At 46.1% G+C, this 57,671-nt stretch carries 51 protein-coding genes and 2 pseudogenes (2 of these 53 running past the window's edge); 36 read left to right on the forward strand and 17 right to left on the reverse strand.

The features are described 5' to 3' along the window. From arsC to AC58QO_RS22345, 3 genes and pseudogenes are all read right to left on the reverse strand, one after another. Nucleotides 1-184: pseudogene (gene arsC / locus AC58QO_RS22335) on the reverse strand (arsenate reductase (thioredoxin)) (its annotated part extends 230 nt beyond the left edge of the window); the annotation flags it as partial. A gap of 24 nt (nucleotides 185-208) precedes the next feature. After that, on the reverse strand, nucleotides 209-1,501 hold the full coding sequence (locus AC58QO_RS22340; protein WP_497269362.1) for an arsenic transporter: 1,293 nt from the start codon (nucleotides 1,499-1,501) through the stop codon (nucleotides 209-211). Nucleotides 1,502-1,551: 50 nt separating this feature from the next. Continuing rightward, nucleotides 1,552-1,872, reverse strand: a complete 321-nt coding sequence (locus AC58QO_RS22345; RefSeq protein ID WP_497269364.1) for an ArsR/SmtB family transcription factor — start codon at nucleotides 1,870-1,872, stop codon at nucleotides 1,552-1,554. A 164-nt stretch (nucleotides 1,873-2,036) separates the two neighbouring features. Between AC58QO_RS22345 and AC58QO_RS22350 the strand changes: the two genes are divergently transcribed. Next, the gene (locus AC58QO_RS22350; RefSeq protein WP_497269366.1) at nucleotides 2,037-2,846 is read left to right on the forward strand and encodes a transporter substrate-binding domain-containing protein; all 810 of its coding nucleotides are present in this window, start codon (nucleotides 2,037-2,039) and stop codon (nucleotides 2,844-2,846) included. 138 nt (nucleotides 2,847-2,984) lie between these two features. Here the strand turns inward: AC58QO_RS22350 and AC58QO_RS22355 are convergent, their stop codons facing one another. Further along, nucleotides 2,985-3,107, reverse strand: coding sequence for a hypothetical protein (locus tag AC58QO_RS22355; protein ID WP_497269368.1), 123 nt, complete (start codon nucleotides 3,105-3,107; stop codon nucleotides 2,985-2,987). A gap of 118 nt (nucleotides 3,108-3,225) precedes the next feature. On the opposite strand from AC58QO_RS22355, the gene AC58QO_RS22360 reads away from it, so the two are divergent. Next, a complete protein-coding gene (locus tag AC58QO_RS22360; RefSeq protein WP_497269369.1) occupies nucleotides 3,226-5,505 on the forward strand; it encodes a beta-glucosidase in 2,280 nt (759 codons plus the stop codon). Between the two features lie 173 nt (nucleotides 5,506-5,678). On the opposite strand, the gene AC58QO_RS22365 is transcribed toward AC58QO_RS22360, so the two are convergent. After that, a complete protein-coding gene (locus AC58QO_RS22365) occupies nucleotides 5,679-6,173 on the reverse strand; it encodes a LysM peptidoglycan-binding domain-containing protein (RefSeq protein ID WP_497269371.1) in 495 nt (164 codons plus the stop codon). 202 nt (nucleotides 6,174-6,375) lie between these two features. Here AC58QO_RS22365 and AC58QO_RS22370 point away from each other — a divergent pair, with 202 nt between their 5' ends. Beyond that, entirely contained in the window at nucleotides 6,376-7,647 is a 1,272-nt protein-coding gene (locus AC58QO_RS22370; RefSeq protein WP_497269372.1) for an FAD-binding protein, read from the forward strand. Nucleotides 7,648-7,649: 2 nt separating this feature from the next. Next, on the forward strand, nucleotides 7,650-8,306 hold the full coding sequence (locus tag AC58QO_RS22375; RefSeq protein ID WP_497269373.1) for a hypothetical protein: 657 nt from the start codon (nucleotides 7,650-7,652) through the stop codon (nucleotides 8,304-8,306). A 551-nt stretch (nucleotides 8,307-8,857) separates the two neighbouring features. Here AC58QO_RS22375 and AC58QO_RS22380 read toward each other — a convergent pair. Next, entirely contained in the window at nucleotides 8,858-11,257 is a 2,400-nt protein-coding gene (locus tag AC58QO_RS22380; RefSeq protein WP_497269375.1) for a beta-propeller domain-containing protein, read from the reverse strand. Nucleotides 11,258-11,419: 162 nt separating this feature from the next. Between AC58QO_RS22380 and AC58QO_RS22385 the strand changes: the two genes are divergently transcribed. From AC58QO_RS22385 to pyrE, 8 genes are all read left to right on the forward strand, one after another. Next, nucleotides 11,420-12,271, forward strand: coding sequence for a metallophosphoesterase (locus AC58QO_RS22385; RefSeq protein WP_497269377.1), 852 nt, complete (start codon nucleotides 11,420-11,422; stop codon nucleotides 12,269-12,271). Between the two features lie 670 nt (nucleotides 12,272-12,941). After that, a complete protein-coding gene (locus AC58QO_RS22390) occupies nucleotides 12,942-13,802 on the forward strand; it encodes an SDR family NAD(P)-dependent oxidoreductase (protein ID WP_497269379.1) in 861 nt (286 codons plus the stop codon). Further along, nucleotides 13,789-15,330 (forward strand): AMP-binding protein, encoded by a 1,542-nt coding sequence (locus AC58QO_RS22395; RefSeq protein WP_497269380.1) that lies wholly within the window; start codon nucleotides 13,789-13,791, stop codon nucleotides 15,328-15,330. The genes AC58QO_RS22390 and AC58QO_RS22395 overlap by 14 nt, the downstream gene beginning before the upstream one ends. A 35-nt stretch (nucleotides 15,331-15,365) precedes the next feature. After that, nucleotides 15,366-16,115 (forward strand): class I SAM-dependent methyltransferase, encoded by a 750-nt coding sequence (locus AC58QO_RS22400; RefSeq protein ID WP_497269382.1) that lies wholly within the window; start codon nucleotides 15,366-15,368, stop codon nucleotides 16,113-16,115. A 28-nt stretch (nucleotides 16,116-16,143) separates the two neighbouring features. Further along, nucleotides 16,144-16,446, forward strand: a complete 303-nt coding sequence (locus AC58QO_RS22405; protein ID WP_497269384.1) for a Dabb family protein — start codon at nucleotides 16,144-16,146, stop codon at nucleotides 16,444-16,446. 149 nt (nucleotides 16,447-16,595) lie between these two features. Beyond that, nucleotides 16,596-17,642, forward strand: a complete 1,047-nt coding sequence (locus AC58QO_RS22410; protein ID WP_497269386.1) for a YkvI family membrane protein — start codon at nucleotides 16,596-16,598, stop codon at nucleotides 17,640-17,642. A 31-nt stretch (nucleotides 17,643-17,673) separates the two neighbouring features. After that, the gene (locus AC58QO_RS22415; protein ID WP_497269388.1) at nucleotides 17,674-18,198 is read left to right on the forward strand and encodes a GNAT family N-acetyltransferase; all 525 of its coding nucleotides are present in this window, start codon (nucleotides 17,674-17,676) and stop codon (nucleotides 18,196-18,198) included. A 100-nt stretch (nucleotides 18,199-18,298) separates the two neighbouring features. Then, entirely contained in the window at nucleotides 18,299-18,835 is a 537-nt protein-coding gene (pyrE, locus tag AC58QO_RS22420; protein ID WP_497269390.1) for an orotate phosphoribosyltransferase, read from the forward strand. A 53-nt stretch (nucleotides 18,836-18,888) separates the two neighbouring features. Here pyrE and spoVB read toward each other — a convergent pair whose 3' ends face one another. Beyond that, complete coding sequence (gene spoVB / locus AC58QO_RS22425; protein ID WP_497269392.1) at nucleotides 18,889-20,439, reverse strand: stage V sporulation protein B; 1,551 nt, start codon at nucleotides 20,437-20,439, stop codon at nucleotides 18,889-18,891. A gap of 199 nt (nucleotides 20,440-20,638) precedes the next feature. On the opposite strand from spoVB, the gene AC58QO_RS22430 reads away from it, so the two are divergent. The 7 genes from AC58QO_RS22430 to AC58QO_RS22460 all read left to right on the forward strand — a co-directional run bounded on the left by AC58QO_RS22430 (nucleotide 20,639) and on the right by AC58QO_RS22460 (nucleotide 24,958). Further along, nucleotides 20,639-21,016 carry a VOC family protein gene (locus AC58QO_RS22430; protein WP_497269394.1) on the forward strand — a complete coding sequence of 126 codons (378 nt, stop codon included), beginning with the start codon at nucleotides 20,639-20,641 and terminating at the stop codon, nucleotides 21,014-21,016. Nucleotides 21,017-21,094: 78 nt separating this feature from the next. After that, nucleotides 21,095-22,102, forward strand: a complete 1,008-nt coding sequence (locus AC58QO_RS22435) for a phosphotransferase enzyme family protein (RefSeq protein ID WP_497269396.1) — start codon at nucleotides 21,095-21,097, stop codon at nucleotides 22,100-22,102. Then, entirely contained in the window at nucleotides 22,099-22,674 is a 576-nt protein-coding gene (locus AC58QO_RS22440) for an NUDIX hydrolase (protein WP_497269398.1), read from the forward strand. The genes AC58QO_RS22435 and AC58QO_RS22440 overlap by 4 nt, the downstream gene beginning before the upstream one ends. A gap of 8 nt (nucleotides 22,675-22,682) precedes the next feature. Beyond that, nucleotides 22,683-23,084, forward strand: coding sequence for a VOC family protein (locus tag AC58QO_RS22445; protein ID WP_497269400.1), 402 nt, complete (start codon nucleotides 22,683-22,685; stop codon nucleotides 23,082-23,084). A 205-nt stretch (nucleotides 23,085-23,289) separates the two neighbouring features. Next, nucleotides 23,290-23,898, forward strand: coding sequence for a class I SAM-dependent methyltransferase (locus tag AC58QO_RS22450; RefSeq protein WP_497269402.1), 609 nt, complete (start codon nucleotides 23,290-23,292; stop codon nucleotides 23,896-23,898). Nucleotides 23,899-23,922: 24 nt separating this feature from the next. Next, nucleotides 23,923-24,345 carry a VOC family protein gene (locus AC58QO_RS22455; RefSeq protein ID WP_497269404.1) on the forward strand — a complete coding sequence of 141 codons (423 nt, stop codon included), beginning with the start codon at nucleotides 23,923-23,925 and terminating at the stop codon, nucleotides 24,343-24,345. A 61-nt stretch (nucleotides 24,346-24,406) separates the two neighbouring features. Then, nucleotides 24,407-24,958, forward strand: a complete 552-nt coding sequence (locus AC58QO_RS22460) for a Rieske 2Fe-2S domain-containing protein (protein ID WP_497269406.1) — start codon at nucleotides 24,407-24,409, stop codon at nucleotides 24,956-24,958. 399 nt (nucleotides 24,959-25,357) lie between these two features. Here the strand turns inward: AC58QO_RS22460 and AC58QO_RS22465 are convergent, their stop codons facing one another. Both AC58QO_RS22465 and AC58QO_RS22470 read right to left on the reverse strand, forming a co-directional pair. Then, entirely contained in the window at nucleotides 25,358-25,801 is a 444-nt protein-coding gene (locus tag AC58QO_RS22465; RefSeq protein ID WP_497269408.1) for a DUF4395 domain-containing protein, read from the reverse strand. An 83-nt stretch (nucleotides 25,802-25,884) separates the two neighbouring features. Next, entirely contained in the window at nucleotides 25,885-26,658 is a 774-nt protein-coding gene (locus AC58QO_RS22470; protein ID WP_497269410.1) for a helix-turn-helix domain-containing protein, read from the reverse strand. A 154-nt stretch (nucleotides 26,659-26,812) separates the two neighbouring features. Between AC58QO_RS22470 and AC58QO_RS22475 the strand changes: the two genes are divergently transcribed. The 5 genes from AC58QO_RS22475 (at nucleotide 26,813) to AC58QO_RS22495 (ending at nucleotide 35,814) form a co-directional block, all read left to right on the forward strand. After that, complete coding sequence (locus AC58QO_RS22475) at nucleotides 26,813-27,622, forward strand: phytanoyl-CoA dioxygenase family protein (protein WP_497269411.1); 810 nt, start codon at nucleotides 26,813-26,815, stop codon at nucleotides 27,620-27,622. Nucleotides 27,623-27,791: 169 nt separating this feature from the next. Beyond that, the gene (locus tag AC58QO_RS22480) at nucleotides 27,792-28,814 is read left to right on the forward strand and encodes a LacI family DNA-binding transcriptional regulator (protein ID WP_497269413.1); all 1,023 of its coding nucleotides are present in this window, start codon (nucleotides 27,792-27,794) and stop codon (nucleotides 28,812-28,814) included. Nucleotides 28,815-28,991: 177 nt separating this feature from the next. Then, nucleotides 28,992-30,098: a GntR family transcriptional regulator gene (locus AC58QO_RS22485; protein ID WP_497269415.1), complete on the forward strand. Its 1,107-nt coding sequence runs from the start codon at nucleotides 28,992-28,994 to the stop codon at nucleotides 30,096-30,098. A 203-nt stretch (nucleotides 30,099-30,301) separates the two neighbouring features. After that, on the forward strand, nucleotides 30,302-33,328 hold the full coding sequence (locus tag AC58QO_RS22490) for an alpha-mannosidase (RefSeq protein WP_497269417.1): 3,027 nt from the start codon (nucleotides 30,302-30,304) through the stop codon (nucleotides 33,326-33,328). A 122-nt stretch (nucleotides 33,329-33,450) separates the two neighbouring features. Then, nucleotides 33,451-35,814 carry a helix-turn-helix domain-containing protein gene (locus tag AC58QO_RS22495; protein ID WP_497269419.1) on the forward strand — a complete coding sequence of 788 codons (2,364 nt, stop codon included), beginning with the start codon at nucleotides 33,451-33,453 and terminating at the stop codon, nucleotides 35,812-35,814. An 85-nt stretch (nucleotides 35,815-35,899) separates the two neighbouring features. Here AC58QO_RS22495 and AC58QO_RS22500 read toward each other — a convergent pair whose 3' ends face one another. Next, nucleotides 35,900-37,357, reverse strand: coding sequence for an esterase-like activity of phytase family protein (locus tag AC58QO_RS22500; RefSeq protein WP_497269421.1), 1,458 nt, complete (start codon nucleotides 37,355-37,357; stop codon nucleotides 35,900-35,902). Nucleotides 37,358-37,569: 212 nt separating this feature from the next. Between AC58QO_RS22500 and AC58QO_RS22505 the strand changes: the two genes are divergently transcribed. The 4 genes from AC58QO_RS22505 to AC58QO_RS22520 all read left to right on the forward strand — a co-directional run bounded on the left by AC58QO_RS22505 (nucleotide 37,570) and on the right by AC58QO_RS22520 (nucleotide 40,671). Beyond that, nucleotides 37,570-38,343, forward strand: coding sequence for a TetR/AcrR family transcriptional regulator (locus AC58QO_RS22505; RefSeq protein WP_497269423.1), 774 nt, complete (start codon nucleotides 37,570-37,572; stop codon nucleotides 38,341-38,343). Between the two features lie 168 nt (nucleotides 38,344-38,511). Next, on the forward strand, nucleotides 38,512-39,474 hold the full coding sequence (locus tag AC58QO_RS22510; protein ID WP_497269425.1) for an N-acetylneuraminate lyase: 963 nt from the start codon (nucleotides 38,512-38,514) through the stop codon (nucleotides 39,472-39,474). Further along, nucleotides 39,471-40,487: a sialidase family protein gene (locus tag AC58QO_RS22515; RefSeq protein ID WP_497269427.1), complete on the forward strand. Its 1,017-nt coding sequence runs from the start codon at nucleotides 39,471-39,473 to the stop codon at nucleotides 40,485-40,487. Before AC58QO_RS22510 ends, AC58QO_RS22515 begins: the two co-directional genes overlap by 4 nt. After that, nucleotides 40,453-40,671: a hypothetical protein gene (locus AC58QO_RS22520; protein ID WP_497269429.1), complete on the forward strand. Its 219-nt coding sequence runs from the start codon at nucleotides 40,453-40,455 to the stop codon at nucleotides 40,669-40,671. The genes AC58QO_RS22515 and AC58QO_RS22520 overlap by 35 nt, the downstream gene beginning before the upstream one ends. Before the next feature lie 108 nt (nucleotides 40,672-40,779). Here AC58QO_RS22520 and AC58QO_RS22525 read toward each other — a convergent pair whose 3' ends face one another. Further along, nucleotides 40,780-41,595 carry an ABC transporter permease gene (locus AC58QO_RS22525; RefSeq protein ID WP_497269431.1) on the reverse strand — a complete coding sequence of 272 codons (816 nt, stop codon included), beginning with the start codon at nucleotides 41,593-41,595 and terminating at the stop codon, nucleotides 40,780-40,782. Next, complete coding sequence (locus AC58QO_RS22530; protein WP_497269433.1) at nucleotides 41,592-42,482, reverse strand: ATP-binding cassette domain-containing protein; 891 nt, start codon at nucleotides 42,480-42,482, stop codon at nucleotides 41,592-41,594. Before AC58QO_RS22530 ends, AC58QO_RS22525 begins: the two co-directional genes overlap by 4 nt. A gap of 333 nt (nucleotides 42,483-42,815) precedes the next feature. On the opposite strand from AC58QO_RS22530, the gene AC58QO_RS22535 reads away from it, so the two are divergent. The 4 genes from AC58QO_RS22535 (at nucleotide 42,816) to AC58QO_RS22550 (ending at nucleotide 49,538) form a co-directional block, all read left to right on the forward strand. After that, nucleotides 42,816-43,745, forward strand: coding sequence for an ABC transporter permease (locus AC58QO_RS22535; RefSeq protein ID WP_497269435.1), 930 nt, complete (start codon nucleotides 42,816-42,818; stop codon nucleotides 43,743-43,745). 14 nt (nucleotides 43,746-43,759) lie between these two features. Further along, entirely contained in the window at nucleotides 43,760-44,647 is an 888-nt protein-coding gene (locus AC58QO_RS22540) for a carbohydrate ABC transporter permease (RefSeq protein ID WP_497269437.1), read from the forward strand. 116 nt (nucleotides 44,648-44,763) lie between these two features. Beyond that, the gene (locus AC58QO_RS22545; protein ID WP_497269439.1) at nucleotides 44,764-46,326 is read left to right on the forward strand and encodes a DUF3502 domain-containing protein; all 1,563 of its coding nucleotides are present in this window, start codon (nucleotides 44,764-44,766) and stop codon (nucleotides 46,324-46,326) included. A gap of 98 nt (nucleotides 46,327-46,424) precedes the next feature. Then, nucleotides 46,425-49,538 (forward strand): discoidin domain-containing protein, encoded by a 3,114-nt coding sequence (locus AC58QO_RS22550; RefSeq protein ID WP_497269440.1) that lies wholly within the window; start codon nucleotides 46,425-46,427, stop codon nucleotides 49,536-49,538. Nucleotides 49,539-49,634: 96 nt separating this feature from the next. Here AC58QO_RS22550 and AC58QO_RS22555 read toward each other — a convergent pair whose 3' ends face one another. Further along, entirely contained in the window at nucleotides 49,635-50,576 is a 942-nt protein-coding gene (locus AC58QO_RS22555) for a hypothetical protein (RefSeq protein ID WP_497269442.1), read from the reverse strand. A gap of 85 nt (nucleotides 50,577-50,661) precedes the next feature. Next, on the reverse strand, nucleotides 50,662-51,456 hold the full coding sequence (locus tag AC58QO_RS22560; RefSeq protein WP_497269444.1) for a hypothetical protein: 795 nt from the start codon (nucleotides 51,454-51,456) through the stop codon (nucleotides 50,662-50,664). 222 nt (nucleotides 51,457-51,678) lie between these two features. On the opposite strand from AC58QO_RS22560, the gene AC58QO_RS22565 reads away from it, so the two are divergent. Beyond that, on the forward strand, nucleotides 51,679-52,425 hold the full coding sequence (locus tag AC58QO_RS22565) for a cytochrome c oxidase assembly factor Coa1 family protein (protein WP_497269445.1): 747 nt from the start codon (nucleotides 51,679-51,681) through the stop codon (nucleotides 52,423-52,425). 47 nt (nucleotides 52,426-52,472) lie between these two features. Next, nucleotides 52,473-52,619, forward strand: a pseudogene (locus AC58QO_RS22570) (IS3 family transposase); the annotation flags it as partial. Nucleotides 52,620-52,764: 145 nt separating this feature from the next. Here AC58QO_RS22570 and AC58QO_RS22575 read toward each other — a convergent pair. Beyond that, nucleotides 52,765-53,208 (reverse strand): DUF488 domain-containing protein, encoded by a 444-nt coding sequence (locus AC58QO_RS22575; RefSeq protein ID WP_497269447.1) that lies wholly within the window; start codon nucleotides 53,206-53,208, stop codon nucleotides 52,765-52,767. 175 nt (nucleotides 53,209-53,383) lie between these two features. Between AC58QO_RS22575 and AC58QO_RS22580 the strand changes: the two genes are divergently transcribed. Then, nucleotides 53,384-54,031 carry a hypothetical protein gene (locus AC58QO_RS22580; protein ID WP_497269449.1) on the forward strand — a complete coding sequence of 216 codons (648 nt, stop codon included), beginning with the start codon at nucleotides 53,384-53,386 and terminating at the stop codon, nucleotides 54,029-54,031. Between the two features lie 762 nt (nucleotides 54,032-54,793). Here the strand turns inward: AC58QO_RS22580 and AC58QO_RS22585 are convergent. Both AC58QO_RS22585 and AC58QO_RS22590 read right to left on the reverse strand, forming a co-directional pair. Beyond that, nucleotides 54,794-56,629, reverse strand: a complete 1,836-nt coding sequence (locus tag AC58QO_RS22585; RefSeq protein ID WP_497269451.1) for a hypothetical protein — start codon at nucleotides 56,627-56,629, stop codon at nucleotides 54,794-54,796. Beyond that, nucleotides 56,613-57,353 (reverse strand): formylglycine-generating enzyme family protein, encoded by a 741-nt coding sequence (locus AC58QO_RS22590; protein ID WP_497269453.1) that lies wholly within the window; start codon nucleotides 57,351-57,353, stop codon nucleotides 56,613-56,615. Before AC58QO_RS22590 ends, AC58QO_RS22585 begins: the two co-directional genes overlap by 17 nt. Nucleotides 57,354-57,503: 150 nt before the next feature. Here AC58QO_RS22590 and AC58QO_RS22595 point away from each other — a divergent pair, with 150 nt between their 5' ends. After that, nucleotides 57,504-57,671: the 5' portion of a dienelactone hydrolase family protein gene (locus AC58QO_RS22595; RefSeq protein ID WP_497269455.1), read on the forward strand. It continues 1,524 nt past the right edge of the window; 168 of the gene's 1,692 nt are visible here — the first part of the coding sequence; the start codon lies at nucleotides 57,504-57,506; its stop codon lies beyond the right edge, outside the window.

Here is a 57,671-nt window from a genome sequence, read left to right on the forward strand (position 1 = left end):
TGTGCGAGATATCGATACCAACTTCTTGCATCGTTGCAACAGCTCTTGGGTTTAATCCATGCGCTTCCAAACCTGCGCTTTTCACTTCAAATTTCTCGCTGCCTAAAGCGTTCAAAAATCCATCCGCAATCTGACTGCGGCAGGAATTACCTGTGCAAAGAAAATAAACTAATTTTTTGTTCATGTGGAACATCTCCTTAAGATTGATTTATGTGAGTATACGTAACCATAGGTACAAACCTATAAGTGTGAGGAGTAGTGTTGGGACGGTAAGGATGATACCAATTCTGAAATAATAACCCCAAGTTATTTTTACACCTTTGGTAGATAGAACATGCAGCCATAACAATGTGGCCAAAGAGCCAATTGGCGTGATTTTAGGACCTAAATCGGATCCTATTACATTGGCGTAAATCAACGCTTCACGGATAATTCCATCTGTCCCCGTTCCTTGGATTGCAAGCGCATTGATCATGACCGTCGGCATGTTATTCATGACCGAGGAGAGAATAGCGGCCAGAAAGCCCATTCCCACTGTGGCTACAAACAATCCGTGATCAGATAGTTGCTCGATCAAGCTTCCTAGAGCATCTGTCAGACCGACATTTTTCAAACCATAAACCACGACATACATACCGATTGAAAAAATCACAACAGCCCACGGCGCCTCTTTTATCACTCGTTTAGTTTCAATAACCTTGCTAGAGCGAGCAATAAGAATGAATACTAGCGCCGCGATACCGGCAATGATGGAAACAGGGATCTCAATAAAGCCACTAGTCAGGTAAGCGACTAAAAGAGCACCGAGTATCACCCAGGATAGTCGAAAAAGTTGGATATCCTTGATGGCTTCGGATGGACGCTTCAGCTGAGACATATCGTAGTTTCGCGGAATGTCTTTTCGGAAAAATAGGAAGAGAACAAGCAAGCTCGCTCCTAATGATACTAGACTCGTGACGAACATTCGGCTTGCATAGTTGACAAAATCAATACCAAAGAAATCAGCAGAGACGATGTTGACCAAATTACTGACGACCAGCGGAAGTGAGGTTGTATCTGCGATAAAACCACTTGCCATAATGAAGGGTAGAATCATTCGATCTGGGAACTTCAGAGCTCGAACCATCGCCAGAACAATGGGGGTTAGGATCAGAGCGGCTCCGTCATTCGCAAAAAAAGCTGCAACAGCTGCGCCTAGCAGGATGACATAAATAAATAGCGCTTTTCCGTTACCTTTGGCTATACGTGCCATATGCAGCGCGCACCATTCAAAGAAACCGATCCGATCAAGGATAAGGGAGATCAAAATGATGGCTACAAAAGCCAATGTCGCGTTCCATACGATGCCAGTTACTGTCACGACGTCGTGAAGAGAAACAACTTGGCAGATGAGTGCCAGCAAGGCACCGGCTGAAGCGGACCAACCAATATTTAACCTGTGGGGCTGCCAAATCACAAATGTGAGGGTAAGTAAGAAGATAGAGACTGCTAGAACTGCCATGATTCCTCCTATTGGTTGCTTGATAAATACCGACGTGCATCATAATCAAGCTAGTCACAGCAATGAAGCTGTTCACACGAAGTCGCGTCTACCTTTTCTTTTTGGGAAGGCAAGTGTTGAAATAGCTCTTGTAAGTAGGGTTTATCACTGATGTTTAATGAATAAAATACCCATTGTCCCTTTTTCGTTTCTTTTACTAAACCGCCGTCTTTGAGCTTGCGCATATGTTGGCTTACATTCGGTTGGCTCGTTTGCAAGATCTCAACAATTTCATACACACAAAGTTCTCGCTCTCTGAGAAGTGAAAGTATCGTGAGTCTCATTTTATCTCCCAACAGCTTGAACACATCGGATAACTGCCCGATTTCCACACCAACCACACTCCTTTATGCATTGTAGATCATTATATAATCATTCGCTTATATTTAAAAGTCAAGAAATTGTAAAGTTCATAAGCCTGTAGAAGAAATTGCATAACCCCCATTACATTGACAAATAATACCTATGTTTACCTAATGAGGAGGGTATTAATACAATGAATGATAGTGTTATATACAAACGAGGAGTCGTCCTGTTGATCACCCTGTTGGCAGCCCTGATTGCTTCAGGATGCACACAGAATAAAACGGTCAAAGTCGGTATTGAGCAAAACTTCCGCCCCTATACGTTTATTGAGGGGGGAGAAAAGAAGGGCTTTGAGGTGGATCTATGGCAAGCGATCGCCAAAAAATCCAAATATCAATATGAATTGGTTCCAATGGAAATGGGTGAGTTGAATAAAGGCTTGAAGTCTGGCGCTATCGATTTGGCCATTGCAGGGAAGACCATTTCGGATGCACGCAGTAATGATCTTGAATATTCCGATCCCTATTTTCAAACGAACTTGGTGATTCTTACTGCTTCAGAAAACTCGGCGATCAAAGGGAAAGAAGACTTGGCTCAAAAAGCGATAGCCACCGAAAATGGATCAGCGGGGTATTATTATGCAAGTGAAATTCCAGGGGTGAAAATCCGCAGCTATTCACAAATTACTGATGCCTACAGCGAGTTAAACAACCATACTGTGGATGCCCTTATCGTCGAGGAACGCAATGCACAGGATTTTATCAAAAACACAACGCAAGGAAAAGTAAAAATAGTAGGAGAGCCGTTCAAGAAAGATAGCCTTGCTATTCTGGCGAAAAAGAAAAACAAATACCTCGGTAGGATCAACGAATCGCTCCAATCCGTATCCAAGGACGGCACCTATGAAGATTTGTATGCCAAGTGGTTCGGTGGTAAACCCAAAATGATGCCAAATAAAATCAAAAAAGAATTGGAACATGACTTACTGCACCAGTCGTAAACATGTCATTAAAATAGAAGGGATGGCTTCTCCTGATAGAGAGAGACCATCCTTTCTTTCATTAAGTTGGTATGGAGCGATACTGCTTCGGCGTCATGCACGTGTGCTTCTTAAAAAACTGCATGAAATAGTTGGCATTCAGCCGGCCAGCTTCGCGAGCATATCCACTGTTTTTTCTTCATACAAATGGGTATAAATGTACTCCTGACAAGCTCGGATCGGCTTGGTCACACGGTCGTTAAGGCTCTGCGCGGTGACCATCATCGATACACCTCAGAATCCTACAATTTATCTATGTATTATACCATAAAAGAAAGCGCATCCATGAAATAATAGACGGTGTAGACTTAGACTTTACATCCACAAGGAGGATTCAACAATGAAACGGGATATTCAAGCTTTAATTGCTCAAATGACAGTGGAAGAAAAAGCCGGCATGTGCTCGGGGTTGGATTTTTGGCGTTTAAAAGGTGTGGAACGACTTGGGATTCCTTCCATCATGGTAACGGATGGCCCGCACGGGCTGCGCAAGCAGCAAGGCGGCAGCGACCATCTGGGCATATTCAACAGCGTGCCCGCGATCTGTTATCCTTCGGCGGCTGGTATGGCCAGCTCGTGGGATCGGGAGTTGATCGGCAAGGTAGGTGTCGCGCTCGGGGAAGAGTGCCAAGCGGAAGACGTTGCCGTCCTGCTGGGTCCGGGTGCCAACATCAAGCGTTCGCCGCTGTGTGGACGCAACTTCGAGTATTTCTCGGAAGATCCTTATCTATCCGCTGAAATTGCAACCAGCCATATTCAAGGTGTGCAAAGCCAAGGCGTCGGTACATCGCTCAAGCACTTCGCGGTCAACAATCAGGAACATCGGCGCATGGGAGTTGACGCCATAGTCGATGAGCGCACACTCCGGGAAATTTATTTGGCGAGCTTCGAGGGTGCGGTGAAGAATGGTCAGCCATGGACAGTTATGAGCGCATACAACAAAGTAAATGGAACATTCGCTTCCGAGAATTCCTATTTGCTTACCGATATTTTAAAAGAAGAATGGGGCCATGAAGGCTTTGTCGTCACCGATTGGGGCGCTAACAACAATCGAGTAGACGGTCTTGCAGCTGGACAAGAGCTGGAAATGCCTTCAAGCGGGGGGCTGGGAGATCGGAAAATCGTCGCGGCTGTCCAGGGCGGCGAATTGTCCGAAGAGGCGCTGGATCGAGCGGTTGAACGGATTCTGCGCATTATTTTCATGAGCGTAGATAACAAAAAGCCAAATGCTTCGTACGACCGCGAAGAGCATCATCAACTAGCTCGATCGGTTGCTGGCCAGACGATGGTGCTGCTGAAAAACGAAGACCAACTGCTCCCATTGGAGAAAGGGAAACGAGTGGCGGTCATTGGCGCATTCGCACAAAATCCAAGATATCAAGGCGGCGGAAGCTCCCATATCAAGCCGACGCAAATGGACGTTCCATTTGAAGAAATCAAGAAGCTGGCAGGAGATTCCGCATCGGTCGTGTACGCGCAAGGCTACCATGCAGATAAGGACGATCTTGACGCCGATCTGATCGGAGAGGCGATGAAGGCAGCAAGTAGGGCAGATGTGGTGATCGTTATCGCGGGACTTCCGGATCGATACGAGTCTGAGGGCTATGACCGCAAGCATTTGCAAATGCCAGCGAACCAGACCCAGCTGATCGAAACCATTACAGGCGTGTATAGCAATGTGGCCGTCGTCCTTTTGAATGGATCTCCGATTGAAATGCCTTGGATCGGTAAGGTGAAATCGGTTCTTGAAGCGTATCTTGGCGGTCAGGCGGTAGGCGGCGCAATTGCCGATGTCCTATTCGGCGAAGTGAATCCAAGCGGTAAGCTTGCTGAGACATTCCCAATGAAGCTGAGCGACAACCCGTCGTTCCTATTTTTCCCGGGTGAAGGCAATCGGGTGGAGTACCGCGAAGGTATTTTCGTCGGGTATCGCTACTATGATACGAAACAAGTGAAGCCGTTGTTCCCCTTCGGGCACGGGCTGAGCTATACGACGTTTGAATATGAGAATCTAGTCATCGATCGCTCCGAAATCAAGGATACCGAGTCGGTTCATGTACACGTTACGATTCAAAATACAGGAGCTCGCACGGGGAAAGAAATCGTCCAGCTGTATGTGCGCGACTTGGAAAGCACGGTCATTCGCCCAGCCAAAGAGTTGAAGGGTTTCGCCAAAATCGAGCTTCATCCAGGTGAGAAGCAGACCGTGTCCTTTACGCTGGATAAACGCTCCTTCGCCTATTACAATGTCCAGCTGAAAGATTGGCATGTTGAAACTGGAGATTTTGACATTATGATTGGACGTTCGTCTGAGGACATCGTTGTGAGCGACAGGGTTCATGTCGAATCGACCGTAACCGTGAAAATGATATGCGATAGAAATTCAATGCTTAGCGATCTGTTAAGCGATCCGCAGCGAGCGCCTATCGTGCAAGGTTTACTTCAGAAGTTTCAGGAGGGCATGGGCGTTTCGATGACGGAGCTCCAGTCCGAAGAAGGCATGGGCGAAATGTTTGCGGAAATGATGAAGTATATGCCGCTGCGCAATTTGGTTGCTTTCAGCCAAGGCGCCTTCACGGATGAGATGCTTGACGGACTTGTATATCAATTGAATCAATGATAAAAAGCATGGACACCGTTATAGATTCCTATAAGGGTGTTCATGCTTTTTGGCATGGAAATTATTTGCAATTTACTCGGTTGAGCTGCTCCCTATATTCAGAAGGGCTAAGGGGATGGGGAGGAGCGGGGGGAACAATGGAAACACGGACGAGCTGCGGCGCGCGTGTCCCCCTAGGGGGACATTTGTGTCCCTTGTTGCATGGTGGGAGGTGCTTGTGTATAAGGAGCTGCTTGATGTGCTGGATACATAGGTGCAGAAGTACCCATATCTGGTGTCTCATGTTCAAGATACATCTTGTGGCAATGCATTTTATACAAGCGTGGTATATAAGTAATGTTCCCTGGCATTAGGCTTTCAGGAGATTGAATGTGTGGGTTCATGGCTTCCAGAATCGGCTGGGGAACATTGTATTTCTGAGCCAATTTTCCAAACGTATCTCCTTCTATACATTGATGTTGTGCAAAATAGGTGCCATCCCGATCGTCTTCCCCACGAATGAAGAATGGAAACGCGAAAGGAGAAAGAAAGAAGTAAGGGATTAGTCGACGACGGGGGAAGTAAGGATTGAAGAAAGGACCTCCAAAGCCATAGTGCGGGTATCCAAATCCCCCAAATCCGGGTCCAAATCCGGGTCCAAATCCAGGTCCAAAGTGCCCAAAGCTCATCTGTGATGCCTCCGTTTATTAATGAAGTAGTCATTTGACTATGTATCTTATGGGCTGTTGTCTTAATCGGTTCATAAGGGAGAGTAAGATAGGCTTGTTCGAAGGGGCAACCATGACGGACTGAGGCTTTCGATAGTTGGATATGTTAAAATATTTCAATAGGCAGTTAGAGTCAAATAGATGCGAGGGGAGTGACATATCGATGAAGAATAATCGAAACTGGGCTGGCAATTATGCGTACAGCGCGTCGGAATTTCATGTACCTGTGAACGTGGAAGAAGTACAAGCTTTGGTAGCTCGCAGCAGCCAGATCAAAGTGCTTGGCACGCGACATTCGTTTAACGGCATCGCCGACTGTACGGAAAGCTTAATCTCGCTTCAGAATTTGAATCGCGTGATCTCGCTGGACAGAACGAATCATAAAGTCACCGTCGAAGCTGGCATTCGCTATGGCGAGCTGGGGCAATATCTTCACGCCAATGGGTATGCGCTGCACAATTTGGCTTCTTTGCCTCATATTACAGTGGTTGGTGCATGCGCAACGGCTACTCATGGTTCAGGGGATCGGAATGGCAATCTGGCGACAGCGGTTCATGCAATGGAAGTCATCAAAGCCGATGGGAGTGTGGCCTTGTTCTCTCGGGAGCATCCAGATGGGCTCATCGCGGGAGCAGCCGTTGGACTTGGCGGACTAGGGGTAGTTACGAAAATATCCTTGGATGTTGTCCCCTCCTTCCAGATGAATCAGGTTGTCTACGACAACTTGTCACTGGCGCAGCTTGAGGAGCACTTTGACGATATTTTCACGAGTGGCTATAGTGTTAGCCTGTTTACGAATTGGCAGCAATCGACGTTCAATCAAGTGTGGGTGAAGCAAAAAATAGCGGAACATACTTCCGCCGTCGAGCTGGTGGAACCAGAGTTCTTTGGAGCAACACTTGCTGATAGGCATCGTCATCCGGTGCCAGGTCACACATCCGAGAATTGCAGTGAACAGATGGGGATCCCGGGACCATGGCATGAACGGATGCCGCATTTTCGGATGGATTTCACCCCAAGTGCTGGGGAGGAATTGCAGAGCGAGTACTATGTGCCTCGTCACCATGCCTATGATGCCTTATGTGCGCTCGACAGCATCAAGGAGTTGATATCGCCACTGCTCTATGTTTCTGAGGTACGTACAATTGAAGAGGACGATTTGTGGATGAGTCCTTGTTATAAACAGAAGTCGGTTGCAATCCACTTTACGTGGAAACCGAATTGGGAGGCTGTTAGTCAGGTTCTGCCGATTATTGAGAAGCATCTGGAGCGCTTTCAAGCTCGACCGCATTGGGGCAAACTATTTACGATGCCGCCCGCTCGATTACAATTGCTTTATGAGAAGCTGCCCGACTTTCAGCAGTTGTTGCTCCAATGTGACCCGCACGGAAAGTTCCGCAATACCTTCTTGAAAACGTACATTATGGGGGACTAACGATGAAAAGAATCGGATGCTTCCATGCCCATTATTCCAATATCGAACACATTGAACATGCATTAGGCAGTTTGGATGTAGAACTCATCCATTTTGTCGATCCAGGTCTGGATCGTATCAAAAAGGATGCTGATTTCGGCGCAGAAACCGCTCAAAAGAAAGTGCTTGAAACACTGGATTGGATAGCTAATTGCCATGTAGACGCGATTTTAATAACATGTACTTTTTTTACAGCTATCTACGATGAAGAAGTTCATCGCTATCCCATTCCGATCATCAAAATTGATGATCCTCTGTTCGAGGATATCTGTCAGCTGAATCAGCCTGCGATGGTTGCTTTTACGAATCCGAACACCGTTCAAGGAACGATGAATCAATTAGCTGCCTTTGCGAAAAAGAAGGTCAAAACAATTGATGTGGAGCCTTTGCTAGTGGAGAATACGTTTGAACTCATCATGCAGGGTAAAAAAAGAGAGTACATTCAAGCTGTCTCCCAGGGTTTGATCCAATTTCTGGAGGAAAATCCAACGAAGCATGTGGTTGCTGCCCAGCTTTCGATGGTGCCTGCCGCGCAGGTTGCCGCGAAGCAAAGCAATAGACCCGTTGGGAACCAACTTGACTCGTTGGCGGCCTATTTAAAAACCGTTTTGGCCATATAAACAATGCAGCAAAAAGCCTCGATCCATAATGGATTCGAGGCTTTTAACGCTGTAACGATGAAAAACAACGTTACAGCAGTTGCCCCCGGCCTAATGCCGGTCATTCAGCCGCTGTAACGATGAAAAACAACGTTACAGCAGTTGCCCCCGGCCTAATGCCGGTCATTCAGCCGCTGTAACGATGAAAAACAACGTTACAGAGGTTGCCCCCGGCCTAATGCCGGTCTTTCAGCCGCTGTAACGATGAAAAACAACGTTACAGAGGTTGCCCCGGCCAAATGCCGGTCGTTCAGCCACTGTAACGATGAAAAACAACGTTACAGAGGTTGCCCCGGCCAAATGCCGGTCAATCAGCCGCTGTAACGATGAAAAACAACGTTACAGAGGTTGCCCCCGGCCTAATGCCGGTCATTCAGCCGCTGTAACGATGAAAAACAACGTTACAGAGGTTGCCCCGGCCTAATGCCGGTCGTTCAGCCGCTGTAACGATGAAAAACAACGTTACAGCAGTTGCCCCGGCCTAATGCCGGTCGTTCAGCCGCTGTTCGGTGTTAAGGAATGACCACCGCATTCTTTTCTTGAAGCGTGCTGAGGTCGTTCGCTTTAATTAATCCGTTCGAGACGGTATACAGCGTATCGCCGATATAGAGAACGCGCTGCACCTGTTTGTCACCGGCATAGAAGTATTGGCCGGCCTTTTGCTGCTCATCTTGCGTGAGATGTGTGATGCCTCCGCGGAACTGGAAGCCTTTTTCCAAATCAAGGTTGTAAACGTAGGCCCCCTGGAAAGCAAAGCTTCCGTAAGCGGCAGCCGAATTCTTCGGATTGCTGGCCGCCTGATTTGGATCGATTTTCATCACGTTAACGGGGAAGGAAAGCAGATTCTTCTCCTTGGAGAATAGCAACGCACGGTGATTATGCAGCAGCTCGGAATCGGTTCCACGATCCCCAATCAATTCCTTGAATTTCTCCTTCGGATTATTCACATCGGAAACATCGAACAGCGCCACCTTCATACCCTGGTAATACGCGATGGATTGTGATCCTTTGGTGTCGACCTCGACTGTATCCTTCCCGAACCCAATAATATGGTTTTCATCATACGGATGCAGATAATTGCTGTAGCCAGGAATCTTTAGAGCTCCTAATAATTTTGGCGCAGCAGGATCCTTTAAATCCATGACAAATAGCGGATCTGTGTTTTTGAAAGTAACCATATAAGCCCGGTCGCCCATGAAGCGTGTGGAGTAGATGCGCTCACCTGGTGCGATGTTCTCGATCTTGCCTACTTCCTTCAGGCTCGCGTCGAGAATGTAAACGTGGTTCTTCCACAACCCTATATCTGTTGTCGTAGCAAGACGAAGGTGACCATTATGCTCATCCATGGAGAATTGATTGAGCAGATGTCCAGGTACCTTCCCGGTATTCTTGTACACGGCTTTACCAGTGTTCAGTCCGAATTGATAAATGATCGTCTCCTGCTTTGGAGCTTCAATAGGTGGACTAGCAACATTGGGCCCACCGACTCGGATACCTTGCACAGAAGAGTCTATTGGCATCGGCATCGGTTGAAAGCGCATTTGTTCATAGCTTGTAGCCGCCACATATAAGTTTTCTTCAGAAGCGTACACGTTCTGTCCCGAGCCGAGGTACGACGTGACATCCATCGTCTGAGCCAAGTTATTCAGGTTAATGCCTCCGATGAGCACATAGTTAGGCTCTAAGGCTTTGGGCAAATAATAAATCCGATCCAACGGAATGGAAGTGAAGGAATCACCAGCTGAGGAATCCCGATAAGATGGGGCTAGTTCTTTTTGAGCTGCTGCTTGATCCGTCATCTCCCGGTATTGATAGTAATTGACATACTTATTAGCTATAAAATAGAGCGAAGATCCGATTTTGCGAGATGACACGTAATTTCCTTCAAGCTCAGCCTCTTTCACAAGCTTCAAGTTACTCCGGTCTGTGAGATCGTAAATCATGACTTTCGTTGTTGCCTGCGTTCTGATCGGAGATATCCTTCTCTTTTCTGTAATGCCGATGCTTGGGGACTCATTGTAAGGCACTGGTTTCAGATCCTGATAAGAATGACCCAGCACGATGAGATGGTTGTCGTCCACGTAGATTTCACTTGGTTGGAACTGCGTGACTTGCGTTTTAGGAAAATCAAGGATACTCAGCACTTTCATCTGCTCAGCCGGATAAGCTTGTGTGACTACGATGCGCTGCTTATTCACGGTATAGATGTATTGTCCATCTGACTTGACGACATCGGATTCATCCACGCCTTGGACTTGTACGTTCGTTCCAGAGTATTCGGGTGCAGCAGCCTTGCTAGCTGTATCTTGCATTGCGACACCAGCACTGCTGGCGGCAGCTGGCGCTGAGGAGGTACTCAGGGATTCTTTTTTGAATTCATTAACCATTTTGCCATCTGTAAACGAATAGTTAGGTTCATTCTGCGTCAACAAAGTGACCAAGTGGTCATAGGTTCCGACAACCGGCAAGCTGTCAGCCTGCTTCGTAATGTTCACAGAGCTGGTTGCAGAGTCCCACCGGACAACAAGATTGGCGCTTTCCATGAAGAAACGCAGCGGTACGTAAAGAGAGTCATCCACGATTCGCGTGATGCCTGACATGGTAGTTGCATTCCCGTTGACATACGCATAATCCGCATTCAATGGCAATTTGAGCTCGTACCCCTTGCCAGTAATCACCGCAGTACGTTCAGTTTCTTGCCACGTCACGTCCATGTCTAAAGCGTTTGCAAGATCCCGTACAGAAGCCATTAGAATTCCGTCCATCATGCGAGTTTGCTTCGAGAAAGCGATCGGCTGGTCCTCGAGCTTAATCACAGTTTCCTGACCAGCTTTCGAAGTCACAGGCGTAAAAGCGGATGTTAAGATTATCGCGGTAAGCAGGAGGCCGGCGGCCCAAACCTTTTTCTTCATCTATCTCATCCTTTGCTTAGTTAGTGTTCGTTACCATTATTTTTATCTGTACCCATTTAACGGATAGAAAGGTGAATTTGTTTCGCTTATTTTAAAATATTTTTACAACGTTGAAAATAGCGATAAGTACCCTTTTTGGTATAAAATAGGTATATGAAAAATATGGAGAAAATGAGTCGTCGTTCCTTTATAAAAAAGGGTCTGCTGCTTGGCGGTGGTTTACTGGCAGTCCCCCCAGTAAGTTATGGCTACGCGACGTGGCTGGAGCCCCGATGGTTGCAAGTCGAGCGCATTACGCTGTCGTTTCCTACACTGCCTGAGGCATTCAAGGGGTTGCGCGTGGTGCAATTCAGTGATCTGCATTTCGGCTTCCACCTGGATGTCAAACAATTAGCTAACGTCGCGCATGTCATTCAAGCGGAAAAACCGGATATCGTATGCTTTACTGGCGATCTCGTCGATTATGCGATTGGACCGTCTGGTCAGGCAATTCGAGAGGTATTGCGTACGATCACAGCGACTTACGGCTGCTATGCCGTACTCGGCAATCATGATTACTATGGAGATGTAGAAGAAGTAGCGGACGTTCTTGAAGGCGGTGGCTTCCACTGCCTGCGCAATAAGGGTATGCGGATACAGAAGGGCAATCAATCCATTTGGATCGCAGGCATCGAGGATATGTGGGAGGGTGTCCCTGATCTCAAAGCCGCTATGAAGTCGGTAAAAAAAGAAGAGTGGGTGCTCCTGTTATCCCATGCACCAGATTTCGCCGATGTTGCTGCTGTTGAACCTATTCAGTTGCAGCTCTCAGGACATTCCCACGGTGGTCAAGTGAGACTACCGATTATCGGACCGCTGGCATCTGTGCCTTATGGCGTCAAATACCCGGCTGGGCTGTATCATGTTGGGCTTAATAAGTCACTAGCCCTCTATACGAATCGAGGAATCGGTGTGTCGGTACAACCCATTCGGTTCATGTGCCGACCTGAAATAACGGTGTTTACGTTGGATTAAATGAATGGGCCGTCCCAAAAGGTTATTTTGACCTTAAGGGACGGCTTTTTGCTCATTACGAAAAAGAGATTAACCGATATCGGTCCCGCATATTTAATAAAGTAAAGCAGCAAGTTCTTCTGGCAAAAGTAACACAAAGTTAGGGAAGGTTGTGGTTCCATTGCCAAATTATCGAAATGAGCGAATCGTAAAATTTGTGGGGATTTTCTTAGGACTAATTATATTATCATTCATAGCTAGTCAATTCTTAAGTGGTTTGTTAGACCCTGTTGGTGATGAAGGTACAATAATCGTTCTCTGCATCGTAATTTCTATTCAATTGTCCTTGCTTACTGCTATTGTACTTACAAGACAAAAGAAATGAATGTGTCGAAACGGCTGTTCCTTTACTAAAAAAGGCAAGTAATCACATTTCGCGTGATTACTTGCCTTTCATATTTATATGGTTACTTGGTCCGGTCTTGATCGACGGGCTATAAGAAGCAGCAGTGATTTTGCTTCGTTCCCTACGAGAACTTAAATTTGCAGATTAATTTACCTAACAAGAAAGTCCCACCTCAGTTTGACAGAGGTGGGATTTTTTTTCTGGAAAATTGAAGTGGGTGTTCTTGATGACAAAGCGTATAATGAATTCGAAGCAACTGATCCTTCTGGCTAGAAAGGAGTCCTCATGCAAACGTATAGCCTGATCGAAAATCTTTTATTTCCTCCGATATCCTTGAACAGACAGAAGCTGGAGAAGCAGTTAGAAGGAAAGACGGTGCTCATAACTGGTGCCAGTTCCGGAATAGGCGAGCAGCTCGCTTATCTCCTCTCTGACATGCAAGTTCATCTGATCTTGGTGGCTAGACGCGAGGTCAAGCTCTTAGCTATGCAAAGTGAAATCGAAACGAAAGCAGCGCGAGTAAGTGTGTTCCCTGCGGATCTTCGAGATGAAAAGGACATGGAGGGGTTGCTGAGCTTTCTCCATCAGCTTCCAGATGGGTTGGATATCGTCGTTAGCAATGCGGGCCATTCGATCAAGCGTTCAATAAGGCAGTCATTGGACCGCTATCACGATTATACGCGGACCATGGCGATTAATTATTTTGCCCCAGTTCAACTGCTGTTGTCTACCGTACCACTTCTTGAGAAAAGCCAAGGGCACGTCATAAATATCTCGACGATCAATGCCATGCTGCTCCCTTTGCCGCATTGGGCGGCGTATCAGGCATCGAAGATCGCCTTCGACACCTGGTTTCGTTCGGCCGCTCCCGAGTTAAACAGGATGGGGATCGCCACGACCTCCATGTACCTTCCACTCGTTCGAACTCCCATGATGCTGCCAACCGCTGCGTATCGGAACATGCCTGCCATGACTCCACAGCATGTTGCCAAGATGATAGGTAAAGCGATCTATACGCGAAGGCATGTTTTCAAACCATGGTGGCTGATCTTCGGACAGCTAGCTTCCGTTCTGTTCAGAAGATATTGGGAAACTGCCATGCCAAGGATGCTTGGGAAAAAGGATAATAGCCATGAGAATGTTTAAACTGATTTATGTGTTATACACAATTAGACTGCTCTCACTGCTTGCGTTGTTTCGTTTAGCTTCTGCCATAACTACCTCAGGCATCAATCTGATGACTTTACTGCATTTTGCAGCTAGAAGTTACGGGGACAAAATCGCTTTAGTAGACGAGCAAGAAACCCTAACCTACAACCAATTGTTTGCACAATCCAATCAGTTAGCGACCGTATTGAGAATGAGGTATCAACTTGGGATCGGCAAGAAGGTGGGCTTTTTGTGCAAGAATCATGCTTCTTTGGTGAAGGCCATCTATGCGGTTTCTGTTACGGGGGCGGATAGTTATCTCCTAAATGCAGAAATGAGCAAGGGGCAATTGCAAGCGATTCTGGCGCGTAAAGAGTTGGACCTCTTGGTCTATGACGAGGAGGTAAGCTCCTTGCTTGAGCAAACTACGTACACGAATGCCAAATTGCCCAGTTATCATGATACCTTGCCAGCGATAAATAACATGCTTTTTGCAGCTTTCGACGAAAAACAAACACACAAACAACGACGAGCTTCCTCTGGGAAACTAGTTCTGCTGACAGGCGGAACCACAGGAAACGCCAAAGAAGCGGCACACAAACCTTCGCTATTCAATTATTTGGATCCTTTTACAGACTTCCTGAAGAGACTCCGAATTATGAAAAAAAATACTGCGTATATTGCGACACCCATTTATCATGGTTATGGCGTAGCGGTGTTGCTTTTATTCTGCGCTTTGGGCAAAAAAGTCGTGATTTATCGCGGTTTCGATGCAGAGAAAGCATGCCGATTGATTCGGAAGCATCAGGTTGATATCGTAACGGTTGTTCCCTTAATGTTACATAAAATGTTAAAAACGAATGTAAACGATATGAAATCACTCTCTTGCATTGCTTCAGGCGGTGCAGAGCTCAATCCCAAACTGGTTAAAGAGACGATGCGTCAACTAGGAGAAGTGTTGTACAATCTGTATGGTACTTCGGAAGCGGGCCTGAATATTATCGCTGTTCCACAGGATTTGACCTACTCCGCACATACGATCGGCAGGAAGATGAAGGGTGCCCAGTTCAAAATCATGAATGATCAGAAGGAAGAAGTTGAGGTCGGCAGCGTAGGTCAATTTTGTATAAAAAACAGTTGGTCTATGAGAAACAAGGCTGATGCCTGGATTGAAACCGGTGATTTGGGTTATCAAGATGAGCAGGGTTATTATTTTCTGTGTGGGAGAGCGGACAGTATGATTGTCTCAGCGGGGGAAAATGTCTATCCTTTGGAAGTGGAACAAATCGTGCGGGGTCACCCTCTCGTTGAGGATGCGGCCGTCATCGGGATCTCGGATGAGTATTTTGGGCAGCGGTTGAAAGCTTTGGTTCAATTGACTCCTGATGCGATAATAACAACAGAGGAGCTGTTGGAATGGCTGCGCACCCGATTGGCACGATTCCAGTTGCCGAAAGAAATCGTCCTCGTTGATCATTTGCCTTATACACCTTTAGGTAAATTGGATAGAAAAGTGTTGAACTAGGCTTTTATATATCATTAATAAAGAAGGAGGTTAGGATGAACAGATCTGAATATAAAGATTTTTACGATAAGATTGGAAGATTGAATGGTTGGGATTTCAGTCAGTTAAAGACAACTTCTGAGGGCGAACAATGGGATTTCTACAAGGAAGTGACCCAAAGATGCAAGCCACACGATATTTTATTAGATATAGGTACGGGTGGTGGTGAGGCTTTATTAACCATCGCGGATGCGGCACTATTGCTCGTTGGTATTGATAACTCCACAGGAATGATCGAGTCAGCCAATCATAATTTGAAAAAATCCAACAAAACAAATATCCGATTTTTACAAATGGATGCTGAAGAATTGGCGTTCCCTGCTTGTTTTTTTAATGTGGTGTCCTGCCGGCATAGTGAGTTTAACGCCAAAGAGGTTGCAAATTCTTTAGCCAATGATGGTGTATTCTTAACGCAGCAGGTTGGGGAAGCGGATAAATTAAATTTGAAGCAGGCTTTTGGAAGAGGGCAGCAATTTCATGTTGAGGATGGTTTATTAAAAGATACATATATCGCAGAATTAGGCGAAGCAGGTTTCCGTGAGATTCAATATTATGAATATAACGCAACAGAGTATTTTCAAACCTACGAGGATTTGGTTTTCTTCTTGAGATTCACGCCTGTCATACCAAATTTCGGGCAAATGGATAACGATTTTGATAACCTTCGAACATTTATTGAAGCCAATCAAACAGAGAAGGGAATACGGACGAACTCCAAAAGATTTATGATAATTGCGAAGAAATAATCCCCCCAAAAAAAGGAGCAATGAAGCTATGTACGAACATCTCGTTGTATTCAAGTTCAATAGCAACATCACGCCAGTCAAACAGCAGGAATTACTGGACCAATTACTCGCGTTTCGGGATCGTATTCCCGGGATATGTGAGTTAAGTGCAGGCATCAACGTAACAGAAGAAACTCAAAATATAAAGGGTTACACGCTAGGATTACGGGTTACTTTCGAAGACCTTGCGTCCTTACGTTCTTATGGTCCGCATCCGGTTCATCAGGAGTTTGTTCAATCGCTGGATGGCCTGCTGGAAGATGTGATCGTAGTTGATTACCCGAAGGTTTAATCACTCAGTACGAGGCTGCCGACATAAATCGGTAGCCTCGTTGCGTCTGAATAGAGATTAGTGACGGTTTACTCCTGTCAGATGGTATATACAAGCTCACCGAACATACAATGAGATTGTACAAGATACTGCTTGACGATGGGGGCACTATGAATCCTAAAACACGTATGATCTTACAAATCGCCGCGACTTACATGGGGACAGTTGTTGGTGCAGGATTTGCCTCGGGGCAGTCTATCATGCATTTCTTCACGATATACGGAGCCTATGGCGGAGTTGGGATCTTGATTGCAACGTTCTTTTTTATATGGATTGGTACGAAAATGATGATTCTCTCCCACAGACTTAAAGCCTCCTCCTACCAGGAGCTCAATTATTATCTATTTGGAGATATTTTTGGGAAAGTCGCGAATACATTGACGTTTATCATCTTATTTGGCGTAACCGCTGTGATGATGTCCGGTACGGGCTCTATTTTTGAGGAGCAGCTGGGGCTGCCTTATCAATTTGGTATTATCATTAGTATTTTGCTGAGCTATCTGGTTATGAGTAAAGAAATGAATGGCATTTTGGCGGCCAATTCGCTTGTGATGCCTTTGATGCTTTTTTTCATGGTCCTTGTGATCATCCGAGTTGTTGACGTGAATGGAATTGGGGAAGCTACGAATTGGCAAGGGCAGCAATCATTGAATCATTTCAAATGGATCATTAGTCCTTTCACCTATGTCGCATTGAATTTTGCTTTTGCTCAGGCGGTCTTGGTGCCATTGGGTAGTGTGGTGAAAGATGAGAGTATCTTGAAATGGGGAGGTATTTGGGGTGGCATAGGGCTTGGCGTTATGCTGTTTATTAGCCATTTTGCGATACATTCACGGATGCCCGAGATATTGAGTTTTGATATTCCGATGGCTGAAATTATTCGAGATTTCGGGCAGTTTTTCCATGTTCTATTCATATTGGTCATATACGGGGAAATATTAACAACGATTATTGGAAATGTGTTTGGAATCACCCGACATATTGGGCGTATTTATTCGCTTCCTAGGAATTGGATAGTTCTAGCTATTTTGTTTACCTGTTTGTTAATCAGTCAGGTTGGTTTCACATCACTTCTAACTTATTTGTATCCGCTCTTCGGGTATATGGGGATGATTCTTCTTGTTTTTTTAGTCGTAAAACCTATACCTAGTAAGTAATTTTTTGTAAAAAATCGAAGGAGCATTAGTCATGCTAGTAAGAAAAATAACTGATTTGGAGATTCGACGTCTAGGGCATAGGGATGTTTCGAATATTAGGGCACTTATGGTTGATGTCGTATCTCGTCTGTCTTCCCAAGATCTTTTTGCGATGGGCGACGAAGCGTACTTACACACGCATGTTCAAGAAAAAGGTGAAATCTACGGCGCATTTCTACAAGGTGAGCTTGTTGCCTATACAGTTCTGGCATTCCCCGGACGGAGTGAAAGTAATCTTGGCAGAGAGTTTGGGGTGCCTGAGCAAGAGTTGCCTGAAGTAGCTGTTCTAGATGCAACAATCGTCCATGAAACTGTTCGGGGCTTGGGTTTGCAACGATATTTCCATGAGTTACGTGAACAACGCGCTCGAGAAAACGGCTGCAGATATCTGTACTCAACCGTTTCTCCCTACAATGCTGTGAGCATTGCAAATCTAGAAGCGGAGGGATTCATCCTTCAATTTACCCGATTGATGTACGGTGGCAAATTGCGGCATTGCTATGCGAAGAGGTTATAGTTATCGTCCGGTTTTCAAATTGTGATGCGACGCCTGTAAGTTATATTCAACATCATGACCATATGGTAAAATGAAGAAAATAATTTCAGGCGGGTGAAAAATGGATAGAATTGCATTAGCCAATGAGATTTATAAGACAGCGCATCTGACAGGAACGTTTCAGTTGAGGTCGGGAAAAGTTTCAAATGATTACTTTGATAAATATTTATTTGAGTCAAATCCAGTGTTGTTAAATGAAATCGCGGAGCATTTATCCAGATTAATCCCAGATGGAACAGAAATACTCGCGGGTCTAGAAATGGGTGGCATCCCGATTGCGACTGCTTTATCACTCAAAACGGGTATTCCCGTTGCCTTTGTTAGAAAAAAAGCGAAAGAATATGGCACTTGCAAGCTGGCAGAAGGTATTGAAATTCAAGGGAAGCGAGTCTGCATCATTGAAGATGTCGTAACCACCGGTGGACAAATATTGTTGAGTGCCGATGATCTGAAGAAATACGGTGCACTTGTATCAAATGTATTATGTGTTATCGAGCGAGAACAGCATGGAAGACTGAATTTAGAGAATGCGGGGTTATCCTTCGTATCGTTGTTTAAGATGGATGAGCTCATTGAGGCACGTTCCGTAGCCCGATGATGAAGGACGGGAAAAAGCAGCCAATCATGGCTGCTTTTCTTTTTTTAATTATTCTACCATGGGATTGAAAATCGGTGGCGTGTACTTTTCCAATTCAACGTACCTGTTAATACGAGTGTGGCGATATAGAGAAATAAGGAACAGACGATTGAAGTGATTACACACCATACTTGTGGCATACCATAGCTGACAAAATAGGTATAGGTCCAGTGTCCGCATATCAGCATCAGCATCATGCAGATCGCAACTTTGACATAAGGACGAATACTCCAATAAAATCCGATCGAGCTTGAGATGGAAAAGAAGTTCAGCAGTGTTTGCAGCACAATGCCGATACCGATACCAAACGCAACGCCGATTATGCCATATTGGCTGCCGAACACGAAGATCGAGACACTCTTGAATACGGTGGCTATTATGTAATTCCACAGCGTAGCTTTTGCACGGCCGAGCCCGAGCAGAATCGCATGAAGCGGAGCGTCAAAATAATGCAGGAAAAACATCGGTGCCAATATTTTTAGAAGCAATCCTGCTTCCGGCGCATGATAGACAAGTGTCGTTAGTGGAGTTGCCCACTCGTAGAGGATAACTGTCGCCGGCGCGCCGATCAGGAGTCCCAAGATCAAAGCCTGATTCATCCGTTCATGGATGAGCAGACTGTTCTTGTTCGCCGCTGCCTCACCAATCGCAGGGATGAGAGCGGTCGACAAGGACTGCGTGATAAAGCTTGGCATGAACAACAGCGGAAATGCATAGCCGGCAAGCATACCGAATTGTTTCGTGGCTAACGCCGTGCCAATGCCAGCCATCGCCAAACTCGTTGTGATTAGAAGCGGTTGAAAGGTGCTGTATAACGAATGAATGACACCGTGCCCGGTCGTCGGCAGTCCGATCTGTAACAGCTCGCCCAGTGTGCTTCTTCCTTGTTTCAAGTGGTTGGCCCAAGTCTCGCCCGGCATCTTCTTTTCACCGTAAAGCTTGTAGCTTGCCACCAGGAAGAGAAGGCTGATCGCTTCGCTGACAACAGAGGCAGCCATGGCTCCGGCAGCCGCATAGGCGACGCCATAAGGCAGTAATAGGTGTACCAGCGCAAGTACACAGGCGATTTGTACGGTATGCTCCAGCACATCGGAAGCGGCAATGGTTTTCATCTGCTGCATGCCGCGGAAATACCCCTTTAATACGGCGGAGACCGCGACAATCGGCGCGATTGGCGTAATCGCCAACATCGCGTAATATGCGCGTTGGTCGCTTAGCAGAATGGAGGCGATCCATTCAGAGCCAAGTAAAGATATGGTCGTGAGCGCTACGCTCAAGACGCCCGTGACAGCGAGTGAGACATGCAGGATGCGCCTCACTTTCATCCTTTCACCGCGAGCATTTGCCTCTGCGACCAACTTTGAAATTGCCACCGGCAATCCAAGCTCCGTAATTGTGATGACGAGCGGGACAAGCGGATGAGCCATCATCAAGATGCCGATTCCCTCTGCGCCCAGTACGCGAGCGATATACATGCCGCTGATAAAACCGAGAATACGGTTGATGAAAGCTGCGGCAGACAAGACCAGCGTACCTTTCATGAACGATTGCCCATGTTGTGACATGACTTGTATCCTCCTGTTTATCGAATACTTAAATGTATTCAATAATTCGAAAAGCATGCGAACAAGCAGGTTTTGATTTCATTGATCAACAACCACATGACGGCAGCTAACACCGATCAGCAAATCGGGTTAGTTGAACTAAATGGTAATATTTTGTACAATTAACACGTACCAATACCAACGAAATGGAGAATGACAAATGATTACTAAAGTCGGTCAAATTATGTTATATGTGAATGACCAAGAGGCGTCTTTGAAGTTTTGGACAGAAAAATTAGGGTTTACACTCGTTTCTGAAGAAAATCACGGACCGATGAGATGGTTTGAAATTTCTCCAACTAACGATGCGCAAACGAGCATCATACTCCACAACAAGGATCTCATTGCCAAAATGCAGCCGCAATTAAATCTCGGTACACCATCGTTATTGTTTTTCTCGGATGATCTTGATAGCTTGTATCAAGAATTTAAAGACAAAAACATCACAGTTGGTGACCTTGTGACGATGCCTACGGGAAGAGTTTTCAACTTTGCCGATGATGAAGGAAATTACTTTGCGATTCTGGAGAAAAAGTAATTATTGTTGCCCGATAAACGATAGCAGGAGCTGCATGGAAGCAGCTCTTTTTTTATTTCAATGAGGTACGGGGGGCATATGCAGAAAGTCATCGATGAATTAGTCCGTCATTATTTTACAGATTCGGTTTATGAAATGGAGTCGGTTCCATTCGGATTGACAAACCTCACCAAGATCATAAAGATTCATGGAGAGAAGGTTGTCATTCGTATCTACAATCCATACACCAAACATATAGAGGGCATTGGACTAGAAGACAGCATAACGTCGTTTTTAAGTAACAATCATCTTTCGTTTCAAGTGCCTGTATTTCTTCGTACACGAACTGGGGAGGCATACGTACAATTGTCGAACGGCATGCTAGGAGCAATCGTATCCTTTGTTGAAGGCGACGTTCCTGGAATGGTAGACATCCAGCATGCTGCTGATTATGGTCATGTTGTCGGGGAACTCTCATCTGCGCTAAATCGGTATGGAACAGGGGATGTGCTATTCCCTGGGAAATCATTTTTGGAGATGTATGCTATTCATCCACTTGCCGATCATCAGGCTGTAAAGTCATTTATGGATGCCCCACCCTTTGTAATACCTGAGAAGTACCTGACTTTCTATGGCGAAATGGTATCTTCCGTCGAGAAGAACAAACACCTATTAACGGCTCTGCCCAAACAACTAGTGCATCACGATGTATTGATATTTAACTTATTGGCTCAGGGTGGCAAAATCCGGGGAGTACTGGATTTTGATTTGACATCGTACGATGTGGGCTTTATGGAGTTCGCCATTTGCCTTAATCATGTGCTTCAAATGAGTCATGGTTCGATGGAAATGACCGAGGCCTTCATTAGAGGCTATGCTAAATTTCGCAAATGCTCGATGCTAGAAATCGAACAACTGCACTTATTGACCCAGGTTTATCATGTAGCGGTACTTCATTTTTATATGGGTCAGTATTATTCGGGTAACGACATCGAACAGAACTTCACTTACATTCTCAATCAATTCTACGCGAGACATCACTGGTTGAATGAACATGGTGCACGCATTCAGGAATTATTACAATTAGTTAATCTGGAGGGAAAATGATTACTTTTAACATTTGCTTCATTAGACAAGGCGATCATGTGTTATTGCTGAACAGAGAGTTCCCTAGTTGGATGGGATGTTGGAATGGGATTGGCGGGAAGCTTGAAATGGATGAATCACCAAGGCACTCCATGGTTCGCGAAATAACCGAGGAGACCGAAATAGCGGAATCGGACTATCAACTGCAGTATAAGGGACTGGTAACGTGGACAGTAGATCACGAGCAATTCGGGGGCATGTATTTGTATGCAGCACAGATTCGGGAAGATCTTGTTTACGAAACGTCTAGGAAAACAACGGAAGGCATTTTGGACTGGAAATCCACGGCTTGGATCATGAACCCGAAGAATCAAGGTCTCGCTGCGAATGTGCCAACCGTAATGAAGTATATAAATGAAGAGACCCCCTATCATCACCATTGTACCTATCTAAATGGAAAACTGGCGGCTGTTTCATCGGAAGTCATTGAGGATTTGACTGGTAGCGACGAACGGATGAAACAATATGTAGCGTTATTCAATGAAAAATTGCTCAGCGATCGAGTTATTTCTAATACATCATGGAAAGGATGATTGTAAAAATGGGAAAATTAACGCCTTATCTTTTATCAGAGGATGCGCGGTCTCAAGCAGCGTTTTACATACAATCGCTTGGTGGTGAGATCATTTCTGTCATGACGCATGAACAGTTAATGGGAGCACAACATGAATTTAAGGATAAAGTCATGCACTTAAGTATGGTTGTGGCCGGCGGGAATACCATTTTCATGACGGATAATTTTAAACCGTTTACGCCAGGACCAGGCATCTCACTAAGTATTTCGTACGAAACTGAAAATGAAGCTAGTGAAGCATTCGCGAAGCTTGCGGTAGGCGGTAAAGTGAGATATCCGATAGAACAACAGCCTTTTGGCTTATTCTACGGCGAACTTATGGATAAATACGGTGTAGCGTGGATGATTACTGCTGAACCGGAGGTATAAAATGATCTATGATAAACATTGGCAACTGATTTAGATTATGAATATATCCGAAAACATGATCATCAAATTTTAGTTGATTTAATTTTGAACAAAATTAGGGGAAATGAAATCTATATAGTAAGGAGCGAAAGGGTTTTAAGCTGGGAATCCTTTTAACTAAAAAGATATAATCTACGATCGAAAGAGTAGGGGAGTGAATCCAGCAATGGAGAACTATTGGAATCACAATACCGCGTTCCACGAAGAGTTGGTGGAAAATGCAAAGGTTCGTGGCGGACGAGTTCTCGACATCGGGTGCGGTGATGGCTTACTGCTTCAGCGCCTCGCCCCCTTCGCACAACAGGTTATCGGTATCGACCCCGATACGCAAGCCATTGCGAGTGCGCAAACGCGACTTGCTGGAGAAGCAAATGTAGTGCTCGTAAATAGTGACTTCCTTGCCATGTCAGTCCCTTCTCAAGAGGAACGTTATGCTACCGCCATCTGTGTAGCGACTTTGCACCATATGGAATTGGAGAGCGCACTGTTAAAAATGCGCCAAGTTCTCGCACCTGGCGGGCGGCTACTCATAGTTGGTTTAGCAGCTGACAAATCTATTCTGGATATTGTCATTTCGGGACTTCTTCTTCTGCCAATCCGTATCATGGACCGACTTCATGGCGGGATGAAAGATCCAGCTGTTCGGATTGCAGAACCTAAAGAGTCATTTAGCGAGATTCGCCAAGCGGTACACGCGGTCCTTCCAGGAGCAATTATCCGACGCCGTTTTTATTACCGTTACATCATTTCCTGGGACAAACCGATGGTTAAGTAGAAGAGGAATATCTGGAGGGTGTATATGGTTCAATCAATCGTACATATCGCACTAGTCGTATTTGATTATGATGAAGCAATCGAATTTTATACGAAGAAGCTGAATTTCACATTAGTTGAAGATACGTTTCAACCAGAACAAGATAAACGGTGGGTAGTCATTTCTCCGCCTGGCTCAGTCGGAACTACCATTTTACTGGCAAGAGCATCTAAGCCTGAACAAGAGGCGTTTATAGGTAACCAGGCTGGCGGTAGAGTTTTTCTGTTTTTAAACACGGATGATTTCTGGAGAGATTATAATGAAATGATCTCAAGAGGAATTGAATTTGTAAGAGAGCCCAAAGAGCAGTCGTATGGAATGGTTGCCGTATTTAAGGATTTATATGGAAACCTATGGGATTTGTTAGAACTGAACAAAGATCATCCCATTTCCAAGCGAATGAAGTAGCCGAAAACTTTCCAATATTAGCGTTATTCACGATCTGGTGAGTGAAGGAGTTGACCGCCGAATGACTACACGTTTGCCGCGCAAAATCACCAGAAGATCTTTTTTAAGCACATCAGGAAAATTGGTTGTAGGTGTAACTGGCGTATTACTTGGGAATACGGCTTTGTTCTATTACGGGGCAGTCCAGGGGAAAAAGCAGGATGAGGCGCATGGGACCACTATGGAGATTCCCAGTAGTTTCGTAAAGGTCGGCGAATTGGAGAAATTAAATGCCAGGACTGGCTTTGACAGGGTTAACTATACCGCTACGATTGAGGATGCCTGGGTAAAAACGCCAAAGCAAGGCTTCGTCTATGTGACGAAAGATGAGAGCGGCGCGCTTATCATTCTTTCACCAGCATGCACGCATCTAGGCTGTTCGGTGGAGCCTGCTACGGAAGCACAGCGGAGTAAAAAAAAGGAGCTATTCTTTTGGTGTCCATGTCACGGGGCAGAATTCGATATCGTGGGAAATGATGTCGGTATGGCGCTGCCAAGATTGGAAAGGTATAAGCCCCTCATCATTGCTGGTGACGTGTATGTGGATATAGCGGCTCCTGAGCGGCATTCGTGATTGCAAAGTGTTGTAACTTGCATGAGACACTCTTCAAACTGCAACCATCCTACTCTCCATCTACTGAGAAATGCAAAAGTGCAACTTTTCTCTATCAAATACACGATTTCAGCTAAAATTGATGCAAAAAGGCATCAATTTGTGTATATTCCGCTCTGTTTAGTCCTTTTCGACCCCAAAAGATGCCTTTTTGCATGTATTTAAAACGTTGAGGTGAATTCCCTTGAAAAGGATGCTCTTTTGCATTTTTGCCATCTGTGAACCGAACCTAAATAAGGGGGAAGCTTCACTTACCTCAAAAACTTCTGCTAGGTGAGTAATCCTTCTATCGAAGTCTTTCGAGGATGAACGACAAACAAAAACCACAACCGCGTCGGTTGTGGTTTTCACAATGTGCTTTTAAGCATGTCTTCGAGCCCAATATTGCTTCCAATGAAAATACATGAAACATCCAAAGCAAAAGCCGCTTAACGCCAGCACGACAGCTAGGGTCAGCATACTTAATGTAATCGCAGCCAGTGTCACGAAATTGAAAATCGAAGCCGTTAAGGTAACGATGAGAAAAAGAATGGCCAACAAATTGTTGAAACGCAGCAGCTCGCGGCTTTCCGTTCGTGAACTGACAGGGAATAGCGGCGATAGCAGCCGGACAAATAGATTGTATTTTATGCCATAAGAGCGACTAATTAGCTGTACGACCAATGGAAGGACTAGAATCCAATTCTGTTGACTGAGAACACTGACAAGAATACTTAGCAGAATACCTAGTTGATTACCCCGCACATGATGTAAAGGAACCTCATCCACACAATCGTAATTTCCCCGTAAAAGTTGGTTCGTCATGGTCATCCTCCATTCAGAATGAATAGTTAGTATCTACATTATACACTAATCCACACTATTCTGATAGGAATAAAATAAATTATTTACCGCGGATTTTTCATAAACATACTCGGGGTCATACCCTGCCATTTACGGAATTGATTCGTGAAGTGATTATAATTTTGAAAGCCAACATTATAACAAACGTCAGAAGCACTTTGTCCCGAATGGGCTATCATCATAACCGCTTGTTGGATCCGCATGCGATTCAGTGTATCAATGATGGAATAGCCGGTGCTCTCTTTGAACAGATGAGATAATCTCGACGGGGAGAGGCCGACTGTTTGTGCAAGATCCTCAATACGTATCTGTTCGCGCATCTGCTGCGAAAGCAGGTGAAGAACTTCTTCGATGCGGGGGTCCATTTTGCGGATGCTTTTCTGCGCCATGATAAGAAGTACTTCTCGCAAAGAACTGCAACAAAGCTCGAACCAATACTCGCCGCGTTCCCGGGAATCTGCTAATATGCGGGTGAAAGCTAGGTAAATTCGCTCTTGGATGGATTCGTTTTCGATCGTTAGAAAAACCTGATCTTCCTGTGGAAGCAAGTTGGTTTCCGTTATGATTGGGGGAAAATGCGCCCATACAAATTGCCAGGTTTGGTTCTTCATCGTGCCATAATGATGGGGAGTATCAGGTGCTAGTAAGATAATGTCCCCTTTGTTGCAGACACGTTCTATGCCGTGTTGTTTTACGAAGCCAGATCCCTCTAAGGTAAACATGATTAGCCAATCATTAAGACCATGAGGGCGTTTCATTGCATACGTATCAGGCTCTATGTAATGGCCGGCGAGGAGTTTATTCACATCCAGTTTCATGATGGGGGACCTCTTTCTCACGTGTTTGATAGTTTCTAGTATAGCATGAAATAGCAGGATTATAGGAATGATTAGCATGATTATTACTTCTATAGGATCGGATTTTTCGATATGCTTAATACAAGAAAACAAGTCGATTACGGAGGTAAGAGCGATGACGAAAGCACTATTGAGACTGACGAAGGAACAAAAGCAGCATTTTGAGACAGAAGGATATGTGATCGTGAAAGGGTTGTTTTCAGAGGCAAATCTTGCTGAAATTGACGAGACCTTTGAAGCGATTAGCCATCAAAAGATTCCTGGTTATTTTGATCCGGAGCTGACGGCGGAAGTCGTAGATCCTTTGAAACGCTACCCGCGTGTCATGCACCCGCATCGGTTTAATGAGACTGCCAAAACCTATATGCTGCATCAGCCCGTATTAGAAGTGTTAGCAGATTTGTATGAGGAAGAGGCACTTGCTGCTCAAAGTATGTTTTATTACAAACCGCCGGGCTCCCGGGGGCAAGCGCTTCATCAGGATAACTTTTATCTGCAGGTGGAGCCAGGCAATTGTATTGCGGCTTGGACAGCGATTGACGCGGCTGATGAGGAGAACGGTGGACTGCTCGTTGTCCCCAAAACGAATGAACTCGAAATTTCATGTCCCGACATCGCGGATGCGAAGGAATCATTTACGACTCACTACGTGAAGCCGCCCAAAGATGAGAAGGCCATGCCCGTCATCATGGACCGAGGCGATGTACTCTTTTTCAATGGAAATTTGATTCATGGTTCATATCGCAATAAGTCCACGGATCGCTTCCGCCGTGCGTTCATCTGCCATTACGCCAATGCCTCTGCGACGCATATTAACACTCATTATCGACCTCTGTACCGCGCGAACGGGGAAGCTGTTTCTTTGGAGGCTAATCCGGATGGCGGACCGTGCGGCAACGAGTTTGAAACCGTGTATCCACATTAAATAGAAATAACGGAATGTAGGAATCGTTCTAAGGCAGCGTTCATGGCCTCGGGACGATTCTTTTTTGATAAATAGTGAGGATTCCGCCGTATTTCGCTTGACAGGCTCAACGGTTCAATTTAATCTAGAGGAGATTGTTAAACGTTTAACCGATGGAGCTGAAACATAGATGAGTAAACCAAAACAAGTCACAATTGTAGAAGTGGCAGCAGCAGCAGGGGTATCGATTGCCACGGTCTCCAATGTGCTGAATCGAGGTGGGATTCGTTCGTCCAAGGAGACGATTCGCAAAGTCGAATTGGCGGCAGAGCAATTGGGGTATCGACGTAACACCATGGCAGCTGGGTTAAGTCGCAACAAAACCTTTGAAATTGGTCTCATTGTTCCTGGGTTGACGAGTTATTACGGACGGTTAGCGGAGTTTCTACAGTTGGAAGCTCACCATGCGGGCTATCACTTATCGGTCTTTTCCTCCGGTGGATTCGATCCGACGATCGAACGAAGGAATTTAGAGGTTTTGCTGCAGCGCAGAGTGGATGGACTCATTTGTCACGGATTAGCAATGGGAATGGATTCTACGCGCGCCATCGTCAATAGCGGAACACCATTAGTGCTCATTAATGGCTGGGGATGGCCGGAGGATATTTCCCTTGGAGCCGTGAATTTAGGCTTCGCCGAGGCTTGCAGACAATCAACGAAGCTGCTTGTAGATCGCGGCTGTGATGAACTCATCTACGTGGGAAGCAGGTATTCTAATGTGATCGATGAGCAACGTCGCAAAGGATTTGCGCTGGGCATACAACAATTGGATGTGGAAGTTCCACATCGCATCGTTGAGATGAAGGGATTGGACTTGGCCTTATTTTTCCAAGAGGTATTGGCAGGGCAAGCTATGAGAACGGGTATCCTTGCTTTTGATGATCATGTTGCCTTACAGCTGCTTTCAGCTGCCAATAAGTTAAAGATCGACTTCCCTGGCAGACTACAAATGATCGGTATTAATAACGATTATATGGCGATGCATAGTTACCCTGGCATTTCTAGCTGGGACATTCCTTACCAACTTCAGGCCCAAATGGCCATCCATAAATTGCTTCATAAGTTTGGACATCAAGTTGATGCGGGTGAGGAACGAGAATTTGAAGTTCCGCTTTCATTTATAGAACGAGAAACAACTAAGTTGGCTGAGTAAAGAAATACGTCGCAGTTTCCTTTTGTTGGAGCTTGCGGCGTTTTTTATTGGACAGCTCCACTATTTCTTGAAATCGTCTGCTAGCTTCGACCATGTGTCACTTAATGAACAACATTTGACACAGTTAATACAATTCCCCTATAGTCAAAGTATTCTGATCCAAAAGGCAGGACTACGATGACCACTTATCCCTATTCACGTATTAAGGATGAAATCAAAAAGCGGATCATGGAAGGCGAATGGCTAGGCGATGCAAGGCTGCCATCTTCGCGTGATTTTGCTAAATTCTATAGCTCCAGTGTGAATACGGTGGAGAAAGCGATCAAGGAACTATGCGCGGATGGTTTGCTGAAGCGGGATAACCGCAGGGGCACCTACATAGACAAGGGTGTGACATTCCCTGGCGACCAGCAGAACCGCTCCGGATTAGTGGCGGCTTCGGTCATCGGGATTGAAAATCCGCTATGGGCGACTGCTTTGCGCGGGATTGAAGATGTGCTGCATCTGCACGGCTTTCATTTGTTAAGCTACAGCGATGATCGTAATCTAGATAAGCTGGAGTCGTTAATGAAAGGTGCGGTTGCCAAGCGAGTGGACGGCGTGATCCTTAGCCCGATTTATGATACCAAGCATGAAGAACGCAATCAACGGCTGTATCAACTATTACACAGCAATGGCATCAAGGTTGTCTGTCTCGACCGCCATTTATATAACAGCGATCTTCCCTATGTCACTAGCGATAATGTTGCAGGGGCATATAAACTAACGAAAATGCTGCTGGCAAAAGGACATAGACGCATCCTCTTCATTCGCAACTCAGATTTGAGCACGTTCCATGAACGATTACTTGGCATGAAGCAAGCGTTTATGGATGCCAGCCTCCCATTTGATGCGGAACAAGATGTGTTAATACCAACGGAGTTTGAAGATTTCGAAGATGAGCTGAAAGCTTATAGCCACAAGGTTGCAGCCTTGATAAAAGAAAGTGAATGTACCGCTATTTTCGCCGCGAATGATCAAATCGCAGAGGCGGTTATCGCAGCCACGGAGCTGCTTGCCCTCTCTGTTCCGCAGGATCTCTCGCTCGTCACCTACGATGCCCTGAATGTGAACCGTAAATTGAAGCGCAATGTTACGGGGGTTAATCAGCCCTTCTATGATATGGGGCGAGCCGCTGCAACGCAGCTTATGCATGAGCTGAACGGCAAAGATCATTTCTCCGTGCAGGGTCAGATTTGTCAGGCAGAAATCCACCTTGGCGATACGATATCTACTCAGAAGTAATACAACAAAAAGAACCCCATTCATGAATGGGGTTCTTTTTGTTGTATTAACTGTATTAAAGATAACGCAATACTAAATATTTAATTGACACAAAGATAGAGTGAATTTATTATTTAGGTATAAATATAATACAGATTCAATCAACTGTATCAATACAATTGATACAGAATTCGCCATCCCCCAATCAGACGGAGGTCCTCATCATGCCTGCTAAAGAATTGCTTTTTCACATAGAGAAGTGGCTCAAGGAAAAAGATCAGCTCATTTACAAACCGATCGCCAACGTCGATTTTCAATATACGCTTGTTAACCAATGGCTTCCTTACGAGGAAGCTGTTCAAGGCTCGTTCCAAGCCATTCAACCCGGCACCACATGGGGCGTAAGCTCGCACTACGGCTGGTTCAAAGCCACAGTAGCCATAACTCCCGAGTGTGCTGGCAAACGCGTGGAACTACATTTCAATATTGGCGGAGAGAGCACCATTTATGTGAATGGGAAGCTGGCTGGCGCAAGCGATTTGCAGCATACCGGCGTCATGCTATCAACGAGTGCTGTCGAGGGAGAAATTTACGAAATCCTAGCCGAAGTCTATGCAGGTCATGATCGTGCATTACCCGTTTATGGCACCTCACAAGTCGTTACTGTGCATGAAGAACTGTATCAGTTCTACATCGACCTGCAGACCTTGCTTCAACTCCGCAACGGGATCGACCCTGCTTCCTTACGCGTTAGCGAGATCGATAAAAGCTTCCGTAAGCTTATCGCTACGTTAGATTGGGGTACCAACGACGTTAACGACGAGGCTGGACTAGCGAAGTTGGCTCATCTGGGTCGGCAAATTTTGAAACCGCTGCTAGATTGCGTGAACGGGTCTACAGTACCTAAGCTGTATATGATGGGACAATCCCATCTAGATATCGCATGGTTATGGCCGATTGAAGAGACGAAACGGAAAATTGCCCGCACCTTATCCAACCAGATGACGCTCTTGGAGCAGTATCCCGAGTATAAGTATGTGCAGAGCCAGCCGTATTTGTTTCAAATGGTAAAAGATCTATATCCTGAACTCTACGGACGAATGAAGTTTTACGTTGCCGAAGGCAGAATTATTCCAGAAGGCGGTATGTGGGTAGAACCAGATACGAACATCCCAAGCGGCGAGAGTCTTGTTCGTCAGTTCCTGTACGGCAAAGCGTTCTTCCGTGAACAGTTCGGTGTAGATAATGAAATGCTGTGGCTGCCGGACGTGTTTGGGTATTCGGGAAGCTTGCCGCAGATCATGCGGAAGTGTGGCATTCGATATTTTGCTTCAGTCAAAATGTATCAAACCTACGACAACGTAGCGGACCCGTTCCCCTACAATACGTTTACTTGGGAAGGGATCGACGGCTCGACCGTCAATGTCCATTTGCTGGATTATGGTCCATTTCCAAATCCGACAGATGCAGCGTATGTCCTCCTCCAGTGGAATGAACGCATCCAAAAACAAGACATTTCCACTCGACTCGTGCAATTCGGCTACGGGGATGGCGGCGGCGGAGCGAATCGCGACGACTTGGAGTTCCTGCGTAGATTAGGCAACTTGGAAGGTGCGCCACAGACGGAGATCGCTTCACCGATCGCCTATTTCGAGGATGTGCAGCAGCGAGGCATGCCGGATAGTCACTATGTCGGTGAACTCTACTACCCTGCTCACAGGGGAACGTTCACCAGCCAAGCGAAGATGAAGAGCGGCAATCGCGCAAGCGAATTTGCATTAAGAGAGGCAGAGCTTTGGAACGCGATAGCATCCAAATGGCACGGGCATCCCCATGCCAAACAATCCCTAGCGGATACGTGGCGTAACCTACTGCTGCTGCAGTTTCACGATATTTTGCCGGGGACGTCTATTACAAGAGTACATGTGGAGGCGGAGAAGGCTTTTGAAGAGGTGCTAGCATCAGCGAATAAATTAACGGGTGAAGCGCTATCTGCACTAACTTCGCCAACTAGCGAAGGACAGACGCTCTTCAATTCCTTAGCTTGGGAGAGGTCAGCAATCGTGGAGCTGCCATCCAGCGACGAAGGAAAATACCATTCCTACTCGCAAGTACATGGCGACAAAACCTATATCCAAGTGCAGCTTCCGGCTATGGGCTATACCACATTGGATATGGCCGCAAAGAACCAAGAATCCGTCATCAGTAACAAGCTTTCTGCAACACCAACATCGCTAGAAAATCAATGGCTGAAACTCAGCCTTAATGAATTCGGCGAAATCACCAGCGTGATCAATAAAGAATCGGGCGAAGACTGGTCGAACGGTCTGTGCAACCAATTTCTCATGTATCGCGATCAAACATCCAATTACGATGCGTGGGAAATCGACCGCCGTTACGCAGATTCACCGATTGAGCTGAACGAAAAAGCTCAGATCTCCGTGCTAGCCGAAGGCCCACTTTTCGCATCAATAGTAGTTGAGCGCAAGTTAAATCAATCGACACTTACACAAGAAATCCGCTTGGAAGCGAACAGTCGACGTGTTGATTTCCGTACGAAAATCATGTGGAAAGAGAAGCACAAGCTGCTGAAGGTTGGCTTTCATGTGAATCTGCACAGCCACGAGGTCCTGAATGAGATACAATTTGGATATGCCAAAAGGCCAAATCACTTCTCCCGTCTCCATGATGCAGATCGCTACGAAGTCAATCAACACAAATGGTCCGCCTTCGTGGAAGGAGACCGGTGCTTCTCCCTTTTGAACGATAGCAAATATGGCATGAATGCCTTCGGTAAGCATATGAACTTAACCTTGCTGCGCGCTCCCAGCTACCCGGACGATCGAGCGGATGAAGGCTTGCATGAGTTTACGTATGCGATGCACATCTGGAATAAAGGCTTTATGAGCAATCCAGTTATCCAAGAGGCTTACGAATTGAACAGTCCAATCGTAGCTGCTGCCGGCACTGTGTATCAACCATTCAGTCTAATGAGCTGCGATTGCGATAACATCATTCTCGACACGATTAAGCTTGCGGAAGATGGTTCCGGCGATTGGATCGTAAGAGCTTACGAAGCGAAGGGGGCAACAACACGTTGCTCGCTGGGCTTGGGCATGGACATCACAAAGGCTTACGAAACGGATATGCTGGAACAACAGGAAATCACGAACTACGGAGATCGAGCGGATTCCCGTACGCTTGCCTTATCCTTTACACCTTTTGAAGTGAAGACGATTCGAATGAGCTAGCCATATACGCCCTGGAAAGTCCCTATGATGCAAATCAGTAGGGACTGTTCCCGTTGAAAGGGTTATAATAGGGTGCATGGATTCGTGCCTAGTATAGATTAGACATAAGGGGGGGAACTGGAATGAAACTCTGGCGAATCGTTCAGGAAAAGAAGTATTTGCTGCGCATTTTTCTATGGATCAATTGCATTATCCTGCTCATCTTACTTTCATTTTCCAGCCTTATCTACGTGAATGTGGAGAAAAATGTGTTTCAAAGCGAATACGAGGGAAGCCAGAAGGTCTTGTCCCAGATGAAGTACAATATCGATTATTTGGACACGATGATCAGTAAGCTTACCTTTTCTACATACGGAAATAATGACGTCAAGGCGCTCATGTATTTGAATGACGAAGAGACGTATGATCATATGAATACGATTAATAAACTGAATGCGACCGTCGTCGCCAATTATCCGTTCGTTCAATCGGTCTATGTCTATAACAACCATAAGAAGATGTACTACTCGACATTTGGTGATTTGTACCATAAAGATGCTGAACTAGATAAGGTTCTCGCGGAGAATCCTCATATAACGCCGTTGAAAGCGATTGTGCGCAAAATGCAAACCGGTGGCAACAGCGCCAACCCTACCTACGATACCGTATTGAGTTACATCATGTTTGAAAATGTGGATGAAAAAGGCGTGATGGACGGCGCCATCATTCTCAATGTGAAATTAGACTGGCTCGTCGATAACATTCGAACAATTAACCAGTTTGATTCGCGAACGCAAAGCGATTTATACATTTTAGACAACAAGAATCAGTTCATTGAAACGGATACGAACCACCTGATCGCTGAAAATGCCTCGGCCGTTACGATTAAGCAAGCCTTCGAAACGTCGGTTTCGCAAGATGGAATGCATGCGGGAGAGCCGGCTGGATTTTATGAGTCCAAAGTGAATGGTGAGAAGTTCATCGTATCATATATCTACTTGGAAAATACGGGGTGGACGCTGTTGGAGGCGAAGCCGTATAAAGAAGTGTACGCGAATCTAAAGCAGCTGATGGATACGATTCTGTTAATTACGGGAGCTGTTTTTGTCGGGGCGCTGCTCTTAACACTTTCGGTTTCGAGAGGTATTTACAAGCCGGTGAGACGGCTCATGGAACAGACATCGCCTGGCGGATTGGGAAAAGAGGGGTTCCTGAAGCCTGGCGTGAAAGATGAGTTTTCCTATTTGACCGAGGTGTATCGGAAGTCCAGAGAGCAGCTGTACGAATACAACCTGGAAAAGAATAATAATACGAGTATTATGAAGATTTACTTTTTGAAAAAGTTGATGGCAGATAGCTACAGTATGAATGCAGCTGAATTTGAAGAGGTGCTGCGACTGTTGAATGTCAACTTGACGAAAGACAAACCGTTCCTGATCTGTGTTTTGCGTATCGATGAGTACAAAAAATTCCTAAGCCATAAAAGCTTGGCAGAAAGAGAACTGCTGCGCTTCGCGATCGCCAACGTCACGACGGATGCCCTATCCAAAATGAGTATCGCCCAAACCGTGGATATGAAAGATGACTCGTTCACCATTCTATTGAACATGTCTGATGGTCAAGAGGAATCCGTGGAACAGGTGGAACAAGCCCTGCAGGAAGCGCAGAACTACATTCAGAAGCATTACCATATCTCTTTTTCGGCGACGGTCAGCGATGTGATTAGGGAATATACCGCGATTGCCGGAGCCTATAATCATACTTTGGCGAATAGTTCCTATCGGTATGTTTTTGGCACGAAGTCTGTGATTACGCAAGCACTCATTGATGCGAATACAGAAAACGTAGATGTCGAGCATGTGTTGGAAATGGTCGGTAAATTTACGGATGCGGTGCCTAAAGGGAATGCGCTTAAAACGGAAGAAAGACTGCGCGAGGTTTTCGGGCAGATCCGCAAGTTGGACTATGGCAGCATCATGTTGGTGAGTATGCAGGTGGTGCACCATTTGAAGAAGACGATTTTTGAGATGAACCGCACGAGTAAAGAGCCGATTGCTGTTCCATCCAGACTCATGAGCCGTGAGCTGTATGAGGAGGAAACGATTGAACAATTCGAGGGACTTCTATTGGAAGCGGTCCGCGCCATTCATAGTGAGGGCGAAGAAAAAGGCATCCAAGGCAACCAAGTTGTCGCCGATACGATCAAGGAGATCATCGATTCCAACTATTTCGATTCCTCCCTCTCAGCTGCAAGTATTTCTGAAATGATGAGACTGCCTGCTTATAAATTGAGCAAAATATCCAAGATCCACCTCGGGATGTCCATTCCTGAATATATCAATCAGGTGAAGCTGCATAAAGCGGTGGAATGGATGGAGAACTCCAAGCTGAGCATTCAGGAGATCATGCAGCGCGTAGGGGTAGAGAACGAAAGCTATTTCTATAAGCTGTTCAAGGCTAAGTTTGGGATGACGCCAAGGGAGTATATGGCGAAGAGAACAAGATAAGCGGATTAGGAATCAGCGCAATTAGAGGAAAACGACCCGGAAGTCCATACATCTATGGACTTCCGGGTCGTGGCTTTTCATACCTTTATTTAATTGTGTAAGGCAGCTTAAATGTCCAAAGAAGTGTGCCGTTTTCCGGTTTGGTGCTGTCAATACCGAAATCGTTATCGTTCGTAATAACAAGTGTATCGCCATTAACGAGTGATACACCTTCGATTTTCTCATAAGGGAATTGGAACCCTACAGCATCCAATACTGTACGCTTCGTCGTAGGCAGGATACCACCAGCCTTCAGATCTGCCGTCGTCATTTGCTCAATCGTTTTACCTGCAGCTGTCGTAGTGTCGTACTTGCCAATAATATTGGTAGCTGTGGAAAGGTCAATGGCATAAATACGTTTCAACTGTGCTTTATCGCCAGAGAATTTATCCCGCTCATCGATTAACAACGTGTTCTCGTTCACGACAACCATATCGGAAATTACGATATCTCCTTGGGCCAAATCTTTAAATTGCTTCGCATCTTCAAGGACGTATACAAACTCGGCAACTGGGTTAAGCGTCGCTAGTTCAAACTTAATAATCCGGACCTGACGTGAATTGTCCATGGCCTTATCTGGATTACGAAGCGCATTCTGCATCGCCATGAACATATATTTGCCATCAGGTGTAATACCAACAGCTTCAGCTCCGCGGTTCTGGCGCAGTTTGTTGTACACTTCTGGCAGCGTTTCGCGGGATGGCACTAGCGGAGCGGACGCTTGGCTTGCCCAACCTTTAGGTACAATACGTTCAATGATCGTACCGTCGCGTTTCACATGAACAATGGACGGGCCGTATTCATCAGAAATCCAGAAGGTATCATCCTTAGGATTGTATGCCAAGCCTTCGATATCAAGTCCGTACGGGTCGTAAGCCAGTACTTTTTCGCCTTTCGCATCATAAGGCTCTTCATCACGCCCGCTAATATTTGGCAGCCCAGTAATCGTAGCTTTGCCTGATACAGGGTCAGTACCTGACAGCTTCAAAGGGAACTTGTCTAAAATGTTAATTTCGCCTTTACTAACCTCGATTTTATAAATCGTTGGGATATAGTCTGGAAGCGGGAAGGTACGCACTGTTTTACCATTGATCGTCGGTTGACCGTTCGGCCCGCGATCAGCTGTCGTATAGAATACATTATCAGGATCTCCTGGAAGGTGCGTTAACGAAGAGCCCACGCCCATTTTAATACCTTCTGCAAGATTAGGTGCCTTGAGCTCGTATTTACCCGTCAACACAGGCTTGTCCGTCAAAGCTACACTGTTACGAAACTCATCCCAATCAACATATTTACCCATGGCTTCAGAAAGCGCACGAACTGGCATGTACAAGCTGCCGTCCAAATTAACTGCTGGCGCTGATGGCTTTATGACTTGTCCATTGCTGGAGTACGTGACATTGTCGGAGGTTACCCCATTCACTTGATTAGCCATTACTGTCCCCGAAACAGCCACAGGAAGAGCAAGCAGTAAAGATGTCATTACGATCCATTTACGTTTCATTTGTAGTAAGTCTCCCCTCGAATTTTCCGAATTCTCTTAACCTCTTACTTATATCAAACCTATGTAATGGGCGTGTAAATGGCATGTTGCTAATTTGTAAATTTTTACATCTAGTACACGACTCATCCCATCTGAGCGATGCTTGAGCGATTATGATATACTGTATACGTGATATACATTTTCGGATTTGTATGAATGATGGAGGATTGAACATGGAGATCGGCGACGAGATCGATGAGGAAATTATACAAAGTTTACCATCTGGGGTAGCTCTAAGCTGGGGAATCATTAAGCAGCCTAGCAGAGGGCCCAAAGGTGAGCTTAGCATCAAAAAAATCGTCGATGCGGCGATAGTCATTGCGGATCGCGATGGACTTGCGGCGGTGTCGATGAGCAGAGTCGCGCAATCTTTGGGGTTCACGACGATGTCTTTGTACCGCTACATCACAAGTAAGGAAGATCTGCTCGTGCTGATGCAGGACGCGGTCTGCGACATACCGATTCCACCTGAAGTAGCGGGTAAACCGTGGCGGGAGGAAATGGGGGAATACGTCTGGGCTTGCGTAGATGTGTTCCGCAAACATGCTTGGTATGGCGATATTCCGATTACGAGCGTTCCCCTCGCGCCAAACAATCTTCAAGTGATCGATTGGATGTTGAGAATCATGCGGGATTTTCCGCTGAACGATTTTGAGAAAATGTCATTCTTGCTGCTCGTTAGCAGCTATTCTAGAGCATGCGGTCTGATTGCAAGAGACATGGATAAGGCCATCCGCGATGGTGCGAGTCTGGAAGCATTCAGCGGCATCAACTATGGTGCCGCACTGAAGCAGTTGGTCAAACCGGATCGGTTTCCCAATTTGTATCCCATCTTGATGGCCGGTGCTTACACAGATGAAGTGGAGAATCCAATCAGCAACGATCTGGATTTCGGACTCGAACGGATATTGGATGGGATTGAGCATTATTTGAAGCAAAAGGGGTAATTGAAGGGCTGTTCACAGTAGAGGGGATCTACTTGCGGGCAGCCTTTTCTTTTTGGTATTTACTTAAAAAAATGAGATATTTCACTTAAAATATGAAATAAGTGTTGTGGTACCAAGCGTTACAATGGGGACAGAAACGTGATCATGACACAGGAGAGGAAGAGACCAATGAGCTTAAGATCGATAGATCCATCGAAATTTAAAGGTATTTTCACAGCGCTGTTGACTCCGATGTATGAAGACGGAAGAATTGACTACGACTCGCTGACTAAACTAGTGGAGCATCAGATACAGCAAGGGGTCAAAGGCTTTTACGTTGGAGGAAGCACAGGGGAAGGCTTCATTCTGACTACGGAAGAGCGGATGCAGGTTCTGGAGGCGACGGTTCGCGCCGCACAGGGACGTGTTACATTGATCGCGCATGTTGGATGCATCAGCACGATGGAGTCCATGAGACTTGCACGGCATGCCGAGATGCAGGGCGTGGATGCGATCTCAGCGGTGGTTCCGTTTTACTATAAAGTGACGATGAAAGAAATTCGTGAGCATTACGAAGCGATTATGTCCGCTGTCTCGCTGTCGATGATCATTTATCATTATCCGGGAGCAACGGGTGTCAGCTTGTCGATGGAGTTCTACGAGCAAATGTCTCGGAACCCGCAATGTATCGGCGTGAAGTTTACTTCGCTGAATTTATTCGAAATGCAGCAGATTCGCACAAGATGCGGCGAGGACTTCCTTATTTTCAACGGTCATGACGAAGTATACGCTGGTGGCGCGCTAATGGGAGCGGACGGTGCGATTGGGAGTACGTTCAACATGATGCCGGGACTGTTTGCCGGGATCTTCGAGCACATTTCCCAAGACGCCTGGCCAGCCATCAAGAAGCCGCAAGCGGATGCTAATGCGGTCATTGCCCACATGATTCAATACGATGTGATCGCGTATGAGAAATATGTGCTGTACCTGCAGGGGGTGTTCGCAAGCCCAACCGTTAGACAGCCGTTGAAGCAATTTACAGCCGAAGAGCAGCAGCAGATTGCGGCATTTTATCAAGCCAGCGAGGTATTGCAACGTCATCGATTCGAAGGAGACGCGCAATCAGCCTCATTCAAGAAGGTGTCCCTATGATCCAGCAGCAGGAACTATTTATATCCGGTCAAGATGGTTATCATACGTATCGCATTCCAACGATATTGGTTACGAAGCAAGGAATGGTCCTTGCTTTTGCTGAAGCTAGAAAGAATGGAGCTGGCGACGCTGGGGATATCAATGTGGTAATGCGCAGAAGTACGGACCATGGCGAAACTTGGGACGCAATGCGGATCATTGCCGATGATGGAGCGAATACGATCGGTAATCCTTGTCCTGTGCAGGATCAGGAAACCGGCGCTATCTCCCTTATTTTATGTAGAAACTTGGAGGATGGCCATGAGAAAGACATTCTGGCTGGCACGGCGATAAGGGATGTCTGGGTGATGCGGAGCGAGGATGACGGTTTGACTTGGTCCGAGCCCGTAGACATCACATCGAGTGTAAAGCTTCCTGAATGGACGTGGTACGCCGCTGGACCGTGTCATGGGGTGCAATTGCAAAGTGGAAGGCTGCTCATCCCTTGCAATCATGCCGTGTACGATCCTTCGATCGGAACGTCTGGTACCTATACAGCACACGTCATCTACAGTGATGATCATGGCTTGACGTGGCAGCTAGGAGGCATAGTTGGGGAGAAAACGAATGAATGTACCTTGCTCGAAATGAAAAATGGCGACGTCTACATCAATATGCGCAGCTATCATGGGCATAACAGACGGGCTTATGCGTGGAGCAGCGACGAAGGGTTGACCTGGTCGGAAATAAAGCTGGATGATGCACTGGTAGAACCCGTGTGCCAGGGCAGTGTTATTCGCGACCACGATGATCGGGTGTACTTCTCGAATCCGGCTAATGAGAAACGCAGAAACATGACCGTGCTCCGTAGTACGGATCGCTGCCAGACGTGGGAAGTTCAACTTCGCCTGCATGAAGGGCCATCAGCCTACTCCGATTTGGCGATTACGCAGGATGGCAATCTGCTCTGTCTATATGAAGCCGGTGAGAACGGATCCTATGAATGGATCACGTTGGCCAAGGTGGAATGTTAAAGCTTCTATTTATATGGATGATCAGCACAAGATGCCGATTCAGGTGCTAATGCGCAGCATCATCATGAGTGGTGTCATTCAGGATCAAGCAAGTGACATCCAAGAGTTACCGCCGCCGGAAACGATGAAATCTTTACCTTATTACGTGGAAACAGCGTCTCGGCATAGCCGAGGCGCTGTTTGATTTAAGTTATTCCGTTGAATAGCGTTATGCCATAACGTTATTTGGGTCTCTAGCGCACTTTCATCGGAAATAGGATGATGGCATAACGCTATTTCTACGTGTAAGTACTCATTTCCCGCCATTTCGGCGAAACGCGAGGATGCACCAGCCGATGGCAATGACCAGCAGGGTAACGCACCAACCGATGGCCCACCAGCCATTATTCAGCACCGGCGTACCTGTTAATAGACCGCGAATCGTCTCAATGACCGGCGTGATGGGCTGATGGTTAGCAAACCCTTGCAGCCATGTTGGCATCGTGTTCGTCGGAACGAAAGCGCTGGAGAGATAAGGGAGGAACAGCAGCGCGAAACCGTAACCGCTGGCTGCGGAGGGGCTGCCCGTGACGAGACCGATCGCGGCGAACAGCCATGTAAAGGTCAGAATGAACAAGATAATGACGCCGATAGCTCCTAGCCATTCTATGAAAGTGGCGTTCGGGCGGAAGCCGACGAGCAAGGCAACGCCGATGACGATGCAAGTAGCAAGCAAGTTCCGCGCAAGGCTTGCCGCGACATGCCCCGTGATTACGCTAATGCTGCTGATCGGCATCGTCCGAAAACGGTTGATAATGCCGTTCGTCATATCTGTTGCCACATCGACAGCTGTGCTGGATGAGCCGAAGCCTGCGCACAGCAGGATGATACCCGGAACGACATAGTTCACGTAGTCGCCACTCGGATCGAGGGCACCGCCGAAAATATAGGTGAACAGCAGCATTAACATAATGGGCAGCATGATGGCCATCATGAGCGACTCGACGTTGCGCAGGCTATGACGGAAGCTGCGTCCGATGAAGACAGTGTTGGTAGTTGCGAAAGAAGCAGGCTTTGGCGCTGGCTGAAGGTTGTTCATGTTTATAGGTTGAGGTTTGCTCATGCTCATACGAAGGAAGCCTCCTTGTGATCAGTTGTCGTCAACGCCAGGAAGACGTCGTCCATGCTTGGCTTGCGAATGAAGATGCGCGTACCCGGCGGGCACGAGCTGCCTAAATCGTTCAACGCTTGGCGCACATCTTGAACCGTGCCGCTCGTCGGGATGGATAGAATGACCTCATCCATGGAATTTCTGAGCTCGATGACTTCGCCGCCAACACGAGCTTTCAAGGACTCCGCGGAGCCAGATGCGACGATGCGTCCGTGATTCAGCACAGCAATTTCGTCTGCAAGCTGATCCGCTTCTTCTAAATATTGCGTCGTCAATAGAATCGTCATGCCTTGCTGCTTCAATCGCAGAATCGTCTCCCACAGGGAGCGACGGCTAACCGTATCCAAGCCCGTCGTCGGCTCATCAAGGAAGAGAACTGGTCGGCTGACGACAAGGCTGACTGCCAGATCCAGCCTACGGCGCATACCGCCGGAGTAAGTTTTTACCCGCCTACCCGCTGCGCCTTCAAGCTCGAATTGCCTGAGCAGTTCAGCAGCTCGAACGCGGGCCTCACCTGCAGATAAGCCGGACAAGCGGCACATCATGATAAGATTCTCGTGGCCGGTCAGAACCTCATCCACCGCAGCGAACTGTCCTGTGAGCGAGATCGAGCGTCGCACCGCATCGCGATCAGCAATAACGTCGTATCCTTCGATACGAGCATCTCCCGCATCTGACTCGGATAACGTCGACAGGATGTTAATTAGAGTTGTTTTACCAGCACCATTGGGCCCAAGCAACGCAAATATCGTACCTTTGCCCACCACCAGGTCAATGCCGTCTAAAACGGTTTGTTTGCCAAAGCTTTTGCGCAAGCCGTTTACTTCAATAGAATTTGTAGTCATTCAATTGCCCCCGTCCTTTGAATTGTGGATCATATAAACAGTGTATTGCATACTCAGTTATTTATGATCGTTCTCCAGACCGATATTGCCCTCCGTCGTACGTATCATTTACTATCCCTTGTCCGTACTTTCCATTCCACAATAAACCCGCATTCTATAAGGGTTTTCTCCATCCTTCCTACGAAAAGTACAGTACAAATCCATCCAATTTTCAAATCGTACAGTCCATTTTAACCCCAGCAAAAATGAGCAGTATCCAATTCCTTACCGGATTTCGTATGATGAAATCGCAAAGAGGACGCAAGGCAACACAGTCAGAAGGAGGTAGCATACTTGGGAATCTTCTCAGCGATACGCAAGGAATCGAAGCATTTCTGGAAGGCAAGAAGCTTGTTTTTTATCGGATTGCCTGCCGTCATTGTTGTGTTTATCTTTTACTACTTACCTATGTATGGCATCGTGATCGCATTCAAAGATATCAACTACGCCAAAGGCATTTGGGGAAGCGATTGGGTTGGGCTGCATAACTTCAAGTTTTTCTTCAACTCGCAAGACGCACTCAGGATTACACGAAACACACTGCTATTAAATGGATTATTTATCGTGGTGGGCATGTCCTGCGCTTTGGTCATCGGATTAATGTTGGCTGAATTGGGCCGAAGATGGGTGAAGCTGTTTCAAACGATTTTGTTCTTTCCTTACTTTCTATCTTGGGTTGTCGTCGGTTTCGTCAGCTACATCTTGCTGAATCCATCCTTCGGCGTGATCAATAAGGTATTGGATCAGTTCCATGTTGCCCCAATCGACTGGTATAGTAAGCCGGGCTATTGGCCCGTCATTTTAACACTCACCTACTTATGGAAAAATGTCGGCTACACCGCCATCATCTTCTTCACAGGACTGCTGTCCATCGACAACAGTTATTATGAGGCTGCTTCCATAGATGGAGCTTCACGATTGCAGCAAATTCGGAAGATCTCGATCCCGCTCATTTTGCCGCTGATTACAATGCTGTTCATGCTCAATGTGGGCCGCATATTCTACTCGGATTTCGGATTGTTCTACTTCGTTCCCCGAGATGCGGGGATGCTTTACCCGACGACAGACGTCGTGGATACGTATGTGTTCCGCTCGCTGCGGGTTGTTGGTGACCTAGGCATGGCGTCCGCCGCTAGCTTGTACCAGGCAGTTGTTGGTCTGATTCTCGTTGTAACGACCAATTTACTCGTCAGGAAATTTAATAAAGAGAATGCTATGTTCTAGGGAGGAGGGTGGCGGTGAATTCATCCATCAAGAAAAAGTCAGAAAATAACTGGCTGATCATTCTATTCTTTATTGCTTTATCCATCCTGTTCATCTATCCGATGCTGTATGTCATTTCGGTCTCACTCTCCTTCGACGGGGACATCGCCAAGTATGGCTACCAGCTGATTCCAGAGCGAATTACATTTGTCGCGTATTCGTATATTTTTCAAACGCCGAAGGCGCTGCTTCAATCCTACATGGTGACGATTTTTGTGACGGTCGTAGGAACCGTGTTAAGCTTGATACTCACTTCTTCCCTAGCGTATATTATGACTCGGAAGGATTATCGATATAGCAGAATCACAGGTTACTTCGTCTTCTTCACGTTACTCTTTAATGCAGGCTTGGTTCCGTCGTATATCGTGATGACGAGTGTGCTACATTTGCAGGATACGATTTGGGCCTTAATTCTTCCTTACGGCGTCAGCGCTTGGTTTACGATGCTTATGAAGGGTTTTATGGATGGGTTGCCTTTTGAGATTATTGAATCAGCTAAAATCGATGGATCTTCCGAACTTAGCACCTTCGTGCGAATCGTTCTTCCGCTTTCGAAACCAGCCTTAGCCACAGTAGGTTTGTTTTACGCCCTCGCTTATTGGAATGATTGGTGGCTAGCGATGCTGTATATTCAAAATGAGAATCTGATTCCGCTTCAATACTATTTGCAGCGAATCATGTCTAATATCGAGTTTTTGACGAAAAACATGCAAGCAGGCATCAGCATCGATATGAGTGCGATTCCAGCTGAATCTTCCCGAATGGGGATTGCCATTTTGGCTGCAGGTCCGATGTTGTTCGCTTTCCCTTTCTTCCAGAAATATTTGATCAAAGGATTAACAGTTGGCGCAGTTAAAGGCTAGCTCTATGTAAGTTTCCCATCGTTTGTCAATCCGAATCCGGATCGGATGATAATAAATTGCACCACTCAATTGCACGTTATTTCTCATTTGTACAATGACACTAGGAGGGTTCGAATATGAAAAATAGAACAATGAAAGCCATGTCACCCGTCATTATCAGCTGTGTGTCCATCAGTATGCTGCTTAGCGCTTGTGGATCATCCAGCAATAATAGTGCATCTCCTTCTCCAGCGAGCAGTGCAGCAGCAACACCTGTCAGTAGTGCAGCTGCTACTCCAGCAGCAACGGAGCTTAAGCCATATGAAATTACTTGGTATTTGCCGCAAAGCGTATTCCCAGATGCGAAGCTCGTTCAGGATGCGATGAGCAAAATTACGAAAGAAAAAATCAACGCGACACTCAATATTCAATTAGTCGATTGGGGTACGTATGATCAGAAAATGCAAGCGATTGCAGCTTCTGGGGAGAAAGCGGATTTAATTTTCACATCCAACTGGACGAATGACTACCTGCAAAACGTAAACAAAGGGGCATTCCTCGACCTCACGGAGTTATTACCGAAATATGGTCCAGATATTCTGAAGCAAGTTCCTCCATCAGCTTGGGATGCGGCGAAAGTCAAAGGCAAGCTGTATGGGATCATCAATACGCAAGTTCTAGCTCGTACACCGGGCGTACTAATCAATAAAACTACATTGGACAAATATGGCTATAAAGCGGATCAGTTTAAGACATTGGCCGATTTGACACCATTTTTCGAAAAAGTGAAAGCTTCTGAGCCTGATAAATATCCGTTCAGCTTGAAAGGTGATATGGATGTCATGGGCAACTACGGCAGCGCCATCGGTCTTGAATATTTTTCACAAAAGAACCCAGGTGTTGTTCGCATCGACGATGCTTCCTCCAAAGTTGTGAATCTGTATGAGACGAAGGAATTCACGGCCTTTTTGAAACAAATGCGCGAATGGTACACCAAAGGCATTATACGTAAAGACGCAGCAACGATTAAAGATACGAACTCCGATGAGTTGGCAGGCAAATATGTCTCCTCCACGTTCACCGTTATCAATCCGGACACAGCAGCGAACCAAGCGCAAAAATTCGGTGGCGGCAACGCAGCGAACGTAGCAGCGATCGAGTTCTCTAAGCCTTATATGAGCACAGGCTCCATTATTGCAACGATGACAGCGATTTCCCGCACATCCAAGGATCCAGCAAGAGCGATGATGTTCTACAATTTGATGTACTCCAATGCGGAATTATTCAATTTGATGAGCTATGGTATTGAGGGCAAGCACTATACGAAAGTTTCGGACGGTCTGATCAAAAAGATGGATAATGCGGGCTACTGGGTGGATTCCGGTTGGGAGTACGGCAACATGTTTAATTCGTACCGTACAAGTGAAACACAGCCCAAATGGTTCCCAGCAGGTCCAGATAAGAATGCCGCAGCAATTCCTTCCAAAATTCTGGGCTTCTCCTTTGACCCAAGTAACGTGAAGAGTGAATTAGCGCAAACTGCATCCGTCGTGGACGAATTCTATGCGGGATTGATCACAGGTATTGCTGATCCAGACACAACACTGCCAGCGATGAACGCGAAGCTGAAAAAAGCAGGCTTGGACAACATTCTTGCTGAAATGCAGAAACAAATCGATGCTTGGAAAGCTTCAAAGTAGATGAATGAAAGCCGCTTCTCTTCTTTTTAGAATGATGATAGCGGCTTTTTTTTCTAAAAAATGTACTGCGAATCAACAACCACGAGGAGGTTTTAGTAATGAGAAAAGCATGGGTTGCTAGTTTGGCACTCATCGTAGCAAGTGTATCTGTGATCACAGCGGTTGGTGTACCAACAGCGAGCGCAGATTCGATCACCACCAATCATGCGCAAAGAATAGTAAGCGCATACAAAGGGACGTGGACGTCACCGCCGACGGATAGCAACTTCGGGAACACGACCAATGCACCTTTGCTGGGGAATGGCGATATTGGTGCCGTTATGGTTGGCAATATCGATGCCATGACGATAGCGCTGGGGAAGAACGAGTTTTTCTCCGTTGCGGAGCATCAACTGAAATCCATGGCCAGAATGGGAATCGCGGTTTCGGGAATGACCGGCGCGTCGTATCTGACCGAGCAAAAGCTGGCTAGCGCGCAAGTAGATGGCACTTTCTCGCTGTCAGGCAATACGATTAACACGACGAGCTGGGCGCAGTCGACAGACACGACGAACAATTTGTACCTGACGAAGTTTACGTACACGGGCAGCGGCTCGAAGACGGTCACCGTCTCGCTGGCGTCAGCGAATCAGAACACGTTTACGAGTACGGCAGGATCGTCAGGGGATATTCTGTATCGTGATGTTCGGGCGGACAACACGGATACTGTCAATGGCATTACGACCGTCAAGGCTCGTGTTGCGACGCGGGTTATCGGAACAACTGGAACAATTACAGGTGGACAGCTGCAGTTCACGCTTACGCCTGGTAACACGTATACACTCGCAACAAGTATCATGAGCAATAAAGATTCGGCGAATTACCAAGCCCTTGCGCTTAGCAATATTAGCTCAAAAACGCAAGGTGATATCGATACGCTGAAAGCAGCGCACCAATCATGGTGGAACAGCTTCTACAGTAAATCGTTCGTAGAAATTCCGAATAAGACAATCGAGAAATCCTTCTATGGTTCGCTGTATTTGCTCGGAAGCAGCTCGAGAACGGGCGAAGCGCCTCCAGGATTATGGGGAGCATGGATAGCGAGGAACTCCGATTGGGGCGGCGATTATCATCTGAATTACAACACAGAAGCTCCGTTTTATTTCGCGATGCCGACGAACCATGTTGAATTAGCGAATGCGTACGATAAACCCGTGCTCGACTGGGTGCCGAAAGCACAAACGGCAGCCACGAACGCTGGATTTACAGGCGTTTACTATCCCGTTGGGATCGGTCCTTTCACAATGGATACGGATGGAAATTATCACAATCAGAAAACGAATGGCGTGTTCGGCGCGACAGTCATGCTCGATCATTATTACTCAACAGCAGATACGGCGTATGCCAATACGATTTATGGCTTTTTGAAAGAAGCGGCGAAGTTCTGGCAGAACTATTTGACTTGGGATGGTACCAGATATGTGATTACGAACGATGCGCAGCATGAAGGCGACGTTTATCCACAAACGAATGGCGTCATGTCACTTGGCTTGGTTCGATATGTGCTTCAAGGCTGTGTGGACATCAGTACAGCGCTAGGCACAGATGCCACTTTGCGAGCAACTTGGCAAAATATCTTGAACACGCTCAGTCCGTTCCCGACACAGACAAGAAATAGTCAGACCGTATTCCGCTATACAGAAGTGGGACGTGATTGGAGTGGGGATAACGCGATAGGTATCCAGCACATTTATCCCGGACGTCAAATCGGTCTTTCCAGCAACGCGACGTTGATCCAGACGTCCAAGAACATGATCGGCCAAATGGCTCGTTGGACAGATGGCAATGGTACGAACACGTTCTATCCGGCAGCAGCACGGGTTGGTTATGATCCGGCGACGATTCTGACTCAGCTTAACTCTTTCGTCAGCAGCGCGAGTTACAACAATATGCATATTAAAACAGGTGGCGGCGGTATCGAGAACTTCAACGTTGTACCGGCAACACTAGCAGAAATGATGCTGCAATCGTTCCAGAATAAGATTCGCGTATTTGCGAATTGGCCGACAGGTACGGATGCGAAGTACGGTGATTTCCGTGCAGACGGTGCGTTCCTCATTTCGAGCAGCAAGAAGAATAATCAAGTGGAATACGTTCGTATCATCAGTGAAAAAGGCAAAACAGCCGTTGTTGCTAATCCGTGGAGCGGGCAAACCGTGCGCGTTTATCGTAATGGTGCGGATGCAGGGACGATGTCGGGCGCTGATTTGACGATTACGACATCAGTTAATGAGACGATTCACCTTGCACCAGACGGCACTTCGTTATCAACGATTACGACAGCGATGAACCAAGCGGTAGGGCAAGTTGTTGTAGAGACCGTGACGGCTAATCCTACCAACAGTCCTGCTGGCGAAGAGAAGGAAAAAGCTTTCGACGGATCCTCCGCTACCAAGTGGCTAGTTTTCGCCAATGCAGGCTGGATTCAGTATCGCTACAGCACACCGAAAGTCATCAATAAATATGAGATCACATCAGCGAACGATTCTCCAACGCGAGATCCGAAGAATTGGACGTTGAAGGGCTCGAATGACGGAAACGTGTGGACGACGCTAGACACGCGTACCAACGAAACGTTTGCAAGTCGTTTCCAGCTCAAAACGTATACATTTACGAATAGCACAGCCTATACGTACTATCGGTTGGACGTATCGGCGAACAATGGAGACGCAAATCTGCAAATTGCGGAGATCGCCTTCATAGCCTCAACAACGACGCCGACTAATGTTGCTTTGAACAAGACAGTGACAGTTAGCGATGAAATTAACGCATCAGAGTCTGGAGCGAAGGGGATTGACGGCGTGGCCACAACCAAATGGACATCCCAGCCGATTAATCTTGTCCCAGGAGACAAGTGGCTGAAAGTCGATTTGGGTACGAACTATGCGATCACTCGCTGGGTCGTGAAGCACGCGAGCTCGAATGGGGAAGCGGCTAGCTACAATACGAAGGATTTCAAGCTGCAAAAGAGCAGCGATGGTTCGAATTGGACCGACGTTGATACCGTTACTGGGAACACAGCTGCGACAACGGATCGGAATGTAACTTCGTTCTCGACGCGTTACGTCAGGCTGTACATTACGACGACCGTTCAAAGTGATGCAGGCTATGCCGTTACGCCGGGTGATCGGAGTAATGCGCGGATTTATGAGTTTGAGGTTTACGGGAATTAGAGCGCATACGGGCCAAGCTGAATGTTCAGGAGAGTGTCCTTTTATGGGACACTCTCTTTTTGAGATGTGTCAGGAACTTGACGCGTCAGTACCAGCCTATTGCGCGTCAGGACGAGGCGTAAGAGGCTGGATGTGCAGCTGCCTGCGCAGAACGGCAATGCCCTTGACCTGCTGCGTCCGGTCTTTTTTGCTTAATGACCGCTCAATTTTACCGCAAAATGTGATTTCAAGCTTTTGACTCTGTATACTTGCCCTTTCGAGCTGCTTGATCACCGATCGGAACATCGGAGCAAACAGTTTGATCCGAGCAAATGCGTGCGTTTTATCGGGAGTATTCTGTGAGATCGGCGCTGTATTGAGCACAATTTCCACCCATTGGTGGCCGTTACGATCAGGAAGCGGCTGGGAGATGCTGCTGAACGTTCCTCGCATGATGACGACATCTTTCGGCTTCGGAACTGAAAATTTGTTGTACAGCTGATCCCAGTTCCGGGCATACATGTCCGACCATCGTGTAGTTGTCCCGAATATGCGGAGCTCTAAATCGTTAACGGCTATGTTGCGCTCCCATTCGTGCGCAATTTTGGATAAAGCTTTTGCTGAATGGATATAGTCGGAAAGCTTCTTCTCCGCCCGATCATAATCGCCTGGCTGTTGGATTGGAATGAGATCGTCTGTGAGCAGCTCCATCAGCATATGTTTTAATTCGTTAGGTGCGGTGAGCTTTATTTTAAAATCTTTATTTGTGATGACGCCGTGTGAACGGCTGGAGGGCAATTTGAGTTTCGCGTGCATGCCCAAGTCGTACTCACACACTTCGCGATTAATCGTCCAATGTGTTTTCATCCCAATTTTGAGGTGAAAAAAATGAGGGATATACAACCCGTTTCGAAAATGAGCGTTTACAAAGGTAACGGGCACGCCACAGTATTCACAGATCAGATCGTTTCGGAGCGCAGCGTCCAACTCGGCGTCTTCCGCCGTAATGCGCCCACTAGTCGGGTGAAAGGCTGAATACATATGTAAATTCGATGACAAGTCAATGCCTCCCAAGTGTCGTATCATACCAATATAATACGATATATGAAAAAAGCTCAAGTAGTCCTTGAGCTTTTTTCAGCGTCTATTGATCATAAATGATTTGGTTGAATCCCGTGCATTCACGCAGGAAGTCGATAGGAGGACCGATACATGCTCGACCCTGTAAGATAATTCTAAAGTGACCATGAGCAATGTCGCCAAATTGCCCAATTAACTTCAATTCGGCGAGGAAAAGACCAAATTCTCCGCCAATAGCAAGTGTTGGATTCGCCAAACTGAGCGTGCCGCTGAAAACCTCTGCCCCAAATACTTTGAGCGTTCCTTTAATCGTAAGTCCTCTGGGATCAACATCTAGTTCTAGGCTTAAACCTGGAATTAAACGCACAGGGATACAAACATGACCTTGCGGGCATCTGGTAATCGGAGGGAGCAGCAAATTGTTAACGATGCGCTGCGTAAGTGTAAGGTTTTTGAATATCTTTTTTAGCTGTTTAAGAATGATACGCAATTTCTTCTTCGTTTCGGCATTATACTTACCGAACTTATAAAGACGAGCAACCATTTTAAAATTCATAACAACGTTTCGTTTAATCGTTTTTAACTGCATGATGATATTGTTTAAGTCTATGCTATTATTTTGTTTGCCTGAAAGAACGAGCTGCGTTCCGATCGTGTTCTGATTTATGAGAACTCTATTGTTGATAGCCTTCAGCTGTCGCATGATCAGCTGTAACAATGCATTCTTATTATTTTTGCATGAGCAGGCGTGTCGGAATTCATCTATTTTCTTTCTATTGAGAAGGACGCGAGTGTTAATCTCTATCATTTGTTTATAGATTTTGACGTAGACACGTTTATCCACTTGTTTAACTGCCAATGTTTTCACCCCCTTTTGCGGTACTTTAGTATATGTGCAGTTTCCTATTTTGGTATAGGACAAGGACATAGTGGACTTGGAGTAATTAGCAGGATGGATGAGTGGATAGGAATAATTGCCTAAAAAGGAAAGAAGCATGGTAAAATGAGGAAAGTAAATGGCAGAGAGAATGTTGCAGAATACTAACTTGAAATGAAAAAGAATACTGATCAGAGGTGGACAATGGACGACTCCAACGAAAAGCTCCAAGGCATTAATTTACAAAGAATCATCGCATTTTTTATCGATCAAACTTGGATTTCCGTCATAACGATATTGCCGATTCTCCTCAACTTCAACTCTTTAATGGAAGATCCGAGTAGTCTTTTTAAGATTTCCCCAATCGTTATGACGATAGCATTCTGTCTTTATTTATTCAAAGATTCATATAAAGGTGCAAGCATCGGGAAGCGAATTGTAGGACTCTCCGTCAAATCGCTCGATGGCCAAGAGGCCCCTAAACTACTAAATTTGATTCTCAGAAATAGTTTAACTTTCATTTGGCCTATCGAATTAATAGCCGTGTTAGCAAGCAAGGACGGGCGAAAACTTGGAGATCGTATCGCCCAAACAGTCGTATTTTCAACTGGAAAGAAAGTAAGCTTGCTGGTTAAAATTGTATTGCCTGTTTGTGTATTTATTTTGTTTGTTGGTTTTACTTTTACAATGACAATCACTCTGCTGAAAAATGATAGATCCTACGAGGTATCTAAACAGTTTATTAGAGAGAATAGTGAAGTTCGATCTCAACTTGGAGAAGTTATTTCTTTTGGTTTCATACCAATGGGCAGCGTCTCCAGAATTAACGGCAGAGGAGAGGCTGACTTTACGATGAAGGTGAAAGGTGCGATGAAAAGTGCTGCGATCCGCATTTATTTAACGAAGGAGCCCAGCAGTGATTGGCAGGTAACGGATTACAAGTTGGAATAATTGAAGATAGTCAGAGGTATGTTGTAAGTAACTGGCTATCTACCATGACTTTAGAAGAGTTAAAACAGGAGATTAAGGACCACATGACGTTTTACAACCACTACCGGTACCAGTGGAATATAAAAAAGATGCCCCCTGTTCAATACAGAGATCATCTTCTTCAATCTGCCTCGACTTTTTTGAGTGTCCTATAACGAAGGGGACAGTTTACTCCACGAATGTAGCAGAGCCGATACGAGTCCCCGTACTGAACCACTTCGCCAACGAGCTGAGCACCATGCTTAGTGAGTCTGGATACCATTTCGTCAATATCTTCAACGGCGAACATCCCGCGCTTTTTTAATATAAATGATGAACTTCTATATCTTTTTTATACTCTTTTAGATATTCCACGATTAATCGTCTATGGCAATGATGAGGCTTATGTTCGCTACATAAGAAGCAAACGGTCTCGTTTCCTCCCCAAAATTCGTCCAGTTTCTCCTCTATTTTTCGTTGAGCGATTAAATCGATAAAGCTTTTTTCAAACTCACTCCATGAAATTTGCTTCTTCTTTATGGCATCCAGCATCTCCTTGGTAGGCGCTAAATCAAGTTCATGCAAATAGGAAATGTCCACAAGTTCCAGTATGTATTTTAAATCTTCCTTTTTCGCATAGCCCGCAAGCTGAGACTCATTATTGAGTCTTGTATCGATAACTTTGGTCACCTGATGATCGCGCAAATGATGGATAAATGTCCTTAATGGCTTTTCCGTAAAACCGATTGTATATGTTGTGTTCACAGTAATCTCACCTTCTTTGATTATATGTTGTTACTTTAAAGATAAGCAAAATCCACCTACTTGTCCAACCTCGCCTTTTAATTACTAGGACTTCTAGTTATTCATCCACACCGAGTCTATTGGTTCCACATATGTTGTGGGGGAATACACCAATTGAATGGAGGGAGGGATAGCTATGCCCGGACTAGTACGTACAGTCAACGGAACGACCACCCTTTTTGCAACAGCTAGCATAAAATCTAAGCAAGAAGGCATTTTAAGCGCGAATTTAGGATTTGTTATAAACGCCAGACGAGGTGTCTCCGAGATTTTGCTGAACATCACGCAGAATGCATGCAATCTAGCAACATTCAAAATACAATCTTTGAATCGTACAAGCAGTAGACTTACAGCTACTTTTGGAAAGCAAGTGAAAGGTAGCTCAAGTGCCAATTTAATTATCCAAGATAAAAACGGCAATACTTCGGCGAAAGGCTTTATTAATAAGAAAGCAATCGTGCCCATTAGACTTGGATGCGGCTGCCAAACGGGGTGCTCTTGCTCGGGTACCCAAAAAATACGATTCAAAGACGGCACAACCTTGCATATCAGCATGGATAGATCTCTCCAACTTGCTCTGAAGCGACTATTTACTAAACTTGAGCGTGTGCTAATGAAGCTGATTCCGCAAAGCAAACGAGCGACGATGGATCCTGATTGTAAAGCAAGATGTATTCAGATTGGAAATAATTGCAAGGCTGCATGCGGTATCTTCGCAGTCTTATGCACACCGCTCTGTTTGAGTGCGCAGGCTGTTTGTATCATTAGCTGTTTGCCGACTTAGCGTTGTGACGATAGTCCGATATTTGAGACTGCCGATGTGCTCAAGGACCGCGTCATAGCCGACAGTTGCTCGCTTGAGCACAAATATTATGCTAAAGTCCCGAGTCACAGCCGACAGTTGCTCGCTTGAGCACAAATAACGTGCTCAAGGCCTGAGTCACAGCCGACTGTTGCTCGCTTGAGCACAAATAACGTGCTCAAGGCCCGAGTCACAGCCGACTGTTGCTCGCTTGAGCACAAATATTGTGCTCAAGGTCCGAGTCACGGCCGACAGTTGCTCGCTTGAGCACAAATAATGTGCTCAAGGTCTCAGTTGGCAGTTGCTTACTTGAGCACAAACTCCCCAACTTGTGGCATAAGGTATTCATAATCACTAGTGCCATCTAGTTCGGCTTGATTGAGGATTATTGGTGTCGACAGTCGAATTAGTTAGTTAATTTGAGACTGTCGATTAATTGTTAATTTTTTGATAATCTGCGAGAGACCACAAAATGTATGTGAAAAATCATATATAATGAGCTGCATTCACAAAGAATCAGCCAATTCTATTCGAAATTTCATATATATAACGTGATTTGAGTACTGATTTTGAATATTTATTCGATAAATCATACACATCCTCTGTAGGTGTCCGTTCACGTTAAAACTGCCCATATTTAATCGAAAGTCTCTAAATTCGGACTATATAGGAAATGTTATAGCCATGTGGCCACAAGAAAAAGCGTACATCCCAACCAATTGGGATGTACGCTTTTTTCCATAATCAACCTACTCTAATTATCACAAGCTCCTTTGGCTGCATTTCTCCTGAAATCTTGCCCGTCTCCACCTGGAGTTCAACAGACAACCCGTGCCAGATTTCAGAAACGCCCCTCAATTCCGGGTAACAATTCACCAACAGCTCACCCGTAATCGTTTCATCCGTATCGTTATAAAGCGTGTAAATCACGCTGGTCTCATCATCGCTTGGAAACATGTTGCAGTGTAAGCCGGCCTTCAATGTTGGATACAGCGGCAGCGGCTTGCTGCTTTGGAAGTTGGCTTTATTCGCCTTCCACACCTGTTTCCATTTCTTAATTTGAGCTTTGTGCTCAGCATGATAAGGCAGCCAACTGCCGAAGACATCCTGCCAGATTAGGATGCCTGTCCCGTTGAAGATAGCGCGCTTAATCAGCAAATCCTTACGGACGCCTACGTGCCAGCGCGAAATAATCGGGGAGAAATGCTCGGTCATGACGTAGCGGAAAGCATCCACTTCGGGCATGGATTCTCTATTTTTAAATTGATTCCAGGAACCGGTGATCAGCTTGATCTGATTCCGTTTCTTCGGGCGGACTTCGGAACAGAAGACAAAGCCCGGCTTAACTTCGTTAATCGCTTCGCGAAACCCGTCAGGTACGCTGTCCATCGTATCGAGGAAAACACCGTCGATATCAGTTTCCCTAACGACCTCAACGATGCTGAAGGTAGACTGTTTGGGAGATTCGTCAAATCCAATGTCCCACGGTTTGAACGGGAGGAATACTTTGACGTCCTTTGTGTGAAACTTCGCAACCAGTTCCTTCAGTCCTGTCATGCCGCCCGGAAAATCCTCGAAAAACTGCCACTGATTTCGACGATCGACACCGAGACGCGGATATTGGTGCCAGAGCAGCACAGAATCGTACCCGCCGAATGCTTCGCCATCCGCTAAGAACCGATCGACCTCAATCTCGTTCGTTTCGAAATTGTAAATCTCTTTGCTATACAAGTAAGTGAAATGCTGAATAAATGTGTCCCTGTACCACTGCAGTTCAGGCCGTTTATACTCCTGGAAGTTAATCGGCATACGAGCTTCTTGGCGCCACGCACTGAAAAACTCCGTCCAACCGTTATCAATAGCGGTGAATTTAATCTCCATCACATCAGCAAACACTTGATCAGGACGAAGCAGGAAGCGATGCTGCTGCAAATCGTTTAATGTCGTCCAAGGCTTCATGTCCATATTGCGATTCTGGACCCAGATGAACCAATTTTCGTTCAAATTGGGGAAGGCTAAACTGAACCCCTGCTGTTGATTGGGATGAAAGATGCCAAGAGGCATGGTGAATTCAACATGCATTTGAACAATGCTGCTGCCATCTCGCTTGGACTTAGGGTTCGATGGGAAGAAGTAGTGACTATCTTCGCCCTCTACAAGCTGAAGCTGGGCCAGATAAGGCATGCGCATATACACTTCGCGCGGTCCCCATTCATCCCATTCCGCTGCCAATTGGATCAGAAAACGGATCGACTGCTCCCCAAGATGATGCAGAAGAATCACTTTCGCGAACAATCGATTCTCTCCAACCTCCGTGCTAAGTTCGACAGAGATCATCTCTTCCGTAAGATCCGAGACAGTATCGACCTCGCCAACCACCCATTGGCTAGCAGGCACTGAATAACCACCCTCAACCTCCATGACGAATAATTCCCGCTGTTCGGCCGACAAAGCTTCGCGGACAGGAATCGCATGATGCTTCAATGAGTGCAAGCTGATGCCGTCGTTCACTTGAAGGGTGAAACCCATTTTCTCATTTTCAATGGTGATGCATCCGGTATGATTATCTGTTCGTATCATGGTGAGCCTCCTTCACGCAGCGGAATCCGACAGTTTCACAGCGATTCAAACCTTCATTCAACAATTGGAATTTTAGATGGAAATCGGTGGGGTGCGGACCACCCTCAGCGTGCCAAGTATGCTGGGCTTTGTAATAGGAGCCGCCGCGCAAGAATGTGAATTTATGCTGCGCGTCATCCACGACATCTGCCACCCATTCCCATGTGTTGCCGCTCATGTCGAAGCAGCCGTACGGGCTTGCACCCTCCGGATAGGCATCAACAGGCTGCGTATCCTGCCCTGCGTCATGGCAAAGATCTGCCCCAAAAGCCGTGCCCCACGGCCATTTTAATTTGTGATCGCCGCCTGCCGCGAGCTGCCACTCGATTTCTCTGGGAAGCCTGCTGCCATAGTGTGCAGCGTAAGCCTCAGCATCCCGCTGGCTGACCCAGATGACAGGATGATGTTCCTTGCCGATAGGCGGTTGCTTGTCCTGCCAATGCTTGAGAAAGTTGGTGTCATCGTCTGGCCAATACCCGCTGGCATCTAGAAATTGTTGAAATTGGTGATTGGTCACAGGGAAGCGATCTATATAAAAATCAGATACGGTCACGAATCGAGGACCGTGATCACATTGGCAGTCCCCTTCCATGATGCGGTGCTGCACGCGATAAATGTAGGATGTGCCTGGAATGAAAACGCGTTCATCGTAGGATGTGACATTTGCAATTGGATTGGAAGTCATGGGTAATCGTCTCTCCCTTAGGACAAGTTATAATGAGCTTTGAGATACATAAGCTAGTTGACAACGTTCACTAAGACCATTTACAATCAATCACAATCATATTTGATTAAACGGTTAACCACAAGGAGAAATTTTGGAGGACTGATTTTTATGAAGAGTACCTTTCAAGATTTGATGGATGCTGCCGGTCGGATGGGCAGGTTCAAAGAGACCATTGTTGAACGTGTTATCGAAGAAAATGCCGAGTACTGGGCAATGTACATGGAAACGGAACTGCTGCCTGGTGAATGGGTGAAAACGTATTTATGGTTAGGCTTT

It is taken from the genome of Paenibacillus sp. J31R30 (assembly GCF_059692115.1).

Bases quoted from the DNA above. Each gene is read 5' to 3' on its own strand.
- AC58QO_RS22340 (WP_497269362.1), bottom strand. From the start codon at position 1,501: ATGGCAGTTCTAGCAGTCTCTATCTTCTTACTTACCCTCACATTTGTG.
- AC58QO_RS22350 (WP_497269366.1), top strand. From the start codon at position 2,037: ATGAATGATAGTGTTATATACAAACGAGGAGTCGTCCTGTTGATCACC.
- AC58QO_RS22355 (WP_497269368.1), bottom strand. From the start codon at position 3,107: ATGGTCACCGCGCAGAGCCTTAACGACCGTGTGACCAAGCCGATCCGA.
- AC58QO_RS22360 (WP_497269369.1), top strand. From the start codon at position 3,226: ATGAAACGGGATATTCAAGCTTTAATTGCTCAAATGACAGTGGAAGAA.
- AC58QO_RS22365 (WP_497269371.1), bottom strand. From the start codon at position 6,173: ATGAGCTTTGGGCACTTTGGACCTGGATTTGGACCCGGATTTGGACCC.
- AC58QO_RS22370 (WP_497269372.1), top strand. From the start codon at position 6,376: ATGAAGAATAATCGAAACTGGGCTGGCAATTATGCGTACAGCGCGTCG.
- AC58QO_RS22375 (WP_497269373.1), top strand. From the start codon at position 7,650: ATGAAAAGAATCGGATGCTTCCATGCCCATTATTCCAATATCGAACAC.
- AC58QO_RS22380 (WP_497269375.1), bottom strand. From the start codon at position 11,257: ATGAAGAAAAAGGTTTGGGCCGCCGGCCTCCTGCTTACCGCGATAATC.
- AC58QO_RS22385 (WP_497269377.1), top strand. From the start codon at position 11,420: ATGGAGAAAATGAGTCGTCGTTCCTTTATAAAAAAGGGTCTGCTGCTT.
- AC58QO_RS22390 (WP_497269379.1), top strand. From the start codon at position 12,942: ATGCAAACGTATAGCCTGATCGAAAATCTTTTATTTCCTCCGATATCC.
- AC58QO_RS22395 (WP_497269380.1), top strand. From the start codon at position 13,789: ATGAGAATGTTTAAACTGATTTATGTGTTATACACAATTAGACTGCTC.
- AC58QO_RS22400 (WP_497269382.1), top strand. From the start codon at position 15,366: ATGAACAGATCTGAATATAAAGATTTTTACGATAAGATTGGAAGATTG.
- AC58QO_RS22405 (WP_497269384.1), top strand. From the start codon at position 16,144: ATGTACGAACATCTCGTTGTATTCAAGTTCAATAGCAACATCACGCCA.
- AC58QO_RS22410 (WP_497269386.1), top strand. From the start codon at position 16,596: ATGAATCCTAAAACACGTATGATCTTACAAATCGCCGCGACTTACATG.
- AC58QO_RS22415 (WP_497269388.1), top strand. From the start codon at position 17,674: ATGCTAGTAAGAAAAATAACTGATTTGGAGATTCGACGTCTAGGGCAT.
- pyrE (WP_497269390.1), top strand. From the start codon at position 18,299: ATGGATAGAATTGCATTAGCCAATGAGATTTATAAGACAGCGCATCTG.
- spoVB (WP_497269392.1), bottom strand. From the start codon at position 20,439: ATGTCACAACATGGGCAATCGTTCATGAAAGGTACGCTGGTCTTGTCT.
- AC58QO_RS22430 (WP_497269394.1), top strand. From the start codon at position 20,639: ATGATTACTAAAGTCGGTCAAATTATGTTATATGTGAATGACCAAGAG.
- AC58QO_RS22435 (WP_497269396.1), top strand. From the start codon at position 21,095: ATGCAGAAAGTCATCGATGAATTAGTCCGTCATTATTTTACAGATTCG.
- AC58QO_RS22440 (WP_497269398.1), top strand. From the start codon at position 22,099: ATGATTACTTTTAACATTTGCTTCATTAGACAAGGCGATCATGTGTTA.
- AC58QO_RS22445 (WP_497269400.1), top strand. From the start codon at position 22,683: ATGGGAAAATTAACGCCTTATCTTTTATCAGAGGATGCGCGGTCTCAA.
- AC58QO_RS22450 (WP_497269402.1), top strand. From the start codon at position 23,290: ATGGAGAACTATTGGAATCACAATACCGCGTTCCACGAAGAGTTGGTG.
- AC58QO_RS22455 (WP_497269404.1), top strand. From the start codon at position 23,923: ATGGTTCAATCAATCGTACATATCGCACTAGTCGTATTTGATTATGAT.
- AC58QO_RS22460 (WP_497269406.1), top strand. From the start codon at position 24,407: ATGACTACACGTTTGCCGCGCAAAATCACCAGAAGATCTTTTTTAAGC.
- AC58QO_RS22465 (WP_497269408.1), bottom strand. From the start codon at position 25,801: ATGACGAACCAACTTTTACGGGGAAATTACGATTGTGTGGATGAGGTT.
- AC58QO_RS22470 (WP_497269410.1), bottom strand. From the start codon at position 26,658: ATGAAACTGGATGTGAATAAACTCCTCGCCGGCCATTACATAGAGCCT.
- AC58QO_RS22475 (WP_497269411.1), top strand. From the start codon at position 26,813: ATGACGAAAGCACTATTGAGACTGACGAAGGAACAAAAGCAGCATTTT.
- AC58QO_RS22480 (WP_497269413.1), top strand. From the start codon at position 27,792: ATGAGTAAACCAAAACAAGTCACAATTGTAGAAGTGGCAGCAGCAGCA.
- AC58QO_RS22485 (WP_497269415.1), top strand. From the start codon at position 28,992: ATGACCACTTATCCCTATTCACGTATTAAGGATGAAATCAAAAAGCGG.
- AC58QO_RS22490 (WP_497269417.1), top strand. From the start codon at position 30,302: ATGCCTGCTAAAGAATTGCTTTTTCACATAGAGAAGTGGCTCAAGGAA.
- AC58QO_RS22495 (WP_497269419.1), top strand. From the start codon at position 33,451: ATGAAACTCTGGCGAATCGTTCAGGAAAAGAAGTATTTGCTGCGCATT.
- AC58QO_RS22500 (WP_497269421.1), bottom strand. From the start codon at position 37,357: ATGAAACGTAAATGGATCGTAATGACATCTTTACTGCTTGCTCTTCCT.
- AC58QO_RS22505 (WP_497269423.1), top strand. From the start codon at position 37,570: ATGGAGATCGGCGACGAGATCGATGAGGAAATTATACAAAGTTTACCA.
- AC58QO_RS22510 (WP_497269425.1), top strand. From the start codon at position 38,512: ATGAGCTTAAGATCGATAGATCCATCGAAATTTAAAGGTATTTTCACA.
- AC58QO_RS22515 (WP_497269427.1), top strand. From the start codon at position 39,471: ATGATCCAGCAGCAGGAACTATTTATATCCGGTCAAGATGGTTATCAT.
- AC58QO_RS22520 (WP_497269429.1), top strand. From the start codon at position 40,453: ATGAATGGATCACGTTGGCCAAGGTGGAATGTTAAAGCTTCTATTTAT.
- AC58QO_RS22525 (WP_497269431.1), bottom strand. From the start codon at position 41,595: ATGAGCATGAGCAAACCTCAACCTATAAACATGAACAACCTTCAGCCA.
- AC58QO_RS22530 (WP_497269433.1), bottom strand. From the start codon at position 42,482: ATGACTACAAATTCTATTGAAGTAAACGGCTTGCGCAAAAGCTTTGGC.
- AC58QO_RS22545 (WP_497269439.1), top strand. From the start codon at position 44,764: ATGAAAAATAGAACAATGAAAGCCATGTCACCCGTCATTATCAGCTGT.
- AC58QO_RS22550 (WP_497269440.1), top strand. From the start codon at position 46,425: ATGAGAAAAGCATGGGTTGCTAGTTTGGCACTCATCGTAGCAAGTGTA.
- AC58QO_RS22565 (WP_497269445.1), top strand. From the start codon at position 51,679: ATGGACGACTCCAACGAAAAGCTCCAAGGCATTAATTTACAAAGAATC.
- AC58QO_RS22580 (WP_497269449.1), top strand. From the start codon at position 53,384: ATGCCCGGACTAGTACGTACAGTCAACGGAACGACCACCCTTTTTGCA.
- AC58QO_RS22585 (WP_497269451.1), bottom strand. From the start codon at position 56,629: ATGATACGAACAGATAATCATACCGGATGCATCACCATTGAAAATGAG.
- AC58QO_RS22590 (WP_497269453.1), bottom strand. From the start codon at position 57,353: ATGACTTCCAATCCAATTGCAAATGTCACATCCTACGATGAACGCGTT.